We start from the raw sequence: 54,715 nt of genomic DNA on the forward strand, positions 1-54,715 counted from the left end.
AGCTGTACCTGTCGCGGTTCGGGCGCGGGCGCGACCGGCTCTACCGGGCCGTGTGCTGGCTGGAGCGGCGCACCTACCGGGCGGCGCACGTGGTGATCGCCACCAACGAGAGCTACCGGCAGGTCGCGATGACGCGCGGCGGCAAGAAGCCCGGCGAGGTGTTCGTGGTGCGCAGCGCCCCGGTCGTCGAGCGCTTCCACCAGGTGCCGCCCGACCCGTCGGCGCGGCGCGGCAAGCCGTACCTGCTGTGCTACCTGGGCGTCATGGGGCCGCAGGACGGCGTCGACTACGCGCTGCGCAGCCTGGCCAGACTGCGCGACGAGCACGGGCGCGACGACTGGCACGCGGTGTTCGTGGGCGGCGGCGACACCTTCGACGCGATGGTGGCGCTCTCCCGCGAGCTGGGGCTGGGCGAGCAGGTGGAGTTCACCGGCCGCATCCCGGACGAGGACCTGATGCGCTACCTGTCCACGGCCGACGTGTGCCTGTCGCCGGACCCGCTCAACCCGCTCAACGACGTCTCCACGATGAACAAGGTCATGGAGTACATGGCGATGGCCCGGCCGATCGTCTCCTTCGAGCTGCGCGAGGCGCGGGTGTCGGCAGGTGAGGCGGCCGTGTACGCGCCGGCCAACGACGAGTCGGAGTTCGCCAAGCTGATCGCCCGGCTGCTGGACGACCCGGCCGAGCGGGAGCGGATGGGCGAGATCGGCAGGCAGCGGGTGGCGGGGCCGCTGTCGTGGGAGCACTCGAAGGCGGCGCTGCTCCGGGCCTACGACGCGGCCGTCGGTTCGTTGTGACGGCTGCTCGCGTCCGTGCCCCAGTCCTGCCGGTCGCCGCGCAGCCGGGTGAGGAGGCGGTCGACGGCCAGGACGGCGAGGTAGCAGGCGACGTTCAGCGGGCCGGCGGCCCCGGAGCGGATCACGCGGCGCAGGCTGCCCGCCTCCAGCGGGCGCAGCGGGCGGCCCAGCGCGGCGAGCTGCCGGTTGCCCTGCCTGACCCGGACCCGTCTGCCCAGGTGGGCGCGGACCGTGCGGGCCGGGCGGACGACCGAGCGGGCCCCGGCGACCACGACCCGCTCGTCCCCCGTGAAGAAGCTGTCCACGTAGCCGTCGTCGGAAATCACGTCCGGCAGCGGGAAGACCCGGCTGTGCCCCTCGGCGGTGAGCGCGTACACGCCCACCCCGGCCAGCGCGCGGCCCGGCCGGATCAGCTCCTCGTGCACGGCGAGCACCCGGCGGACCAGCGGGCCGACGCCGGTCAGGTCCCACGAGACCTGCGGCGCGCACGCCAGCACGCCCGGCGAGCCGGCCGCCGCGACCAGGGCGCGCAGGGACCCGGCGTCGAGCCGCACGTCGGCGTCCAGGTAGACGCGCGGGAACGTGCGGCAGGCGGCGTCGCCCAGGCGCAGCGCGTGCGCCTTGCCCGGCGTCGCCGTCTCCAGCACCCGCACCCCCGGCCGGGCGGCGGCCCGCGCGGTGCCGTCGGAGCAGCCGTTGGCCACCACGACCACGTCGAACTCGCCGGGTTCGGCGCCGGCCAGCAGAGTGTCGAGGCCGGCGGCGATGACCGCCTCCTCGTTGTGCGCCGGGACGACGACACTGACCGTCGGCTTCATCAGACCGCCTTGAGTATCGGACCGTTTTGAGTAAGGACGACACATGCGAGTGGATCGGGGCGAGATCGAGGGCGTGCTGCTGTTCAGGCCCGCGCCGCACCGGGACGGGCGCGGCCTGTTCACCCGGACGTTCGACGCGGCGGTGGCCGCCGGGGCGGGGCTGAGGCCGGAGGCGTTCATCCAGGACAGCCAGTCCAGGTCGCGCCGGGGCGTGATCCGGGGCCTGCACGGCCGGGCCGGGAGCGGCGAGGCCAAGCTGGTGCGCTGCGCCCGGGGCGCGATCCACGACGTGCTGGTGGACGCCAGGCCGGGCTCGCCGACGTTCGGGCGGCAGATGGCGGTACGGCTGGACGACGAGGAGTTCGTCACCCTGTACGTGCCTCCGGGGCTGCTGCACGGCTTCCAGGCGCTGACCGAGCAGGCCGACACCTGCTACCGCATCGACCGCGAGCACGATCCGGCCGAGGATCTCGCGGTCCGCTACGACGACCCGGATCTGAAGGTAGCGTGGCCCCTGCCGCCCACCGAGGTCAGCGGGCGCGACCTGAGCGCGGGCTCGTGGGCCGAGCTGCTGCGCCGGCTCGGCGGCTGAGAGGTGACGGCGATGCGCGTGCTGCTGGCGGCTGTTGCGGTGCTCGTGCTGGCGGCATGCCAGGCCACCCCGGCCGTGCGGCCGTCGGACCCGCCGGTGGCGGCCCCCACCCCGTCGCCGGGCATCGTCCGGCCCGACGGCAGCTCCTGCCCCGACCACCCCACCCCGGCCTGCACCGGCGCGCCCAAGGCGGTCAAGCTGACGCCGGTCGCGCCCAACCTCGACGGCGTCGCCTACCGTGTCAAGACGCCCGGAGCCGTGCTCGACGGCGTGCACGTCCCCGGCCCGCTGGTGATCCACGCCGACGACGTGACGGTCCGCAACAGCGTGATCGACGGCCACGTCACCAACGCCGACGGGGCCAAGACCTTCCGCTTCTCCATCTCCGACACCACGGTCGGCACCACGAAGACGTGCGGCCCGCTGCCCGCGATCGGCCAGGACAAGTACACGGCCAGCCGGGTGCTCGTCCAGGGCCACAGCGACGGCTTCCGCGTCTCCGGCGACGACGTGCGCATCAGCGACTCGTTCGTGAAGCTCTGCTCCAACCCCGGCGACCACTCCGACGGCATCCAGGCGTACGTGGGCGGCACCGGGCTGCTCTTCCACCACAACACCGTCGACCAGCGCGCGGCCAAGGACATCACCGCGCCGATCTTCCTGGTGGACGAGAAGTCGCGCGACGTCGTCGTCACCGACAACCTGGTGATGGGCGGCACGTTCAGCATCCAGGTGCGCAACGCGGGCGGCAAGCAGGTGGTGCGCGGCAACAAGCTCGTCGACAAGTCGTGGGTGTACGGGCCCGTCGACTCCGAGTGCGGCCGGACCGAGTGGGCGGGCAACGAGCTGGTCACCATCGACGCCGATTATCGGGTCACCTCGATCGTCGGCCCGCTGCGCTGCGAGGGCGCGAGCTGATCCTCCTTGACCGCGCGCAGCAACGCCCCGGCGGCCCCGACCAGCACGAACGACAGCCCGGTGACGGTGGCGAACGACAGCAGGTCGAAGGTGAACGACCCGACGAGCGGCACCACCAGGCAGGCGGCGACGGTCAGCCCGAGATCCCGGGTGCCGGGGTCGGCGCTCAGGTGGCGGGCCCGCAGCGCGGTGCAGAACGCCACCACGAACAGCGCGGCGAACGCGAGCGTGCCGACCAGCCCGGTCTCCACCATCGACAGGATGTACTGGTTGTCGAAGATCTGGTGCTTGGGCGCGTACCAGGTGCCGAGGCCGCGGCCCAGCCAGAAGTGCCGGCCGATCTCCTGGGCGGCCACCGCGTAGTCGTGCGTCCGGTACTGGATGCTCTCGTCGTTGGACAGGTTGGAGAACAGCCCGAAGATGGCGCCGAGCAGCTCCGGCACGGTGACCCAGATGACGACGAGGAACCCGCCGGCCACCGCCGCGGCCTCCAGCCGCCGCCGCGCCTGCCAGCCGAGGAACAGCACCAGCCCGACGGCCCCCAGGCTGAGCATGGCCGAGCGCGACACCGAGAACATCAGCCCGAGCCCGATCAGCAGCGCGCACGCCCACCAGCGCAGCGACGGCTCGGCCCGCATCCGCGCCTTGGTCGCCAGGTGCACGGCCAGCGGCAGCAGCATCGCCGTCGTCACGCCGAACTCGATCGGGTGGCCGGTGGTCGCGGCCACCCGGCGCAGGTCGGCCCGTTCCAGCACGAACGAGTCGCCCTCCGAGGTGTAGCGCAGGATCGGCAGCTCCAGGAACCGGGTCAGGTCCCAGTGCAGGACGAACTGGAAGGCCCCGATCACCGAGATGATCGCGCCGCCGACGACCAGCGTCTTGATGACGAAGTCCAGCCGCCGGAACCCGCGTACGCCGTCGCACATGGTCAGCCCGATGCCGACGGACGCGATCGCCAGCACGAACGCGTGGTCGGTCAGGTTGAGCTCGTCGGAGTCCATGTAGCCCCAGGTCGAGAACCCGTAGGTGGCCAGCATGGCGGTGAAGTAGGCGAACAGCGCGGTGCGCACCGGGTTGCGGCCCTTGGCGACGCCGAGCGTGAGCGTGAACTGCGCGCACAGCCAGAGCAGCGCCGCCGCCAGGCTGACGACGTTGGCCGGGGTCAGCGACAGCGGCAGGTACTTGAGCACGAGCCGCGCGGGCACGACGAGCAGCGCCAGGGCGAAGACCGCCGCCACGGTCGCCCCGTCGGCCCTCCCGGCGAGCGGCGACCGCGCGCCCAGCGGGCCGATGCCCGCGACGGAGCCGGTGGCCACGCCTCAGGCTCCCTTGCCGGCCGTGGCCGGCTCCCGTGCCTCGCCGGCGGCCTCCGGCGCGGGCCGTCGCCGTCGCAGGCGGCCGGAGACGCTCTCCGCCGCGAACGACGCGCACAGGGCGGCGATCAGGCCCAGCCCGAGCGCCGCCGCGGCCGAGCGGAGCTTCCTGCCCTGCTGCGGCACCGGCGTGGTCGGCGGCACCGCCTCGCTCGTCGTGATGTACGTCTCCTCGGGCGCCTGGACCTGGCGCTGACGCTTGTCCAGCTCGCGTCTGGTCCGGTCCAGCACCTTCAGCGTGATCGCGGTCGCCGCCTCCGGCGTGAGACTCTCCCCCTCGACGAACACCAGCGGCCCGGTGGCCAGCGACTCCAGGTTGTTGGTGCCGTTCGTGACCGCGTACTTGGTGTCGCCCTCCGCCGTGCCCATCTCGGCGACCATGTCGGGCGTGCTCATCGCGCTGATCAGCATCGAGGCGGCGACGCTGAGCCCGTGGTCGAAGTTGAGCAGCGGGTTCACCCGGGGAATCGGCTGGTCGGGGTGCGGCGGGAGCACGCCGCCGCTGGTCGGCGCGGTCAGCACCAGCACCGCCGTCGTCGTGTAGGTGGTCGGGACCGTCGAGTACGCGTAGAACGCCCCGCCCACCGCCAGCGCGAACGCCGGTAAGGCGACGAACCACCGCCGCAACAGGACGAGGATGGTCCCCCAGAAATCCACGCGCCCTCCCCTGCGAGTCTCGCCTCATGCATGTCGCGCGAACCGGGGTGGAGCGTTACACGGCGGGCTGTAACACCGCCATCCGCAGCCCGATATGGCTTACAGGGCGTTTTCACCCGCGCCGGGGGACTGGAGATCAACCTTCATGAGCGAACTGGCCGTCGTCACGCCCACCTATGGCCCCGACGCCGAGCTCTTCGCCCACCTGCACCGCTCGGTCCTGGAGCACACCTCGGACGACACGATGCACCACGTGATCGTGCCACCGGCCGACCGGCCGCTGTTCGCCCGCTACGCGGGTCCGCGCTGCCGGCTGTGGACGTACCCGGAGCTCCTTCCCCGGCACGTCGTGCACGTGCCGGGCACGAACCTGTGGGTGAACGCGCGGCGGCCGTGGCCGCCGCTGCGCGGCTGGGTGGTGCAGCAGGCCGTCAAGATCGCCGTCACGGCGCTGCTGGACGCGCGCGTCGTGCTGGTCGCCGACTCCGACGTGGTCCTCGTCCGGCGGGCGCTGCCCGAGCACTTCGTCCGCGACGGCCGGGTGACGTTCTTCCGCGCCGACGACGGCGTGCACGACGGCATGGCCGACCACGTCGTCTGGCACCGGGCCGCCCGCGCGCTGCTCGGGCTGCCCTCCGGCTTCACGCTGCCGCAGCCCGACTACATCAGCTCGCTGGCGATCTGGGAGCCGGCCGTCGCGCGGGCCGTGCAGGAGCGCGTCGCCGAGGCCACCGGGCGCGACTGGCTGGCCGCCTTCACCTCCCACCTCCAGGTGTCGGAGTTCATCGTGTACGGCGTGTTCGTCGACGAGGTGCTGAAGGCGTCGCCACCGGTCGACACCATGATCTGCCACAACCGATGGGAACGCACCCCGCTGGACCCGGCCGGGGCCGTCGCCTTCGCCGACCTGCTGGACCCCCGCGCGATCGGCATGATGATCTCCGCCAAGTCCCGCACGCCGATGGCGGCCCGGCTCGCGGCCATCCAGCGGTGCGCCCAGGTCACCGGACCCGATGGGAGCCATCCTTGAGCAAGCTGGCGGTCATCACCCCGTCCTACGCCCCCGACGCCGAGCTGTTCGCCCTGTTGCACCGATCCGTCCTGGAGCACACCTCCGACGACACCATCCACCACGTCTTCGTGCCGCCCGGCGACCGGGAGGCGTTCGCGCGCTTCCAGGGGCCGCGCTGCCACGTGTGGGTGCGCTCGGAGCTGCTGCCCCGCCGCTACGTGCGGGTCCCGGCGACCGACCTGTACGTCAACTGCCGGCGGCCGTGGCCGCCGCTGCGCGGCTGGGTCATGCAGCAGACCGTCAAGATCGCCGCCGCCGGGCTGATCGACGCCGACGCGCTGCTCATCGTCGACTCCGACGCCGTGCTGGTACGGCCGGCGGGCGTCGAGTCGTTCAGCGTGGACGGGCGGCTGTGCCTGTACCGGCTGGAGAACGGCGTCACCGCCGGGATGGAGCGGCACGTGCTGTGGCACCAGGTGGCGCGCAAGCTGCTCGGCCTGCCGCCGGCCCCGCCGCCTCCGCTGCCCGACTACGTGACCGCGCTGACGTACTGGGACCCGGTGATCGTGCGGGCCATGCAGCGGCGCATCTCCGAGGTCACCGGGCGCGACTGGATCGACGCGTTCAACTCGCAGCTGCACATCTCGGAGTTCATCCTGTACGGGGTGTTCGTGGACGAGGTGCTGAAGGCGTCGCCGCCGGTCAACACCTCGATCTGTCACCTGAGCTACAACCACGAGCCGTGGGACGAGGCCACCGCCGTGGCGTTCGCCGACCGGCTCGGGCCGCAGGCGGTCGGCATGATGATCTCCGCCAAGTCGCACACGCCGATGGAGTCGCGGCTGGCGGCGATCCGGCGGTGCGCTCAGGTGGTGGAGTCGAGCTGATCGTCGCGGGGCACGACGACCTCGATCGGGCCCGTGTCGTCGTCCGACCCCAGCTCCGCCACGGTCATCGGGAACACCGGCGCGGCGGGGGCGTGCGTCCCGTTGCGCACCCGGAACTCGACGGTCCCCTTGACGTCCTCGGCCGGAGCCGGGGCGGGCCGGGGCTGAGGAGCGGGCTCCGGCGCGGGTTCGGGGGCCGGCTCGGGCGCGGGTGCCGGGGCGGCCTCGGGCTCGGGGGCGGGCAGGGGCTCGCGGCGGGCGGCCGGGCGCAGGCGCGGGATCGCGTACGCGACGGCGAACCCCGCCAGGACGCCCAGCAGGCCGCCGCCCGCCGCCGCCATGAGCCGGTCGGAGACCACGGCCCTGGGGCTGGAGGCGGGCATCACGTCGAGGATGCCGATGTGCGTGCTGACCGGCGCTTCGAGGTCCACCTGGCGTTTGGCCAGCTCCAGCCGGACCCGCTGCTGGGCCTTGCGCATCACGTCGCGGACGACCTGCGGCGAGGTGGACTCCACCTCGACGTACACGAACGGGCCGTTGGTGCTGATGCCGAGCAGGTCGGGGTTGGTGCGCCCGTCGTTGACGGTGACCGAGGTCGGCCCGTCCTCGGTGACGCCGATCTCGGCGGCCACCTCGGGCGTGTTGGTGGCCAGGATGAGGATGCCGGCCGTGGTCCGCAGCGCGTCGTTGAAGTGCAGCAGCGGGTTGGTCAGGCTCGGCTTCTCGCGCCGTTCGGTCTCCAGCGTGCCGCCGGTGGCGGGCACGGTGAGCACCATGGACGCGGTCGAGACGTACCTGCTCGGCATGAGGAAGTACCCGGCCAGTGCCAGGATGATCGCCGCCACCGCGATGGGCGGTCCAACGAACTTCTTCCGGGCCAGACCAAAGATGGTCGTCCAGAAGCCCACTATTTCCGCCCCCGTCAGATTTTTCGGTACAAACAGGAAATCGCGCTGTTCATCTGCCGCGTTACACCAACCGGGCCATGGCCAGCAGCTTCCGGCTCCGGTGCGCCACAGTGCGCCGCTGCCGCCTCACGTACATCCTGAGCACCGCCGCGCGGGCCCGCCGGCGCTGGTCGGCGGTGAGGTCGCAGTCCCGCACCCACGCCAGCAGCTCGCGGCACTGGAGCGTGTTGGCCAGCCGCGACTGCCACGACGGCACGTCCAGCCGCCGCGCCACGCCGGAGATGCGCTCCTGCCGCCAGTTGCGGTGCGCCAGCACCTCGTTGACGTGCGCCCACGGCCCGGCCAGCGCCAGCTTGGCGGCGAACACCTCGTCCTCGCGCAGCATGTTGCGCCGCGGGATGCCGGTCGCCGGCCCGCGCCTGAGCATGCCGTAGAGCGGGTCGATGAGCAGGTGGCTCTCGTTGAGCAGCCGCAGCATCTCGGTGAATCGTTCCACCGGGTCGCCGGAGGCCAGCGCGGTCCCGTCGTACGCGGCGGTCCTGACGACGCCGTCGGGCCCGGTGTAGGCGACCTGCGTGGTGACCAGGATCGTCCGCTCGTCCTTGGCGAACTCGGCCAGCCCGCGCGAGACGCAGCCCGGGTCGAGCCGGTCGTCGTCGCCGATCCAGCGCACGAACGCGCCCCGGGAGATCCGGGCGGCGTGGACGAAGTTGTTGAGCAGCCCGACGTTCTCCGGGTGCCGGTGGTAGACGACACGCGGGTCGCCCGCCGCCAGGTCGCGGCAGAGCTCCTCGGTGCCGTCGGTGGAGGCGTTGTCGGAGATGACCAGCTCCACGTCGGGGTGGTCCTGCGCCAGCACCGACCGGACGACGCCTTCCAGACGGTCCGCCCCGTTGCGCACCGGCAACGCGATCGAGACCAGCTCAGAGCCGGGCATGTGCCCTCCTTTGACGCACCAGTTGCATGAGTACGGCCCGCGGCACGGCGACCAGCGCGAACGCCAGCACGCCCGCGCCACCGGCCACGCAGAGCTGCGCGAACGGCCCCTCGACGACCAGCGACAGCCCGGCCATGACGGCCGCCGCGACGCCCGCGCCCAGCATCGGCCTGGCCAGCCCGTACACGACCAGGCGCAGCGGCACCCGCGAGCGCCGCAGCGTGATGCCGAGCAGCGGCAGCGCCACCGTGACGGCGATGACGGCGTGCGCGACGGCGGCGCCCTGGATGCCGCCCGCGCGGGCGCCGACGAGCAGCGCGGGCACCAGCGCGAGCGCCCAGCCCAGGTTGACCCACATCATCGACCGGGTGGCGCCGAGCCCGGCCAGGATGTCGGTGATCAGCAGCGTCAGCATCCGCACGGCCATGACCACGGCCAGGAACTGCAGCACGCCGGCCGCGGGCAGCCAGCGCGGCTCGTACAGCAGCCCGACCAGGGCGGGCGCTAGCGTGCCCATGAGCACCGCGATGGGCAGCACGATCGCGCCCAGCAGCGGCACGGCCTGCCGCACCCCGGCCTCCATCGACTCGCGCCCCTCCTCGGCCAGCCGCGAGAAGCTGGGCAGGGCCACGTAGCGGACGGCGGTGCCGATCAGCCCGGGCACCCAGCTCGCGATGTTGAAGGCGAGCAGGTAGAGGCCGAGCTGGTGCGGCCCCAGCACGTCGCCGACGATGACGATGTCGACGTTGAGCAGCAGCCCCTCGACGCCGAGCCCGACGCAGAGCGGCAGCCCGAACTTCAGCAGCCGCCTGGCGATCTCCCGGTCGAACCCGGCGGTGAAGCGGACCCGGGCCAGCACGAGCACCAGCACGCCGGTGACCGTGGCCCCGGTGAGCTGCCCCCAGGCGAAGCTGTAGGCGCCGGCCCCGTTGGCGGCCAGCGTGATCGACACCGACGCGTTGGCGGCGAACCCGGCCAGGTTGGCCCAGGCCAGCTTGTCCTGCTCGAACCGGCGCATCAGCGCGGCGCTGCGCACGGCGGTGAGCCCGTAGACGAGGTTGGTCGCCATGAGGATGCGGATCACCCACGTGGCGTCCTCGCTCCCGGCGAGCTGGGCGTAGAACGGCGCGATCACGAAGAAGAGCGCGTACAGGGAGACGCTGGAGGCGAGCGCGACCACCGTGGCGGTGGGCGCGACCTCCTCCAGCTCGCCGCGCCACTGCACGACGGCGGAGATGACCCCGGCGTCGTTGATGAAGATGACGAACTGGCTGACCGCGAGCGCGATCGCGAACACCCCGAAATCGGTCGGCAGGAGCAACCACGCCAGCACCAGGCTCATGCCGAACGAGCCGGCCTTCATCACCACGTTGCCCAGCAGGCTCCAGCGCAGCCCGCGTCCTGCCTTGCGGCCGATCTCGCCGATGTCGCTCACGTACCGTCCTCGACCCTTTCCAGCCAGATCTCCCGCCAGAACGGCACGAACTCGCGGGGACAGTTGGCGTTGTAGACGCCCTCGCACACCAGGTCGTCGAGGATGATGCTGGGCGTCTTCATGATCAGCATCTCCCCGGTCCGCTCGTCGAGGCAGCGCTCGACCCTGGCCCGCACCCGCGCGGTCCTGCCGCAGTAGCGGGCCATCTCCTCCTCGAAGCCCAGGCCCCGGTTGAGCAGGTCGCCGTTGAGCGTGTCGAGGATCTGGTCCTTCGTCTTGATCCTGACCAGCTCGCCCGGCTTCAGGTCGAGCTTGGCCGTCGGCGTGACGTCACCGGCCCGGCCCTCGACGAACCCCCACCGCAGCCCGCGCCGGAACCACAGCCGCCTCGGCAGCACCTTCTTGCTGGCCTCCTGGAGGCGGTTGAACAGCCCGACCAGGAACGTGCGCGCCACCCGCGAGGGCGAGGCGTTGCCGCTGCGCACGTCGGCGACGTACTGGCCGGCGTCGCGGAACGGCAGGCAGGCGGGCGCCGCCCGCAGCAGCTCCGTGGCCTGGCAGGAGTAGGCGCCGCCGCCCTTGCGCGTGTTGAGGCGCAGCAGCGGCAGCAGCTCGGGCGACGGCTCGGCGATCGGCTGCGGCTCGTCCGGATCGACCTTCCGCAGCCACGCCTCCTTCCAGTAGAGGGAGCAGGCGGTCTGGCAGCCGCCGTGCTCGCCGCCGTCACAGCGGGCCGCCTTGAGGTGCACGGCGCGCTCCATCCGCCGCATGCCGCTGCGGCTGATCGTGTCGCACAGCTTGTGCGCGACCTTGTGCACCGTCATCCGCTGCCCGCAGAAGCGCAGCATCTCCGGCATGAACGGCAGGCTTTCCAGCTCGCCCCGCTCGTCGAGCGTGGCCAGGATCTCCGCCTGACCGCGCACCTCGACGAGGTCCCCCACTCGGAGGTTCATCCGCTTTCCCCCACCCGCTTCAGCAAACCGGCACCTTCCAGCGCGTCGGCCGCCTCGGCGACCGCCTGGAAGGGCAAACCCGACCTTTCCGCGACGTCCAGCAGGCTGTGGCCGCCGTCTGACTGGTTCAACACCCATAACATCGCCAGCTGGGCTTGTTTCGTGTCACTCCGGCCGCCGAGAGAGCCGTAGAGCCCGCGCCTGCCGAGTTGCGGCTCGCCGTAGGGGCTCAGGTTCTCGTAGCGGCCGTCGCGCTCCAGCACCTGTACGGCCTGCCAGAGGGTTTCCAGGGTGTCGGCCAGGGCTTCGGGGGTGACGAAGCCCGGGTCGTCGGCCGAGGTGTGATATTCCGGATAACCGGCGTACGGGGTCCTGGTCAGGCTGCCGACCGGCAGGTCGAAGCCTGGCGAGCAGAACTGCCGCTCGTCGTACCCGTACGGGGAGAAGTCCACGACCGTGTGCGGTCTGCCGCGCAGGACGTGCGTCATCACCCGGTCGATGCGGGTGTCGCCGCGTCTGCTCCGCTTGTACGTGAGCGCGCCGCGGTCGCCGGCGCAGGCGAGCGTGAGCCCGGCCGCGATCCGGCCGACGCGGTCGCGGTTGCGGGCCAGCCAGGTGATGGCCCCGATCGTGCCCGGCGCGAACAGGAACCGGTACGTCAGCCGGGGCCGGTCCAGCCGGGCGGCGAGCGCGGCGGCGACCGCGATCCCGGCCAGGTTGTCGTTGGCCAGCGACGGATGGCACACGTGGCAGGAGATGAGCACCTCGTCAGCGCTGCGCCCCGGCACGACGTGCTCGGCATAGGTGAGCGAGCCGTCGGCCAGCGTCGAGTCGATCACGACCTCGTACGGCCCCTCCCCCAGGCCGTCGAGCACCCGCTGCGCCAGGCAGAACCCCCACGTCTCGGCGTAGTAACTGGTCCGGTACGGCACCAGGTCCGGCTGGCCGGGCAGCGTGTGCAGGTGCGGGCGCAGCTCGTCGAGCGTCATCGTGGCCGACACCGGCACGCTGTAGCCCACCACGTGCAGGTTGGAGCGCCGGAAGTCGACGACCCGGTTCCCCTCGGGGTCCTTGATCCAGGCGTCGCGGATGTTCCACTCCCTGGGCACCGTCCAGTCGAGCACCTGGGTCCCGGTCGGCACCTCGTGGACGGTCAGCGGCAGCCGCTCGCCGACGATCTCCAGCGTGCGCCGCACTCCGTCGCCCGTGATGGAGCGGCACACCGGGAAGAGCCGCTCCACCAGGGCATGCATGTCCTCCCCGGTCACGTCCTGAGCTCCGGCGAGACCGTACCGGCCTCGCGGCGGTCGGCCAGCCGGGCCAGCCGGATGAACCGGCGCCGGAAGTCGTGCTCGGTCAGCCCGTGGTCGCGGTAGGCGTCGGCCAGCTCGACCGCGCCCGCCTTGACCGTCCAGCGGGCGTGGTAGCCGGGCAGCGCGGCCTCGATGCGGGAGAAGTCCACCCGGTACGAGCGCGGGTCGGCCCCCGTCTCGCCGGTGATGACCAGCTCGGAGCCGGGCACCGCCTCGACCACGTGCTCGGCGATCTCGGCGACGGTCAGGTTGTTCTGCTCGCCGCCCACGTTGAACGCCCGGCCGTGCACCGCCTCGCGCGGCGCGGTCAGCACGGCGGCGAACGCGTCGGCGATGTCGGCGGCGTGCACCAGCGGCCGCCACGGCGTGCCGTCCGACAGCACCAGCACCTTCCCGGTCAGGTGGGCGTGGCCGACCAGGTTGTTGAGCACGATGTCGGCCCGCAGCCGCGGCGAGAACCCGAACGCGGTGGCGTTGCGCAGGTAGACGGGCGAGAAGTCGGCGTCGGCCAGCTCGTCCAGCTCGTCCTCCACGCGCACCTTCGACTCGGCGTACGGGGTGACCGGGCGCAGCGGCGCGTCCTCGTCCAGCAGCTCGTCGCCGCCGGACGCGCCGTACACCGAGCACGTGGAGGCGTACAGGAAGCGGCGCACGCCCGCCTCGCGCGCCAGCCTGGCCAGGCGGACGGAGGCGTGGTGGTTGATGGCGTAGGTGAGCTCCGGCGCGAGCGCGCCGAGCGGGTCGTTCGACAGGGCGCCCAGGTGGATCACCGCGTCGATCCCGTCGAGGTGCGCCTCGGTGACGTCGCGCAGGTCCACCCGGTGGCCGGGCGGGTCGTCGGGGGCCGGGCCGAGCACGCAGTCGGCGAACAGCCCGGAATCCAGTCCGGTCACCTCGTGCCCGGCTCCGGTGAGCACCGGCGCCATCACGGTGCCCAGGTAGCCCTGGTGCCCGGTGAGCAGAACGCGCATGTCGATCAGCCTCCTGCGAGGTCGAGAGTGAGTTTGCGCACGTAGAAGGCCTCGGCATAACGTGCGTGGCATTCGATGCCGCGGACCCGGGCGAGTCCGAGGAAGGCCTCCCTGTCGAACCAGTGGCGGCGGCGCTGGGAGGGGTAGTGCTCCCACAGCAGCGCGACCTTGCGCTCGGCGAGCGCCAGGTCGAGCGGCTGGTAGGCGTTGGGCCGGCCGAGGTCGCCGTCCCATTTGACGATCTCGTAGCCGAGCGTGAGATGGTCGCGGAAGGCCGTCGGCACCAGCTCGGCCAGCCCCCGGTGGTCCTGGTGGGCGTCGCCGGGCTGGGGGGCCAGGATCAGGTCCGGCACCGTGCGCAGGCGCAGCTCCTCCACCGCGCGCTTGGCCTCCTCCCAGTGCGCGGGCAGCCGGCCGTCGGGCAGCTTGCCCACGGTCACCCGCAGGTCGGCGCCGGGGCAGAAGGCGGCCAGCGCGGCCCGCTCCTCCCCCTCCCGCTCGGTGCCGCCGCCCGACAGGATCAGCGCGTCCACCCTGATCCCCGGGTGGGCCGTGCACATGGCCAGCAGCGTGCCCCCGGCGCCGATCGCGAGGTCGTCGCAGTGCGCGGCGACGGCGGCGACCCTGCGCAGGCTGCCGGGCAGGAGGTCGATCATGCGGCGGGCTCCCACACGGCCCACGGCCGCTCGCCCCTGGCGTAGGCGCGGTCCAGCTCCAGCCGCTGGTTGACGGTGTCGGTCGGCCGCCAGTAGCCGCGGTACGGGTAGGCCAGCAGCCGGCCGCGCTTGGCCAGCTCCCGGCAGCCGTCGACGAGCAGGTCGCCGCCCGCCGGGATGTGCTCGAAGATCTCCTGGCGCAGCACGAAGTAGCCGCCGTTCACCCAGAGCGGCATCTCCGTGACGGCCGTGATCTGGCCGACGAGCCCGCCCTCGGCGACCTCGACGCAGTGGAAGGTGCCCGGCGGCGGCACCACCATGAGCGAGGCGCCCGCGTCGGAGGCCGCGAACCGGTCGATCATCTCGGGCAGCGGCGCGTCGCTGAGCACGTCGGCGTAGTTGGCCAGGAACACCTCCTCGCCGTCCAGGTGCTCGCGCACCCGGCGCAGCCGCTCGCCGATCGACGACTCGATGCCGGTGTGCACGAACGAGATCGTCCAGTCGGAGATGTCGCTGGCCAGCAGCTCCACCCTGCCGCCGCGCAGCACGAAGTCGTTGGAGGCGGTCTCCTCGTACCGCAGGAAGAAGTCCTTGATCTGGTCGGCGCCGTAGCCGAGGCAGAGCACGAACTCCTTGTGCCCGAAGTGCGCGTAATAGCGCATCACATGCCAGATCAGCGGTCTGGGGCCGACGAGCTGCATCGGCTTGGGCGCGTCCCCGGGAGCGCCGCTGCGCATCCGCGTGCCGTACCCGCCGCAGAAGAGGACGACCTTCACACGACCTCCAGGGAAGGGATGGGGAAGACCAGCCGGCCGCCCCACTCGTGGACGTAGGAGAGCTGCTCGGCCAGCTCCTCGCGCAGGTTCCAGGGCAGCACGAGCACGTAGTCGGGCCGGTCCGCGGCGATCCGCTCCGGCTCGAACACCGGGATGCGCGCCCCCGGCGTGAACCTGCCGTGCTTGTACGGGTTGCGGTCCACGGTGTAGGCGAGCAGGTCCGGCCGCACCCCGCAGTGGTTGAGCAGCGTGTTGCCCTTGCCCGGGGCGCCGTAGCCGACGACGGTCCGGCCCTCCTCGGCCGCGCCCACCAGGAAGCCCAGCAGGTCACGCCGGACCTTGGCGACCCGCGCGGCGAAGTCGATGTAGCCGGAGATCTCGTGCAGCCCGGCCGCCTTCTCCAGCGCCAGCACGTCGGCCACCCGCGCCGACGGCTCGCCCGACGGCCTGGCCCACAGCCGGATCGAGCCGCCGTGCGTCGGCAGCAGCTCCACGTCCACCAGCGTGAGCCCGCCGGAGGCCAGCGCCCGCTGCGCCGAGGCGACCGTGTAGTACTGGAAGTGCTCGTGGTAGATCGTGTCGTACTGGTTGCCCTCGATGAGCGTGAGCAGGTGCTGCACCTCGATCGACACCCAGCCGTCGTCCGCCACCAGCGTGCGCAGCCCCCGGGTGAACCCGATCACGTCGGGGATGTGCGCGTAGACGTTGTTGGCCACCACGTAGTCGGCCGGGCCGTGCTCGGCGACGACCTGCCGGGCCGTCTCCGGCGTCAGGAACGCGGTGACCGTCGGCACCCCGCGCTTCCTGGCCGCCTCGCCCACGTTCACCGACGGCTCGACGCCCAGGCAGCGCACGCCCCGGTCCACGACGTGCCGCAGCAGGTAGCCGTCGTTGCTGGCCACCTCCACCACGAACGTGTCCGGCTTCAGCTCCAGCCCGGCCACGAACGCGCGGGCGTGCTCCACCCACGACGTCGAATAGGACGAGAAGTACGCATAATCGGTGAAAGTATCCTCAGGCGTAATCAGCGGCGGGATCTGCGCCAGCCAGCACGCCGTGCACACCCGCAGGTGCAACGGGTAGGTCGTCTCAGGCTCGTCGAGCTGGGCGGCGGTCAGAAACCGCTCGCAGGGCGGGGTGGCGCCCAGGTCGACCACCGAGGCGAGGTCGCCCGAACCGCATAACCGGCAAACAATCATTCGCACGCTCCAAGGCCGTGGGATATTTCGCTCGGACTGCCGCACTCGTTACTGTGCGCGTCATGGATCCCCTCGGCATCGACGGCGCCTGGTGCCACACGCCTCGCGTCCACACCGACCCGCGTGGCGCATTCCTGGAGGCGTACCGGGCCGCCGACCTGCCACGCCCGTTCGACGTGGCCCAGGTGAACTGCTCGGTCTCCGCCCGGGGGGTGCTGCGCGGCGTGCACTTCGCCGACGTGCCGCCCGGCCAGGCCAAGTACGTCATGTGCGTGCAGGGCAGCGTCATGGACGTGGTCGTCGACCTGCGTACGGGCTCGCCGTCGTTCGGCCGGTGGGAGGCCGTGACGCTGGACGACCAGGAGCGCCGGGCGGTGCTCGTCGCCGAAGGGCTGGGCCACGCGTTCCAGGCGACGAGCGAGCAGGCCACGGTCGTCTACCTGTGCTCCCAGCCCTACAACCCGGGCCGCGAGCACGGCGTGCACCCGCTCGACGCGGACCTGGCGATCCCGTGGGGGCCGGAGCCGCTGCTGTCGGACAAGGACGCGGCGGCGCCCACGCTCAAGGAGGCGATGACCGCCGGCCTCCTGCCCGACTTCGAGGCGTGCCGGCGGTTCTACGCGACGACGCACTGACGGCCCGCCTTCCCCGCCAGCACCGGCCAGGCGGCGTGCAACGCCTCGCGCCAGGGGCGCATCAGCTCGCACCGGGTGCCGGCCAGCACGCTGTAGGCGGGCCGGGGCGCCGGGCGCGGGAAGGCCGCCGCCGGCACCGGGCGCACCCGGGCCGGGTCGGCGCCGAGCAGCGTGAAGACCTCCGTGGCCAGGCCGTGCCAGGTCGTCTCGCCCGAGCTGGTGCCGTGGTAGACGCCCGGCGGCAGGTCCGACTGGGCCAGCCGGACCAGGAAGTCGGCCAGGTCGGCCGACCAGGTGGGCTGGCCGCGCTGGTCGGCGACCACGTCCACGAACGGGCGGCTCCCGGCCAGCTCGATCATCGTGCGGACGAAGTTGCGCCCCGTGGCGCCGTACAGCCACGCCGTCCGCACCACGTAGTGACCGTGCTCCAGCGCCGCCCGCTCGCCCGCGAGCTTGGTGCGCCCGTAGGCGTTGAGCGGCGCCGTCGGCGCGTCCTCCGCGTACGGGAGCACTCCGGCGCCGTCGAAGACGTAGTCGGTCGACAGGTGCACCAGCCGCGCCGCCACGCGCTCGCACGCCTCGGCCAGCGTGCGCACCGCGTGACCGTTGACCGCCAGCGCCTCGGCCTCGCGCGTCTCCGCCTCGTCCACGGCGGTCCAGGCGGCGCAGTTGACCACCACCCTGGGCCGGTAGGCGGAGACGAAGTCGCGCACCGCCCTGGCGTCCCGCAGGTCCAGCTCCGACCGGCCGAGCGCGAGCACCGGCTCACCGGTCAGCCCGATCCTGTCGAGCACGTCGGCGGCCAGCATCCCGCCGCCGCCCGTGATCAGCCACCTCATAACCCGTCCCACCAGTCACGGTTGTCGGCGTACCACCGCACGGTCTCGCGCAGCCCCTGGTCGAACGGGATGCGCGGCGCGTAGCCGAGCGCCCGCAGCTTGCGGTCGTCCAGCGAGTAGCGGCGGTCGTGGCCCTTGCGGTCCTCGACGGGCGTGACCATGGCCCAGCTGTGCCCGGTCGCGTCCAGCAGGCGGCCGGTCAGCTCCTTGTTGGTCAGCTCGGCGGTGCCCGCGATGTGGTAGACCTCGCCCGGCTTGCCCACCTCGGCGACCAGGCGGATGCCCGCGCAGTGGTCCTCGACGTGGATCCAGTCGCGCACGTTGCCGCCGTCGCCGTACAGCGGGACCTTCCGGCCGCGCAGCAGGTTCGTGACGAACAGCGGGATCACCTTCTCCGGGTACTGCCGCGGCCCGTAGTTGTTGCCGCACCGGGTGATCGACACGTCCAGCCCGTACGTGACCGCGTACGAGCGGGCGATGAGGTCGCCGCCCGCCTTCGCCGCCGCGTACGGCGACCTCGGCTGGAGCGGGGCGGACTCGTCCCAGGAGCCGATGTCGATGGACCCGTACACCTCGTCCGTCGACACCTGCACCACCTTGGGCACGCCCGCGTCCAGGCACGCCTGCAGCAGCGTCTGGGTGCCCAGCACGTTGGTGCGGACGAACTCGCCGGCGCCCGCGATCGAGCGGTCGACGTGCGACTCGGCGGCGAAGTTCACCACCAGGTCGTGACCCGGCACCACCTCGGCCAGCAGCGCGCCGTCGCAGATGTCGCCGTGCACGAACGTGTGCGGCGCGCCTTCGAGGTTGGCCCGGTTGCCCGCGTAGGTGAGCTTGTCCAGCACGGTCACGTCCGCGCCGGACAGCCCGTGGACGAAGTGCGAGCCGATGAAGCCCGCGCCGCCCGTCACCAGGATTCTCTTCATGAACTGATCTGTACCTTGCTGTGATCGCCCAGCACGAGACGGTGGGCTCTGGGCGTGTTGGGAGCTGGGGTGACCTCGACGTCGTGGCCGATGAGCGACGACTCGATCCGGCCCACCCCCTCGATCGACGCCCTGGGCAGCACGATCGAGTACTCGATCTCGCTGCGGGTGACCGCGCACCCGGCCCCGATCGAGGTGAACGGGCCGACGTAGCTGTCACGGACGACCGCGCCGGACCCGACGATCACCGGGCCGACCAGGCGCGAGCGTTCGACGACCGCGCCCGGCTCGACCAGGACCCGGCCGACCAGCTCGCTGGCGTCGTCGACCGAGCCGAGCACCCCGGCCTCGAGCGATTCGAGCACCAGCCGGTTGACCTCCAGCATGTCGGTGACGTTGCCGGTGTCCTTCCAGTAGCCGGTGATCACCGACGACTCGACGGGCAGACCGGCTTCGAGCAGCCACTGGATGGCGTCGGTGATCTCCAGCTCGCCCCGGCCCGACGGCTTCAGCTCGGCCACCGCCTCGTGCACCGCCGGGCTGAACAGGTAGACGCCGACCAGCGCCAGATCGCTCTTCGGGCGGGCCGGCTTCTCCTCCAGGCCGACGACCCGGCCCCGGTCGTCGAGCTCGGCCACCCCGAACTGGCGGGGATCGCCCACCCGGGTGAGCATGATCTGCGCGGCGGGCCGCTCCCGGGCAAAGCGGTCCACCAGGCCGGTGATGCCGCCCACGATGAAGTTGTCGCCCAGGTACATGACGAAGTCGTCGTCGCCGAGGAAGTCCCGGGCGATCAGCACGCCGTGGGCCAGCCCGAGCGGCGCCTCCTGGCGCAGGTACGTGACCTCCAGCCCGAACGCGGAGCCGTCGCCGACCGCCGCCTCGATCTCCGCCTGGGTGTCGCCCACGACCAGGCCGAGCTCGCGGATGCCGGCCGCCGCGATGGCCTCCAGCCCGTAGAACAGCACGGGTTTGTTGGCGACGGGCACGAGCTGCTTGGCCGAGGTGTGGGTGATGGGCCGGAGCCGTGTGCCCGACCCTCCGGCGAGCACGAGTGCTTTCACGGTCAGTAGGCCCCTTCTCCACGGGTGACGACGGACCAGGTCTTCCAGAGAATCTGCAGGTCCAGGATGAGCGACCAGTTCTCCACGTACCGCAGGTCGAGCCGGACCGACTCCTCCCAGGACAGGTCGGAGCGCCCGCTGACCTGCCAGAGGCCGGTCATGCCCGGCTTGACGACCAGGCGGCGGCGCACGTCGGTGCCGTACTGGGCGACCTCCTCCGGCAGCGGCGGGCGCGGGCCGACGAGCGACATCTCGCCGCGGACCACGTTGAGGAGCTGCGGGAGCTCGTCGAGCGAGTAGCGGCGCAGGAACGCTCCCACGCGGGTGATCCTTGGATCGTTCCGAATCTTGAACAGCACCCCGTCGAACTCGTTCGAGTTGATCAAGGAGCCTTTCAGGCGCTCCGCGTCCACCACCATCGTGCGAAATTTCACGACCTGGAATTCCTTGCCCCGCCTGCCCACTCTTGTCTGGTGGAACAGCGCCGGGCCCTGGCTGGTCATCCGGATGAGCAGCGCGATCGCCAGCAGCGGCAGCGCGAGCAGCAGCACCGCGGCCCCCGCCACCACCCGGTCGAACACGCTCTTGACGAACTGCCGACCGCCGTCGAACTCGGGATGTTCCACGTGAAGCAGCGGCATCCCGGCGACCGGCCTGATGCTGATGCGCGGCCCCGCCACGTCCATGAGCGCGGGCGCCACGAACAGGTCGGTGCGCGTGGCCTCCAGGCTCCAGGCGAGCCGGCGCAGCGCCGACCCGTCGAGCTCCGGGCAGGCCAGCACGGCGACCGCGTCCGCCCGGGTGTGCGCCACCACGTCCGCCACCTCGGCGAAGTCGCCGAGGACCGGGATCCCGTCCAGGTCGGCGTCCATCCGGTCCTGCGGCAGGCAGGCCCCCACGACCCGCATCCCGTGATACGGCTGACGGCGGAACTGCATCACCAGGTCGAGAATCGACTCCCGATGCCCGACGGCGATGACCTGGCGCATGTAGTCGCCGACCGCCCGGCGGCGATGCAGGCGCTTGCGCATCCGATATCTGAAGTAAAGCGTGGAAAGCAGCGCCAGCGGCAGCATCGCCATCACGAAGCTCCGCGCGATCGCGGTCTGCGTGGCATATGCGCCGATGGCGACGGCGGCCATCAGTCCCACCCCGCCGTTGAACACCGCCTTGAACTCGTCCGTTCCCTCGCCGTTCGCGCGCTGGCGATACGCGCCGCCGACCCTGAGCGCCACCGGCCAGGCCGCCACCAGGGCGAATCCCAGCAGGAACTCCTCCGGCGGAATATAGGCCCCGTAGAGCAGCCGGACGCTCAGCACGCAGACGCATGCCAGTAATGCGCAGATCGTGTCCCCGGATAACAGAAGCCGTAGGTACGCCCGTGTCCAGATGCTGGACGCATGGCGTGGCACGGCCTCGAGGAGCACGACAGCGGACCCCTCAGTCCCCACCCTCATAGCACCACCCAGAACTCATGTGCACCGCGTTAACGTGACGTTCCTTGAACCTCATGGGTTGACATCACCCCATGCACAATCAAGGGCGGCGGCCCCCACTAAAGAGTAAAGATCCAACTTGTAATGGGGAATATCGACTTTTGGCCACAATCGGACGGCCGGCGATCCCGCTCAGGACTTGACGGAACGGTCCACCAGTGATGCGGCGAAGTTCGGGAAAATGCGAGGTTTATGCCGGTATTTCGGCAGGTGACAGGCTAGTCATACTCAAGATCGGGCAATGCGGACGGCGGATCGGGGCTCCGCCACACGACCACAACGCCGTCATGCGCCGAATCCGACGCCGTGGTCAACCTGTCGAGGTCGAAATCAGGAAGATAGCGGAGGCGCGCCAGAAAAGTGGCGTCGGTTGCCGAACGCGGCACCACGCACCCTTCGCCCTCCCGATCGAGCAGGATGTAGAGGACGTCGGCCTCCGGCTCGGTGGCCACACGGACCTCCACGACGTCCTCCCATGCGAGGGCCTCGACGCTCCCGTCCGCGTAGTGACGGGTGACGCCCTCCTCCGTGACATACACATAGGAGTCCGGCACTGGTTCGCCGTGCATGGCCGCGATTCTTGCGAGTTACGGGGCAGTCCCGCAAGGGTTCGCGCTGCTTTGGGAGTGACCCCACGAATGGCTGAGATGCGCCGCCACCGCCGCCCTGGCCGCTTCAGCGGGCCCTTCGGCAATGGCGTCGAGCAGTTCGCGATGCTCGCGCACGAGCACGTCACGCTCCTCGTAGACCTGCCGCAGCCGCACCAGCCCGAGCCGCGTCTCGGCCGCCAGCGCCCCGTAGAGCCGCTCCAGCCGGGGGCTGCCGACCGCCTCGATCAGGGCCTCGTGCAGCGCCATGTGCTCGGCGACCGAATCCGACCAGGGCGCGTCGGCGGGCAGCGCCGCCATCCGCGCCAGCGCCGCGTCCGCCTCCGGCACCCGCCGCCCGGCCACGGCCGTGGCCATCAGGTCCTCCAGCGGCCTGCGCACGAACATCAGGTCGTCCAGGTCCGAAAGCGTCACCTCGGCGACATGCGCGCTGCGGTTGCGCTCGCGCCTGAGCAGCCCCTCGTGCACCAGCACGGCCAGCGCTTCGCGCACCGTCGGCCTGGCCACGCCGTAGGCCGCGGCGATCTCCTGCTCGGGCAGCGGCGTGCCCGGCTCGATCTCGCCGGAGAGCACCCGGCGGCGCAGCGCGTCAGCCAACGCGCCGACAGTGGACACCGGCCGGATCGGCGACTGGGTCGGCCGGACCGGCTGAGCCGACTGAACCGGTTGGGCCGGCTGGGCCGGCTGAGCCGGCTGATCCGGATGGTCAGGCGGGGTCGGCGGCTGGGTGGGCGGCGTCACGCGTGCGACTCTAACGCGCCCCGGCGGGCGTTTTCTCCCGTACGTCCACCCGGGCCGGCCTCTCGGGCAGCGCCACGGCCACCAGGCTGACCCCCAGCAGCACCAGCCCGCCGATCGAGACCGGGGCCAGCCGCTCACCGAGCACCACCAGGCCCAGCAGCGCCGCGACAGCCGGCTCGGCCAGCGCCAGCGTGGCGGCCGTGGCCACCGGAGTGGTCCGCAGCCCGCGCCCGTACAGGAAGTAGGACAGCGCGGTGGTGCCCAGGCCCAGGTAGAGGACGGCGAGCAGGACGATCGGCTCGACCGGCCAGGAGGAGCCCGGCCCGAGCAGGCCGGAGCCCCGCCAGATCAGGACCGGCAGCATGATGACCGCCGCGCCGCCGAACAGCACGCCCATCACCGCGTTCGACGAGCTGCCGCCGCTGATGGCACGGGCCGCGCTGACCGCGTAGAAGGCGTAGAGCAGGCCGCCCAGCAGCGCGAACAGCACACCGGACACCACCTGGCCACCGGCCTGCGCGCCGCCGCCCGCGATCAGCGCGGCACACCCGGCCACCGCCGCCGCCGTCGCCGCCACCCACCGGGCGCTCGGCCGCTGCCGGTGCATCAGCCAGGACAGCAGCCCGGTGAACACCGGCCCGCTGCCGATCGCCACCACCGTGCCGATGGCCACGCCGGTGCGGGCGACGGCGGCGTAGAAGCAGAGCTGGTACGCGGCGACGGCCACGGCGGCCAGCAGCAGACCGGGTCGCACCGCCTGCCGCAGCCCGGCCCGGGCGAGCAGGGCCAGCGCCGCGCCGCCGATGACGAGCCGGGCGGCGGCCAGCGCGACGGAGTCGTCCGAGACGAGCATGCCCGCGGTGCCGGCCGTGCCCCACAGCACGGCGGCGGCCACGACGGCGAGCGGTCCGTTCCTCATACGGACATTGTCTGACAACTAGACAATTTCGTCCAGTAGCTGGTCCAGCAGCCGGCCTGTGGGCTGCGCCACGTCCGCCGCGTACTCGTCCAGAACCGCCAGGGCGTCGCCCAGCTCCACGGCGGTCCGGCGGGGCAGATCGAGCAGCGGCTCACCGTCGAGAGTGACCGCGCCGTCGACCTGCAGCACGCCGCCGCCCGATGCGACGATGGAGACCGCGACGGTGACCTCGCGGCCGTCGGGCAGGGTGAACATGACGCCGGTACGGGCCCCGGCGGGCGGGAGGAAGGCGGCGAACGGCGCGCTGCGCACGAACGGGTGATGTAACTCGGCGAGGATTCCCGAGGCCCGGCTCAGGCCCGCCAGGAGCGCGGCCGCGGCCAGACTGTCGCTGTCCACCACAAAAGCGTAGATCACCCCGCCCCCAAATAACCAGGCGATCCCATTTACCCCGCCGAATCCCAGGGATCCCACAGATCCCGCCAACTACCCCCGGCCCCCGGCGGCCCCCTCAGCGCCCCGGATCCCCAAGCCCCGGAGCACCTCAGCTCCGATCCCCTGGGACGCCCAGAACCCCCGAATCCCCCAGCCTCCCCAGATCCCCCAGCCTCCCCGCATCCCCTGGCCCCGTGTCCCTCCGTCCCGCCGCCCCGGCACGGGGCGGGCGCATCCGAAGGCGCCCGCCGGTCGGTGGAGGCCGCCGCATCCGGAAGGCGCCAGCCGGTCGGCGGAGGGAGGCACCCCCAGTCGTAAGCGAGGCGCCCGCACCGGAAGGCGGCGCGGCCGGGAAGGGGCGCGGCGGGGAAGGGGCGCGGCCGGGAGCGGGCGTGCCCGGTAGGCGGGGTCAGTCGGTGGCGAGGCGGGCGTGGCGTTCGACGTCATAGCGGATCCCGTCGTAGTGGAGCTTGCCACGCTCGACGCCCTCCGGGCGGAAGCCCGCCTTGGTGGCCACCCGGCACGACGCCGGGTTGTCGGTGCGGTGCCCCAGCTCCAGCCGGAACAGCCCGCGCTCCCCGAACGCCCATCGGGCCAGCTCGGCGGTGGCCGCCGAGGCGACGCCGCGCCCCCGCACCTCGGGCACCGTCCAGTAGGACACCCAGCCGTTGTCGTGCCTGTCGATCCCCGTCACCGCCACGTTGCCGACGACCCGCCCGCCGAGCGTGACGGCGAACGCGTGGCCCACGCCGGTCCAGGAGGCGATCCAGCCGACCGCGTCCTGGAGCGTGACGACCGGCCAGGACGCCTGAGTGGCCATGTCCGGCGACCGGAAGGCACGCAGCACCGCCGGAGCGTCGTCCTCACGCCACTCTCTCAGCCCTATCTGTCCCATTACTGACCGATTTTATGGGCCTCCTCGAAAGCGGTGACGAGGTGCTTGGGCGCGGTCAGGCACCACGCCTCGGCGGTCAGCTCGAACAGCTCGTCCATCTCGATCCTGTCGAGGTGGACGACGACCCACCCGAAGCGCCCGGCGGTGAACTGGATCTCGAACACCTCGGGCCGCTCGGCCACGAGCGCGAGCTGCTCCTCGATGGTGGACTTGAGCCCGACGGTCTCGGTCTCCTCCCACAGGTAGCTGAAGCCCTTGCCACGCACCTTGAGCGCGACCCAGCTCCCGCCGTCGCTCGTGCGCACCTCCGGCAGGCTGTCCAGCATGGTGAGGAATTCGTCGACGGTCACACCCATGTGCTCCTGTGTAGCAAACGCCGCCGACACTTCCTGCACCGCCGTCGCCTACGTGGCCACCGTCCCATGCGAAGGGCTCGGCCGGGCGGGCCGTACGGCGGCGACGACCTCGCTCGTGTTGAGACTGACGATGCCCATGCCAGCCAGCTCGCGGTCGGCGTCGGCGGTCCATCCGGAGATCGCGTCGCGCACGCCGACGGCCCGCAGGTCGCGTTCGGTCGCGTCGACGAGCGTGGATCGCGGGCAGTTCGGGTAGTTGCAGCCGGCGACGACCACCGTGGTCACCGCGCGTTCGGCGAGGTGTTCCAGCAGTCTGGTGCGGAAGAAGGCGCTCCAGCGGGGCTTGTACAGGATGTGCTCGTCCGGGCCGACCTCCTGCGCATGTCCGGCGAGGAGCCGGTCCGGATCGAGTTCGCCCGCGGTCACGAGGCCGTCGGCGAGCTGGGAGCCCGGCGAGTGCGGGTTGGCCCTGCCACGCAGGGTACGCCGGGACAGGTCGGCGTTGCTGCCGTCAGGCAGGTACAGGCGGACGATGTGCACGATCGGCCGCCCCGCCTCGCGAAAGACGTCCGTCAGCCGCCGCACCGCGGGCAGCACCTCGGCGGTGCCGTCGACGTCGGCCACGAAGTCGCGTTGCAGGTCGATGGTGATCAGGGCGCTGCGGGAGAATTCGGGGTCGGTGTATGCGTCCACGCCGGACACGCTAGGCCGGCGGGCCATGCCGGTCTTGTACGCCGTTGCGCGCGAACCGGCCCGGCGTGGCCGCGAACGTACGGCGGAAGTGCCGGTGCAGGTGAGCCTGGTCGTAGAAGCCGCTGTCGGCGGCGGCGCGGGCGACGGTGTGTCCGGCGGCCAGGAGCTGCTGGGCGCATTGCAGGCGAAGCTGCAGCAGATAGCCGTGCGGGGTCACGCCGGTTTCGCGGCGGAAGGCGCGCAGCAGTTGGAAGCGGGGCAGGCCCGCGACGGCGGCCAACTCGTCGAGGGACGGCGTCCGCCGGAGGTCGGCGGCCAGGTGCCGCCGCACCTCGCGGACGAGCAGCGGCGGCGCGGAGGGGATCGCGCGACGCGTGTAGCGGGCGAGGATCTCGGTGCACACCGCGGCGAACTCCTCCTGCGCGGCGAGGGCGTCCTGGTCGTGACGGCGGTGCAGCCGGATCAGGCGGGCGGCCAGCCGTGGGTCGTGCGGAGTCGGGTCGGGAAAGGTGGGCCGGTGCCCGGCGAGGTCCTCCAGCACGGCCGGCGGGAGGTAGAAGACCCGGTAGTCCCAGCCCTCGGTGATGCCGGGGCGGCCGGCGTGAAGGGTGTCGGCGTCGAGGAGAAGCAGTCCGCCCGTGGCCGCGTACTCCGTGGCGCCCCGGTAGCGGACGGCCTCCACCCCGCGCTCGATGGCGGCGACAGCGTACTCGCTGTGCGCGTGGGGACGGAAGTGGTGGGTACGAAAGGACGCCCTCACCAGCCGTACGCCGCCCGGGCCATAGCGGTGCTCGACGACATCACCCGGGCGCTCGTACCGGGCCGGAGCCTCAGCAGGCGTCGGTCGCTGGAGGAAGGCGTCCACGTATGGTCCAACGATCAACGCTCAGATGAGTCACGGGTCAGGGGACCAGCAGCCCCCAGTAGAAGGCCCACGGGACGAAGACCAGGCCGCCGGCCAGCAGCACGCCGAGCCGGGCCTTCTCCCCTCCGGCCGGCGTCCGCCGCCAGGCGAGCGCGGCGAGCACGGTGGCCACGACGACCGCCACCGCCAGCACCTGGAGCGCCAGCCAGATCACCGGCCGCCCCGCCAGCAGGGGACCGGGTGAGGCGAGCTTCCCGCCGCTCATGACCACGCTGAACAGGTAGCCGAACCCGCCCAGCACCGCCACCAGCCCGCCCGCGCTGACCAGGCGCGCGGCCCGGCTGGCGGGGGCCCGCGACGCCCCGCGCAGCCGCCTGACCAGCGCGACCACCGGGTAGGCGAGGAACGCCACGACGAACAGCACCAGCGCGGCCGTCTGCACCGGGGCCGACTCCCACCAGGCAGGCGGCTCGACGGGCCGGGTGCGCGACGCCTGCTGCGGCTCAGGGCCGGACACGTCGGCCGTAGGCGCCTTGCCGGCGACGGCCTGCTCGACCCAGGCGCCGACCGCGTCGGCGTAGCCGGGGGCGAGCTCGGGCAGCCGTGTCACACCGCCGTCGGGGGTCCGGTGCGCGGCGTGGTCGGCGTCGGCGACGAAGCGGAACGCGTACTGCCGGTTGCCGCCCTTCTCCAGGGCGGCGGCCATCACGGGCGGGCTCTCCTGCGGCGGCGTCAGCAGGTCGTTCGTCCCCCAGATCGACAGCACCGGCTGGCGCACTGCCGCGAGGACCGCCTCCGCGTCGTGGTACGGCTCGGGGAACAGGCCGCCGTCGGCGATGGCCCGATACAGGTTGTGCTCGGCCCGGTCCACCAGCGACCCGGACACCCCGGCCTTGCGCAGCCCGGCGGCCACGGCCCAGGTCTGCTGGCGCAGCGGCTGCAGGGAGTTCGCGCCGACGAGGACCACGAACGCGATCTCCGGCGACCGCGACGCCGCGATCGGGGCGACCCAGCCGCCCTCGCTCAGGCCCCAGATGCCGACCTTGCCGACCCCGTCCTGCTCGCCGAGGGCGGCGACGGCGCCGAGCGCGTCCTCGGCCAGTTGCTCGTAGGAGCGCTCGAAGAGCGAGTAGCCCTCGGAGCGCTTGTCGTAGATCAGCACGGACATGCCGCGGCGGGCGAACTCGACGGCCTCGCCCATCAGCTTGGTCCTGGGCGTGCCCGTACCGGCTCCGTGCACGAGGACCATCCCGGGGCGCTCGCCGGGGGTGCGGGGGGACAGGACGGTGCCGTGCAGGGTGAGCCCGCCGCTGCCGCGGAAGCTCACCTCCGTGGCGGCCAGGTCGGACGGGACGGCCGGCTCCGGCTCGTCGGCGAGGGCCGCCGCGGGTGTGGCGACCAGCGCCAGCACGACCGCCAATGCGGCGAAAAGTCGTCTCATATCGCCGAATATAATCTGCAGAGACTTCTCGGCAGAGAGTTATCGGCAAATCTCACTCGCAAGGACTAGACTGATCGTCATGAAGGATGAGGAGCCCGAAGAGCCTTCCCTGCTCGACCCGGAGAGACTCAAGGCCCTCGCGCATCCCATGCGCCGGCTGATGCTGCGCCACCTCGGCATCCACGGCCCCGCCACCTCCACCACCCTCGGCGAGCTGCTCGGCGCCAAGACCGGCACCACCAGCTACCACCTGCGCCAACTGGAGAAGCACGGCCTCATCGAGGAGATCCCCGAGCGCTCCGCCGGCAGGGAGCGCTGGTGGCGCAAGTCCGACAGCCCCCGCGACCTGCGCCTGCCGACGGCCGACCAGCTCGCGCCCGAGGACCGGCCGGTGCTGGCGGAGTTCCAGCGCATGGGCCTGGAGGAGGACCGCGAGCTGCTGGAGCGCTTCCCTGCCGCCTACTACCGCGACCCCGACTGGGCCAAGGCGTCGCGCGGCATGGGACGCATGACCAAGGAGGAGTTCGCCGAGTTCTTCGACGCCTACATCGCGCTGCTGCTGAAGTACAACCACCGGCCCGAGGACGCCCCGCCCGGCGCCCGGCCCATCCACGTCCGCCTGTTCGCCCTCCCCGCCGACGAGGACTGACACGACCACGACGGAGCGGATCACCGGCCCCATATGAGGCGCGATGCCGGCCCTCGTCGTCGCGCTGATGTTCGGCCGCTGATCAGGGGCGCGGCTGCGGGATCGTCACGACGCCGAGCGTGATCTGCCGCCGCCCCTCGGCCGGCTCCTTCTCCAGCAGCGGGCCGATCAGCTCGCGCAGCCCCGCGTGGATGCGCGCCACGTCGCCGGGGTCGGCCCACAGGTGCACCAGCGTGTACGTGAGCCCGTCGGCGACCGGATCGTCGGGCGGATTGCCCAGGTAGGCGTGCGCCTGCGCCATCAGCCCAGTCACGAACGCGGTCACCGCCCGGTCATGGTCGGCCGGGGTCAGCTCCCCCGGATCGGGCAGCGCGCCCTGGACCGCGCTCTCGTCCAGCTCGTAGGTGTGCTCGACCGCGCCGCGCACCTTGCGTTCGCCGGTGACGTGGACGACGCCCGCGTCGGTGAGCCACCGGATGTGCCGGTAGAGGCTGCTGTAGGGCACCTCGGGCAGCGCCTGGCGGAGCTGCGTGCCGGTGCGGGGGCCGAGCGCCAGGATCTGCACCACCCGGACCCGTACGGGGTGCAGCACACCTACATCGCTCACTGACGTCCTCCCGATCTCCCGACCCCGGAATCGTAGCGCGGCCGTGGTCATTGATTTCATTTCTGGCTATAGTCTCAAAAATGAAGTCAATCGCTCCCGGAAGGACCCCCGCCATGCCCGATCTGCAAGAACGCCTCACCACGCTCGCCGAACGCCACCGCGTCCCCGGAGCCGTGATCGCCGTCCTGCACGACGACGCCGTCACCGAAGCCGCCACCGGCACCCTCAACCTGCGCACCGGCGTCCCGGCCACCACCGACTCCCTGTTCCAGGTCGGCTCGATCACCAAGACGTGGACGGCCACGCTGGTCATGCAACTCGTGGACGACGGCCTGCTCGGCCTCGACCGGCCGATCCGCGACCGGCTGCCCGGCTTCACGCTGCCCGACGAGGACGCCGCCGCCGCCATCACCGCGCGCCACCTGCTGGCCCACACCGCCGGCTTCTCCGGCGAGGACCTCGACGACTACGGCCGCGGCGACGACGCCATCACCCGCCTCGTCGCCAACCTCTCCCGCGCCGCCCAGATCGTCCGCCCCGGCACCCTGTTCTCGTACAACAACGCCGGGTTCGTCGTCCTCGGCCGCCTGATCGAGGTGCTGACCGGCCAGAGCTGGAGCCAGGCCGTGCACCGGCGGCTCATCGCGCCCCTCGGCCTGCCGGCCACGGTCACCCTGCCCGAACAGGCGCTCCTCCACCGGGCCGCCGTCGGGCACGTCGAGGCAGGCGGCACGGTCCAGCCCGCGCCCGTGTGGTCGCTCCCCCGGGCGCTCGACCCGGCAGGCGGGCTCTGCATGTCCGCCGCCGACCTGCTGGAGTTCGCGCGCCTGCACCTCACGCTCGGCCTCGCCCGCGACGGCTCCCGCCTGCTCTCCACGGCCTCCGCCGAGGCGATCCGCACCCACCAGTCGTCCCCGCCGCCGCTGTCGGGGTTCCCGGCCTCGTACGGGCTCGGCATGGAGCTGTACGCGTGGGACGGCCGCGCGGTGATCGGCCACCACGGCGCCACCATCGGCCAGACGGCGTTCCTGCGCATGGTCCCCGACACCGGCACCGCCGTGGTGCTGCTGACCAACGGCGGCGCGCCCGCCGCCCTCCACGACGAGCTGCTGCTCCCGCTGCTGGCCGAGCTCACCGGCGTCCGCCCGCCCGCCGCCGTGACGCCGCCCGCCGTCCCGGTCTCCTTCGACCCCGGCCGGTACGTGGGCGCGTACGACATGGGCCTGGCCACGATCCGCATCAGCCACGAGGGCGGCCCGTCGCTCACCATGACGATCGTCCCGCACGGCGCCATCGCCGAGGCCGTGGTCACCAACCCGGTCACCACGCTGGTGGCGCTCGACGACACGCACTTCGTCGAGACCGAGCCGGACGGCGGCCTGCATCGCGGCGTCGCCTTCCTGGACCCCGGCGCCGACGGGCGCTTCCGCATCCTGCACAACAGCCGGGCGCTCCCCCGCACGGCCTGACAGCCTCGGACAGCGCGAGCGGCCGGTACCCTTTCCCGACATCTCATGAAAGGACAGGTTCACCGGCATGCCGCTCACCGCCCGGCAGCTCAACCGGGCCACCCTCGACCGGCAACTGCTCCTGCGCCGCGCCCCGCTCGGCGTCAGCGACGGCATCCGCCGCATCGCCGCCCTGCAGGCCCAGGAAGCGGCCTCGCCCTACCTGGCCCTGTGGAACCGGCTGGCCGGCTTCGACCCGGCCGACCTCGACGCCGCCTTCGCCACCGGGACCGTCGTCAAGGCGACGCTGATGCGCATCACCCTGCACGCCGTGCACGCCGCCGACTACCCGGCCTTCCACGGCGCGATGCGGGCCAGCCTGCGTGCCGTCCGGCTGTACGACCGCCGCTTCACCTCGACCGGCCTGACCGCCGACGACGCCGACGCCCTGCTTCCCCACCTGGCCGCCTTCACCGCCGCCCCGCGCACCGCCGCCGAGATCGAAGCCCTCCTGGAGTCCCGTCTCGGCGATTACGGCCGCCGCATGTGGTGGGCGCTGCGCACGTTCGCGCCCCTGCGCCACGCCCCCACCGGCGGCCCCTGGTCGTTCGCCGGCCGCGCCTTCGTCGCCTCGACCACGCCCCCGGCTGCGGAGGGCGACTCCCTCCGCCACCTGGCCCTGCGCTACCTGGAGGCGTTCGGCCCCGCCACGGCGCCCGACCTCGCCCAGTTCACCCTGCTCGGCCGCCCGGCCGTCCGCCGCGTCCTCCAGTCACTCACCGGCCAGGTCGTCGAGCTCGACGGCCCCGGCGGTGTCACGCTGTACGACCTGGCCGGCGCCTCCCTGCCCGCCGCCGACACCCCCGCCCCGCCGCGCCTGCTCCCCATGTGGGACAGCATCCTGCTCGCCTACGCCGACCGCAGCCGCGTCATCCCGCCCACCTACCGCCCCCTGGTCACCCGCCGCAACGGCGACGTCCTGCCCACCCTCCTGGTGGACGGCCACGTCGCCGGCGTCTGGCGCCCGGTCGACGGCGGCATCGAGGCAACGGCCTTCCACCCGCTGGACGAGGAGACCTGGCAGGCCCTCGCCACCGAGGCCGCCGCCCTGACGACCTTGCTGGCGGCCCGCGACCCGGCCACCTACCGCCGCTACGCCCACTGGTGGACCAAACCCCTCCCCACCGCCCAGGTCCGCATCCTCCCGGGCTGACGGCGAACAAGTGCGGCATTCGGGGCATCCAACCTGGCATGTTGATCACGTTGCTCGCCGCCACGCTGGCCCTGTCGCCTGTCCAGGTGCCCGAGAACTTCCTGTTGACCGAGAAGGAAGCCCGTACCCCGCTGTCCGAGATGGAGAAGTCGGAGGTGTGGTGGAAGATCAGCGACAGGAGGACCGCGCCCCTCACCCTGAACCCGTGCGGCCGCAAGCGCGTCCCGGCGGCGGGCCGGGCGGCGGTGCGTACGATCACGCACGACACCAGCGCGCCCTCGCACTCCGCCGAGCAGCTCGTGATCCACCGGAGCGAGGCCGCCGCCAGGAGCGCCATGCGCGGCCTGCTCGCCGACACCCGCCGCTGCCGCACGAAGCCGGACGGCAAGCCGTACTCGTGGTCCGGCGACGGGAAGACGCGCTGGGAGGTGGCGCGCACGCGGGTGGGCGACGAGGCGGCGCTGGTCCGGCTGATGATGTACGACAAGCTGAACAAGGAGTGGGCGCCCCTGCTGTCGGGCATCGCGGCGCGCAAGGGCCGGGCGCTGATCCTCTACACCGGCGACCTGGACACCCTCGGCCACTCGCGGAAGGGCGCGGTCAAGAAGCTGCGCGCGTCGGCCTCCCGCATGGCGGCCAAGGTGTGCTCGCTGCCTAAGGTGTGCTGACCGGCAGGTCGTTGGACAGGTTGATGCGGATCTCCGTATTGCGGTATCCGGCGCGCCGGAACGCGGCGGCCATCGGGGCGTTGCCCACGTCGGTGGTGGCCGTGACGCGCGGCTCCCCGTTCGCCGCGTGGAAGCGGGTGATCTCGGCCAGCACCTCGTCCACGTAGCCGCGCCCCCGCAGCTCGGGGACCACGCCGAGGTAGCCGACGTTCCGGTTGTACGGCGTCGCCGACGGGATGGCCAGGCCCGCGACCTCGCCTTCCGGTGTGTACGCGACCCGCCACCACGCACGCTCGCCCGGCGCGTCCAGGTAGAAGCCCATCTCCTCGCGGGCCGTCGCCTCGACGCCGTTGGCCGCCACGCTCGCCCGGGTGTGCGCGTCCAGGCTGCCCTCGGCGATCCGCGCGAACACGGCCAGGAACTCCTCGTCGGACGCCTCGGCGAACCGCAGCGTGCCTGCCGTCGCGGGCACGCCGTCGGCGGGCGTCCACTCGAACTGCAGCCGTTCGACCTCCCTGGTGAGGCCCGCGGCGTGCGCCGCCGCCCGCCGCCACGCCACGGCGGGGTCGTCGCGCCGGCCGCCGGCCACCTTGATCGCGTACTGCACCGGCTCCCCGAACCCGGCCAGCGCGGCCCGGACCAGCGCGGCGGCCACGGCGGCGCGATCACCGGCGGCGGGGTCGACGTCGAGGCAGTCGAGCGCGATCGGATGCGTGCTGTCACCGCGCCCCCACCACAGCGCCCGGCCCACGACCCGGTCGCCGTCCTCGGCGATCCACGTCCATTCCGGCCGGTACATGCCCTCGGCCAGCTCCGCGAGATAGCGGTCGGCGTCGATCCACCCGACGGGCTCGGTCACCGTCCAGGCGGTCACCCGGTCGAGGTCGTCGGCGTTGACGCTGCGGTAGGAAATCACTTCCGCACCCTAACGGCAGGACGCAACCGGGGAGCGGCCATCGGGATAGAGGGATATGTCAGCGTCTCGGACACGAGAGGAATCCATCATGGGGCTACGGCCGGCGTGGTGAGCCGACCCGCGGAGCAGCTCGACGACTCGGCGATCGTCGCCATCTCCTCGCACGACCCCGAAGCGTTCGGCGAGCTGTTCCGCCGCCACGCGCCGCGCCTGCACGCCTACGTCAAGCGCCGCCTCGGGCCCACGCTCGCCGACGACGTCGTGGCGGAGACGTTCGCCACGGCGTTCCGGCAGCGGGAGCGGTTCGACGGGCGGGCGGAGTTCGCCGCCTGGCTGTGGGGCATCGCCGCCAACGCGATCGCCAGGCACCACCGGCAGGAGACCCGCATGTACAAGGCGTTCGCCCGCACGGGCGTGGACCCGGCCGAGGACGGCATCGCCGACCTGGTCGGCGACCGCGTGGCCGCCGCCGCGCACGCCCCCCGCCTGGCCAGGGCCCTCGCCACGCTGAACGCCCAGGACCGCAACGCCATCCTGCTGCTGGCCTGGGGCGAGCTGTCGTACGCCGAGATCGCGGCGGTCCTCGGCCTGCCCCTCGGCACCGTCAAGGCCAAGATCCACCGCGCCAGGGCCAAGCTCCGCAAGGCCATCCCGAGGGAGGACCACGATGGATGAACTGAACGCGCTCCGCCGGATGCGCGTCTCCCTGGCCGAGCAGGAGAGCCCGGAGACGCTCGCCCTGCGCACCGACTGGCGCGCCACCCCGCCGCGCCGCCGCCGCCGGGCGCCCGTGATGAGCATGCTGGCGGCTGCCGCCCTGGTCGCGGCCACGCTGGTCGCCGTCGCCCTGCCATCGTCGCGGGACGAATCGCCGCGGGACGACCGGCCCGCGCCCCTCCCGGAGAACGCCCTGCTGGTGGCCGCGGCCAACGTCCGCGCCGACCCGCCCGGCACGTACTGGCACACCACCCGCGTCAGCGGGAAGATCTACGCGGTCGGCACGAGCGCGGCGAACCACTACAAGGTCGATTCCAGGATGCGCTACGACCAGTGGACCGACCGTTCCGGCGCGTCCTGCACCGCGCTCCGGGACCTGCCCGCCCGCCCCTGGACCGCCCGCGACCGGCGCAGATGGCAGCAGGCGGGCTCGCCCGCGAAGGTACGGGAGCCCGGCGGCGGCACCCTGTTCTTCGAGGCGTCCGGCCACGAGCCGGCCTGCCGCCGGATGAGCGACCCGCGCGTCCACGGCATGACGCCCCGCGACCTGGCCGCCCTGCCCACCGACCCGGAGTCGCTGAAGGAAGCCCTGCTCGACCTCGAAGGCAACTGGGAGCCCTACGCCCCGAAGGTGAAGAGGCAACCGATTCGCGCCCTCGACGGCGAGGCCCGCGTCCGGGCGCTCAGCGACGTGGCCGGCACCCTGCTGGCCCAGGCCCCCGCCCCACCGGCCGTCCGCGCCGCCGCGTACCGCATGCTCGCCACCCTGCCCGGCGTCACGATCGAGGGCCGCGCCCCCGACCCCCTGGGCCGCACCGGCGTGGTGATCTCCCTGCCGCTGGAGACGACCATCCCCCTCGGCACCTCGACCGCGCCGCAGCAGCTCGGCACCTACCGGCGCCAGTGGATCATCGACCCCGCCGGCGGCACCCTGCTGGCCATGCGCGACCTCGTGGCGACACCCCCACGCGGCTCCCGCGCCCTCCCGCCCGGCGACGACGGCAGACCGCGCCGCCTGACCGCCGCCACCCAGCCCGAACGCTTCCACCAGCCGGGCGAGGTGTCCGCGTACGAGACGTACGAGGTGGAATGGACCGACACGCCACCGGAGAGCGGCCGGCCTGGCTAGCGGGCGCCGCGCCGGACCACCCATTCAGCCACCACCACATTGATCACCCACCCGGCACCGAGAAGCAGCGCCTTGGCCGACTCCCCCGGAACCCCCACCGCGGAAACCCACAGCGCCTGCGTGAATGCCTGGGTCCCCGCCCCCAGGCCGATGGCGTACCCCCGGATCATCCACGCCCGATGCCGGGCGACCTCCCGCCGCCGGATCGCGGCGAACCCGAGCACGACGCAGACGGCCATCGCCGTCCCGAACCCGACCCTGATGCCCGCCAGCAGCCACCCGTCCTCAGGACGGACGGCCATCCACACCCCCGTGAACGCCGCGACCAGCCCGAACCCGACCAGCCCCCGCCCCACCCGCCGATGCCAGCCGTTCCCCCGGCGCCCCCGTAACTTCGGGACGAACTGGAACGCCCCCAGCACGGTGTACGCGGTCACGCAGAGAATGTGCGACACCAGCGGCACCGGCATCCCGGAAGCCGCGCTCTCCGGCATGCCCACCGGCCCCCCGGCCAGCTCGACCATCCGCATGCCCCCCGCGACCAGCGGGACGACACCGAGCCCGATCAGCCCGGCCGGAACCCGCCACCCGCCACGCGTTGCCGCCTTCGCATCCCTCATGTCTCCGATGGTGACGACCGGCGCCCCGAACCACCTCAGCCATAAGATCCCGCCCCGAACCGTACTTTCGGCTGATGAGACAGTGACCAAGCATGGACACCACCGGGATGCTGCACCACGTCGAAATCTGGGTCCCCGACCTCCGCCGGGCCCGGACCAGCTGGCAATGGCTGCTGGAATCGCTCGGCTACGTCGCGTTCCAGAGCTGGGCCGACGGCCGGAGCTGGCGCCTGGGAGCCACGTACATCGTCCTGGAGCAGTCCCCCGCACTCACCGCCGGCCACCACGACCGCTCCCGCCCCGGCCTGAACCACCTCGCCTTCCACGCCGGCCCCCGCCCCCGCCTGGACGCGCTGGTCGAACGAGCCCCCTCCCACGGCTGGACCCTGATGTACGCCGACCGCCACCCGTACGCGGGCGGCAGGCAGCACTACGCCGCCTACCTGGAGAACGAGGACGGCTTCGAGGTCGAACTGGTCGCCACCACCGAGCCCTCTGAGCCCAGGTGACTCCTGCTGCCCGGCGAAATTGTCCTTCCCCTCCGCCATGATTGCTCCGCTCGCATCCGCTCACGTGATCCCGAGGGAGCCGTCATGACCGCCAACGCATCCGCCGGATGGTCCGATCTGGGGTGGCACTCCTGGGACGACCTCGCCCTCGTCCGCGCCAGGCTCGACGCCGGCGCCGACCCGAACGACGGGGCGTACCCGTACACGCGTCCCCTGCACGCCGCGGCGGAACGCGGCTCCCCGGAGGTGATCGCCGAGCTGGCCGCCCGGGTCGACGACGTCGACGCGGAGTGCGAGGGCCGCACCGCGCTCTGGGATGCGGTCTTCAACAAGCGGCCCGGGAACGCGCGCGCCCTGGTCGCCGCCGGAGCCGACCCGTGGCGCCCCATGATGAACGGCTGGTCGCCCGGCCGCCTCAGCCTGGCCGGCTCCACCCCCGGCCTGTTCTTCCCCTTCCCCCCGGGTCACCCGAGCCTGACCGAGGCGGAGGCCGCCGCCGTCGCCGAGGCCGACCGCCTGATCGCCGTGCTGGAGGAGCTGGAGGACGAGGACGGCTTCAGCCTGGCCTGCGTCCGCGGCATCACCGCCGCCGAGGCGGCACGCCGCCTGGCCGCCGAACCCGCCGACGAGGCGGAGGTGGACGAGATCCTCGAAGACCCCTTCCACGACGAGGCACTGCGGCTCATCGGCGTAACCGACGTCCCCGGCGGCTGCGTCGTCAGCCAGGCGTCCGGGTACATGGCCGACGCCCCCGGCGTCATGAAGGCCCTTTCCGCCGGTACGGTCGCGTACGGCATGTTCGCCAACCCCAAGAGCGGCAACCAGGGCTGCGTCTTCCGCGACGGCGAGGTCGTCGACTGGGACACCCACCCGGGCGGCGGCAACGTCTCCCCGGACGCCTCGGCCGAGGAGATCCTGCTCGAGTTCCTGTACGAGGGCCACGCCGAGGCCTACTGCTTCGCCGCCGCCGCCCTCCGCCCCACCGACACCCGCTCCCTCACCAGCCCCGACACCCACCTACGCCTGCCAGAAGCCGACTACTGGCCCTGATCCAACCGCTTCGGCGGGTGCCTCCGTGATTCGGCCTACGCGTTCGGGGCTCATGGCGCAACCTGTACCGGCCCGAAGTCCCCACTCGTAGGCCGGCGCGCCTCGGCGTATCGCGCAGGGTCAGCCTTGATTCTGGCTGTGGCCCGCCAGCCTGCGATGACCTCATGGGCGACGGCGTCGACATGCGGCTCGGCCTCGTCGGAAAGTGCTCCGCCGAGCTCCAGCTCGAAAGTACGAAGTTCGTCGGGAGCCAGGTGGCGAACCCACGGTTCATCTCGCGTCACGGATCACCCTCAGGCCGCAGGAGCACGTGGAAGGATCCGTACTTCCAGATCGGCGTCCAGAGCTCGGGCCAGGCGCTCGAGGACCGGCAACGTCGGAACGGTGCCTCCAGCCTCGAAACGAGCCACGGCCGACTGCGTCATGTCGGCAGCCCGGGCCAGCTCGCTCTGACTCCAGCCACGGGATTCCCTCATGCGCCGCACTGCCCGACCGAGTTCGAAGGCAAGACGAGTCGCATCGTAAGCCTCGGCCGCACCCGGCTCGGACAGCCGCCGATCCCGGAGATCGGCCCAATCGGTCCGCTCGGTCATCACCACTCCTCGTCTACCGAGTGCGCCTCGTCCCTACAGCGGTACAGCGCCCGCCGCGCCCGGTCAACTTCTCGATCTTCCCTCATTCGCGTTTTGCGGAAGACGGTCAGAAGGATGACCCGCCGCTGCGGTGCGATCCAATAGCTGATCCGCATGGTCAGATCATCAAGGTAGAACCGCAGCTCGCGCAGCTTGCCATCAAGCTGTCGCGTGTATGGGTCCCCGAGGAGCGGACCCTCCGCCGCCAACAAGTCGATGTAAAAAGCCGCACGCGCGAACGACTCCGCCGATAGCTTCTCCAGCCACTCCCGAACCTCCGGCTCGAGCTCCACGGTACCCCAGGCCATAGCAACGATGCTATGGCCGCGCGAGCACAGCGTCCTGCGATTACCAGGATTCGGCTACTAAGAGTCACGTACCCGAGTCGCTCTGCAAACCGCTACGCCTCACCGGGCCTCAAGCCGACCGGCCAGGCCACGCCCTTGCCAGTGCCGCAGAAGGATGTCCCCCAGGCCCGCACCTCACCCACCAGAGTTCCGGCGCCGCGCGGTCGAGCTCGCACGCCAAGGCGACAAACCACTCGTCCAGCTCGCCAAGACCTGCGCGTCAGCCGGTCGCGCCTGCAGAACTGGCTACGACAGGCCGACGCCGACGACAACCGCGGTGCCGCCGACATCCGTGCGGCCCTCACGCAGCCTAGACAGCGACCACCTGCACTGCTTTCCCGCACAGCTTGCTCATATCGTCCTCATCAGACGTCAGGACGACGGCAGGGCGCACCGAACGCAGCGCGGTGGCCGCGACCACGGCGTCAATGGCGTACTTGTGCCCATGCAGCCGGGCATCTCGAAGAAGCTCGATCACTCGCGAGGAGATGTCCTCGGTCACCGGTTCGATCTTCAACCGGGACAGATACCACCTGAGACGATCCCCTTTGACCCGAACGTCTTGCGCCTCGATCGGCGTCATGGCGCTGACCACAACCCGAAAATCGTTGTCCTGCGCCTCCCTGACGAACGCCGTCACCCGCTGGTCGGCCTCGCACCACTTCACCAGCCCCTCGCAATCGAGGACGACGGTGCCCGCGCTCAACCGGCTTCGTGCGCGCGCCATGAGTCCTCCTCTTGGAGTTCGGGCGCGGACTTCACGTGGCGGAACAACTCCGCCGCCTCGTCACGCAAGTCCTGCGGGATGGGCCCGGAGGCGGCCTCGTTCACCTGCAGGGCTTCCTCCAGAAGGTCCCGCTCGATCTGACGCTCCACAGCGGCATCAACGTAGGCGGAAAACCCGCGGGCCCCGACCCGCTCTCGGACAGCGCGGATGTTGCCCGTTCTCAGAGACACACTGACCTTGGCAGCCGGACCGTCCCCCGGCCCGAAGTCTCGCTCTGGCATGCTCATGGCCTGAGTTTACTACTCGAAGTAGCAAAACACTGGATCCGCTCTGGTGGCTGGTGAGCCCACCTGGCGTCACGCCTAGCGGAACTTGCCGCCGTATCGGATATCCCCTGCGGTGATCAACGGCTCATGCCGTAAGCCGCAGCCACATCACAGGCCAGTTCCACCTGTCCCCGAAGCACGTCGCCCACAGCGCCGTACACCTCGACCGAGATCACCGAGCCGCCCACCGCCTGTGCCAGCCTGAAATCAAGCCTCGCTGTCTCCCCGACGAGCGGATAGCCGTACCAGCGTTCTTCCTGCTCATCGTCAGTGCTGAGTAACCCCGTCTCAACCGCCTGCCAGTCGAGATCGTCGAATTCGTACCCGATGAGCGACGCGAGGATCTCGCAGAAGACCCTCGCGTTCTCCTCCTTGATCCACCCAGAGAAGGGACGCCGACGCCGACGCCAGGCGGCTACCAGCCCGGAGGCAGATGGTTCGGCCTTCGAGTCCACCACCATCGGGTCTCGCGCCCCTCGGCAAGAGACCGCCAATACTGGGCGAGCTCAGCCCCGCCGTCGTCGTACGTCACAGCGCGATAGCGGTCGTCGAGACGGCTCAGCCTGCTGACGACCCTGGCGCGAGCCGCCCCGCGCAGGGTCTCGCAGCAGTCCTCCAGAGCATCCCGACAGGACAGATCATCGAGGTACTCATAGACCATGCAAGAGCCCTGACCAGGCCACCCCTCCATGTCCTCGATCAGACCCTCCCACCGCCTGAGTGCCCGGAGAACGCCATCGCCCAGCTCACCGGCCTGTGATTCACGTCCGGGCAACCTGCCCTCCTCAGGATCGAGGCTCAGAGCCCGAAGCCTCACACGACAACAGCCGCCTACTCGGTGTCCTTCGGGTGTCGAGGTGATGCGTAGATCACCCAGACGGTACGAACGTCGTCATCGATGACGTAGCGGACGCGCCCGCCGCTGGTGACCTCGAACTCCCACTGCTCCAGATCCTTGCTGTTGTGACGATGAATCGCGAGGTCGCCACGTAGCCGATGTTGTCGATCATGACCCGCGCCCGTTCGAGGATCAAGCCGCAGGGTCTCGAAGCACCGACGCGTATCGGCCAGAGCATGGCTTTTCCCAGCCCCGGACTGCCTCGCTGGTACCGAACCGGACATCCCATTCGCCATCAGGAGGCGGCACCGTCACCCGGTCTCCGCGCTTCGGGCTCACGCAGAAACCTGCACCGGCCCGAAATCACCGCTCGTTCCCTTACGCGCCTCGGCATAGTGAGCAGGATCCGCCTTGATCCTGGCAGTGGCCCGCCAGCCCGCAATGACCTCCTGGCTGGTGGCGTCGACGTCCAGCTCAGCCGCATCGGAAAGGGCCTCGACCAACTCCAGCGTGAAGGCTCGCAGCTCGGTCGAAGTCAGGTGGCGAACCCAGGGAAAAACCTCGGGCATGGCGATGACCAGGGCCTGTGCGGTGGGATCATGCTTGATCAACGCGAGGAACAAACGAGACGCGGTGGCCAGAGTCCGTTCGCGATCTTCTTCGCGATCCGCTGCGGTCAAGTAGAAGTCCGGCGCGTCTCGGTGCGTGACACGCACCCGCCCAAGGCGTGCCGCACGTTCGGCTACCGCTCGCGGATTTCTCGACAGATCAGAGAAGGTCACTGCGTCGGCATGACTAGCGCTCACCTCAGCAGTGTATGTCAGAACACAATCTGATGTGCGCTGCACCGAAGGGCAGCGACGGCCTCGACCGCAGAAAGCCTGGACAAAGTGGGTGACTTCACGCCACCTGCACCATCCGAGGCCTGTGAAACCATGCGACTGTGCCAAACGATGCCATTCACGGGGGTTCCGACCAGTTCGCCGCTCGTCTCGTGGCCACCGCCGCCGCTCCGCTCGACCCCGCGTCGGCGGACGGCCCACACGTGCTGCACTGGCCCGGGCGCAGGCTGCTGGTGCAGCGTGGGGACACCGAGCTGGCCGTCCGCGACCTGGACGGGGAGGGGACGGAGGTCCGCTTCCCCGCACCCTGGCCCCGCCGGTACGGCTCGGTGGCGGTCTCTCCCACCGGTGATCTCGCCGTGTTCGCCGGCGTGCACGCGCTGCGAGCAGTGGATTCGACCGGCACCGTGCAGTGGGAGATCCGGCACGGTTGCTGGTCCGCCGCCGTGTGCACCAAGGCCCATGCCTCGTTCTCCGAGTACGCCGACGACTACCACCACGGCCACGCTGACAGCGGCTCGGCGGCCTTCTCCTCAGACGGCAAGCTCCTCTGGGCCCACATCCGCAACCACGCGAGGCGCGACGTCAACGAGGAATGGCTGATCCTCGACCCCGCCGACGGCACGGTGCTGACCCGGGCCGAGACGATGACCGTGGGATCGGGCTCCATCCACTTCCCCCATCCGAACCCGGCGGACATGGGGCTGACCATCGGCGAGGGCGAGGAGAACTCGCCCGTGCTGTGGGGACACTGGGACGGCGCGAACCTCACCGTCCACCGGCTCGTCGAGGAGGTCCTCCTCGCCGTGAGCCCGTCCGGGGAGCACTTCCTGACCACGGACCTGGGGCAGTGGACCCTCTACCTGCACCGGGCGAAGGATGGCACCGAACTACGGCATCTGGACGCCGACGAAGCCGTACCCCTTTCCTCAAGCTCGGACGACGACCGCGTCCGCTGGGACTATGAGGCAGCGGCGTTCCCCTACGACGACACCGCCGTGGTCGGCACCGAGGACCACGCGCAGGACCCCCGCCACTGGCTCGTCGACCCACGCACGATGGCCCTGCGCGGCCAGGTCACCTACCCCTTCCCTGTCTCGGGCCCTCCCCGATCAGCGGGGCAGGCCGCCTGGTACACGGCCTCCAAGGACCAGACCATCCTCCACCTGTGGGACCTGCCGCACCGGGAATGAGTCAATGGGCTCCACGCCAAGGCCCTGGTACTCGGCGACCGCACCGTCGCCACCCTCGCCGCGCGCCCGCGATCGTGCAGACCCTCCTCGTCTTGTACTCGCCCGAGACCGCCCATCAGCCACGATGAGAACGGCTCCTTGCAACTACCACGATGACCCGTGCCCACAAAAGGGCAATGAGCGCCACGACCGCGATAACGTTCGCCGCACTGATGAGCTCCTGCGGCCGTCAAGCGCATTGGCTCGGCAGTCCGCACCGAGGCCACCGACACAGCCGTCTCGGAAATCCCTACTCAGGTAAAGAGAATCACGCCAGCCATAGAATATCCAAGGCAACAGAGGTTTCTCCTGAAGGCGCCTCTGGCCAAGGCCACGGCCCAAGAGGCCCTGACCTGGGGAATGCATATTTGATCACCCCCAAGCCACTCGGAACGGGAGACCTTCCTCGCGATGAACACCCAGTACCCATGGTCCGACCGTTTCCCCGCACGGCATCCCGCGACCGCGGCTACTGACCACCCGGCGGCCAGTCCGCTCGGCACTCTCTATCCCCCGGCCACCGAAGCGGAGATCCGCGAGCTTGAAGAGCGGCTGGGTGTGGAGCTACCGCCGAGTTACCGGCAGTTTCTCCTGTTCGCCAACGGGTGGGGCAGCCAGGACGACTGCCGACTGCTGCGCATCGAGGAAGTCGGCCGGCTCAGTGATGTCGATCCCTCAATTGCCGAGAGCTGGTCAGAACCCAAACCCGAGAACTCCTGGAGCGTGCCCGACGAGCTCTACTTCGTCTACGGACCGGAGCAGGACTCCATTCATTACAGAGCGGAGTACGTGCCCGACACCTTTCTGGCCGGGTATTGGGATGACGGAGTGGTCCTCCTCAATCCCCACATCCGCACCGCTGAAGGCGAATGGGAAGCCTGGTACCTCGCGCCCTGGAAACCCGGCGCAAAGCGTTACAGGTCCTTCTGGGACCTCGCCATGGACGAGCTGAGACTGCGATACCCGAGTTGATGTCCAGGGCAATGGTCAGCCCTGGACCCGGGTCTACACGTCGAACCGGGAGACTGGTTCGAGGCCTGGCTGAAGACATCCCCGCAAGACAACCCGGACACGGCGTAACCGACCGCTCAGCTACAGGGAGCGAGTCTGAGCCAGATGCGTGGGCGGTGAGCCCCCAGGCTCGGATCTCCCTGCGGTGATCAACGGCTCATGCCATAAGCGGCGGCCACATCACAGGCCAGTTCCACCTGTCCCCGAAGCACGTCGCCCACAGCGCCGTACACCTCGACCGAGATCACCGAGCCGCCCACCGCCTGTGCCAGCCTGAGATCAAGCGACGCCGTCTCCCCAACGAGCGGATAGCCGTACCAGCGTTCTTCCTGCTCATCGTCGGTGCTGGCCAACCCCGTCTCAACCGCCTGCCAGTCGAGATCGTCGAATTCGTACCCGATGAGCGACGCGAGGATCTCGCAGAAGACCCTCGCGTTCTCCTCCTTGATCCACCCAGCGTGGATCAAGTCGAGCCGATCAGGCCTCACCGGAGGTCAGTCCGACCGGGCAGGCGACGCCCGTTCCGCCGATCCCGCAGTACCCGTCGGGCACCTTGAAGAGGTACTGCTGGTGGTAGTCCTCCGCGAAGTAGAACGGCCCCGCCGGTGCCACCTCCGTCGTGATGGCGCCGTAGCCCGCCTCCGTCAGCACCTTCTGGTACGCGTCGCGCGAGGTCTCGGCGGCCTTCTGCTGTTCCGGCGAGTGGTGGTAGACGGCCGACCGGTACTGGGTGCCGACGTCGTTGCCCTGGCGCATGCCCTGGGTGGGGTCGTGCGCCTCCCAGAAGACCTTCAGCAGCTCCTCGTACGAGATCACGGCCGGGTCGAAGACGACGCGCACCACCTCGGTGTGTCCGGTGCGCCCGCTGCAGACCTCTTCGTACGTCGGGTTGGGGGTGTAGCCGCCCTGGTAGCCGGCGGCCGTGGTGACGACGCCGGGCGTCTGCCAGAACTTGCGCTCCGCGCCCCAGAAGCAGCCCAGGCCGAAGTCCGCGACTTCCACGCCCGGCGGGTAGGGCGGGGCCAGCGGGGCGTCGAGGACGGCGTGGCGGGCGGGGACGGGGATCGGGTCGGGGCGGCCCGGCAGGGCGTCCTCGCGACTGACCATCGATGTCTTGGTTCCGAACAGCCAACCCATAGCGCACCTCCACGGTTCACTCTACAGACGGCACAACGCTTTACACCTTCTACATAGTCCCGTATAGATGTGCACATTTGTGTTTAAGCATGGTAATGCCCGAAGATGGGGGACATGCCTGACTTGCGACGCGGTGTGCTGTTCGGGGTGGCCGCTTATGCCATGTGGGGACTGTTCCCCCTCTACTGGCCGCTGCTGAAGCCGTCCGGGGCGGTGGAGATCCTCGCGCACCGCATCGTCTGGTCGCTGGTCGCCGTCGTGGCGGTGCTGCTCGTGCGCCGGCACTGGTCGTGGGTCAAGGAGCTGGTACGGCAGCCGCGCAAGATCGGGCTGCTGACCGTGGCCGCGGTGGTGATCACGGTCAACTGGGGCACGTACATCTACGCGGTCAACACCGGCCACGTGGTCGAGAGCGCGCTGGGCTACTTCATCAACCCGCTGGTCAGCGTGCTGTTCGGGGTGTTGCTGCTGAAGGAGCGGCTGCGGCCGTTGCAGTGGACGGCCGTGGGGTTCGGGGCGCTGGCGGTGCTGGTGCTGACCGTCAACTACGGGCGGCCGCCGTACATGGCGCTGGTGCTGGCGGTGAGCTTCGCGGTGTACGGGCTGGTCAAGAAGCAGGCGAACGTGGGGGCGGCCGAGAGCCTGACCGTGGAGACGCTCGTGCTGCTGGTGCCGGCGCTGGTGTATCTGACGTTCCTGCAGCAGCAGGGGCAGTCGACGTTCGGCACCCTGGGGGCGGGGCACGCCGCGCTGCTCGTGGGGGCGGGGGTGATCACGGCGCTGCCGCTGCTGGCGTTCACCGCCTCGGCGATCCGGGTGCCGCTCAGCACGATCGGGCTGCTTCAGTACATCGCGCCCGTGCTGCAGTTCCTGGTCGGGGTGCTGATCGCCAAGGAGACGATGCCGCCGAGCCGGTGGGCCGGCTTCGCCATCGTGTGGATCGCGCTGGCGATCTTCACGTACGACAGCTTCCGCGCGGCACGGGCGCGGCGGCCGAAGAAGAAGGCGTCAGCCCGACCGCTCGACCACGTAGTCACATAGCGCCAAAAAGGCGGACTTGGCCGGGATGTCAGGCAGGCCGGAGATGTCGTGCCGAGCCCGGTCCACCCACGCGTCCAGCTCGGCCCGCGCCTGAGCCATCGCCGGGTGCGCCCGCAGCAGCGTCAGCGCCTCGTCCAAGTCCGACTCGGCCACCGGCCCCGACAGCAGCTCGGCCAGCCGCGACGACGGATCTGAGGCCAGCACGTAGAGCACCGGCAGCGTCTTGATGCCCTCGCGCAGGTCGGTGCCGGGCGTCTTGCCCGACTCGGTGGAGGTGGAGGCCACGTCCAGCAGGTCGTCGCCGAGCTGCCAGGCCACGCCGATCGCCTCGCAGGCCCGGCTCAGCCGCTCCTCCACGTCGGCGGGAGCGCCGGACAGCAGCGCCCCGAAGCGGCCCGAGGCCGCGATGAGCGAGCCGGTCTTGTCGGCCAGCACGCTGATGTAGTGGGCCACCGGGTCGTCACCGGCCTGAGGGCCGATGGTCTCGCGGATCTGCCCCTGCACGAGGCGGGAGAACGTCTGCGCCTGCACCCGGATCAGCTCGGGGCCGAGGTCGGCGAGCAGGTCGGAAGCCTGGGCGAACAGGTAGTCGCCGGTCAGGATGGCCACGGTGTTGTCCCACCGGGCGTTGGCCGACGGGGAGCCCCGGCGCACCGGGGCCTCGTCCATCACGTCGTCGTGGTAGAGCGACCCGAGATGGGTCAGCTCGATCACCACGGCGCCGGGCACCACGCCCGGCGCCGACGGGTCGCCGAACTGGGCCGCCAGCAGCACCATCAGCGTGCGGAAACGCTTGCCGCCGGCCTCGATGAGGTGCTTGGACGCCTCCGTGACGAAGGCGTCCTCGCTCTCCACCGACGAGCGCAGCAGCTTCTCCACGGCGGCCAGCCCGTTGGACACGTCCTGCGCCAACCGCTCGTCCTCGATGGGAAGGTCAACAACGGGAGGCGCGGACATATGGGATCCCCTATCTAACGAAAAGGCCAGATGCAGCCTGCTGGGCAAGGTCGAGCACGGGCTCCGGGTACAGCCCGACTCCTACCGTAACCAGCAGCGAGACCGCGATGACCGCCACGGTCCCCGCACTGGGGATCGCGATGGCCGGGCCGTCGGCCGCGGGCTCGCTGAAGAACATCAGCACGATGACGCGGACGTAGAAGAACGCGGCGATCGCCGAGGCGATGACGCCGACCACGACCAGTCCGGTCATCCAGCCGCCCAGCGAGTCGCCGGCCTCGGAGGCGCTGCCCAGCGCCGCCGTGAAGACCGCGTACTTGCCGAAGAAGCCGCTCGTGAGCGGGATTCCGGCGAACGCCAGCAGGAAGAAGGCGAACACCCCGGCCAGGATCGGCGACCGCTTGCCCAGCCCGGCCCAGCGGGAGAGGTGGTTGGCCTCGCCGCCGGGGTCGCGCACCAGCGTGACCACGGCGAACGCGCCGACCGTGGTGATGCCGTACACGAGCAGGTAGAACAGGATCGCCTGCAGCGACACCGCGTTGCCCTCGGCGGCCGAGTAGGTGGCCATGACGCCCACCAGCAGGAAGCCGGCGTGCGCGATCGAGGAGTAGGCGAGCATCCGCTTGATGTCGGTCTGCGTGATCGCCAGCACCGCGCCGACGATCATCGTCAGGGCCGCGATGACCCAGATGACCGGACGCCAGTTCCAGTCGAGGTTGCCCAGCGCCACCCAGAAGACGCGCAGCAGCGCGCCCACGGCGGCCACCAGCGTGCCGGAGGCCATGAGGGCGGTGATGGGCGTCGGGGCGCCCTGGTAGACGTCCGGCTTCCACGCCTGGAACGGCGCCGCGCCGATCTTGAACAGCAGGCCCACGCCGGCCAGCGCGAAGCCGATCAGCAGCAGCGGGTCCAGCGCGGCCCCGGTCGTCATGGCCTGGCCGATCCCCGCCAGCGACACGGTCCCGGCGTAGCCGTACAGCATCGCGATGCCGTACAGGAAGAACGCCGAGGAGAACGCGCCCAGCAGGAAGTACTTCAGCGAGGCTTCCTGCGAGAGCAGGCGGCGACGCCGGGCCAGGCCGCACAGCAGGTACAGCGGCAGCGACATGACCTCGAGGCCGACGAACATGGTCAGCAGGTCGTTCGCGGCGGGGAACATGAGCATGCCGCCCACCGCGAACAGCGCCAGCGGGTAGACCTCGGTGTGCGCGCTGCCGGCCCGCTCGGCCTCTTCCTCGTCGGCGCTGCCGGGCACCGACGCCGCCGAGGCGACGAAGTGGCCCTCGTCGTTGATCAGCAGCACGCAGACGATGGACAGGACGAGGATGACGCCCCAGATGAACAGCGCCGGCCCGTCGACCGCGAGCGCCCCCATCGCGACCGGCTCGGTCGGCACGCCGCCGCCGACGACGGTCACGAGCACCAGCGCGAACGCGCCGACCAGGCTGAGCAGCGTCAGCGGCACCTGGATGGACCTGCGCAGGTAGCGGGGCGCGAACGCCTCCACCAGCACGCCGACGACGGCGGCCGCGAACACGAGCAGCAGCGGCGCCAGCGTGCCGTACTCGATCGTCGGCGCCTCGATGACGTTGTTCACTGACCGGCTCCCTTCTCAGCGATAGCCGGGTTGTCGACCTGCACGTTGGACAGCGTGCTGGTCACCGCGGGTGTGATCACGTCGAGCAGCGGCTTGGGGAAGAACCCGAAGCCGATGATCAGGGCGACCAGCGGCGCGAGCACCCACACCTCGCGCGCGTTCAGGTCCTTGAACGCCTTGACCGGCTCGGCGGTCGGCCCGTTGAGCGTCCGCTGCACCATCCACAGGATGTAGACGGCGGCCAGGATGACGGCCAGCGCGGAGACGATCGCCGCGACGGTCAGCGCCCCCGACCCGAACGCCGGGCTGGAGTAGGTGCCGATCATCACCATGAACTCGCTGACGAACGAGGACAGCCCCGGCAGCGAGAGCCCGGCCAGACCGGCGACCAGGAAGAAGCCGGCCAGCAGCGGCGTGACCTTCTGCGCGCCACCGTAGTCGGCGATGTGCGGAGAGCCGCGCCTGGCGATGAGGAACCCGGCCGCCAGGAACAGCGCGCCGGTCGCGAAGCCGTGGTTGACCATGTAGAGGGCGGCGCCCTCCTGGGCCACCTGCGACATCGCGAACACGCCCATGACGATGAAGCCGAAGTGCGAGATCGACGTGTAGGCGATCAGGCGCTTCATGTCGGTCTGGCCGATGGCCACGATCGCGCCGTAGATGATGCTGATGACCGCCAGGACGATGATCGGCATGGTGAACGCCTTGGCGGCGTCGGGGAACAGCTCCAGACAGAACCGGAGCATTCCGTACGTGCCGACCTTGTCCAGCACGCCGACCAGCAGCACCGCGGCGCCGGCCGGAGCCTGCGCGGCCGCGTCGGGCAGCCAGGTGTGCACCGGCCAGAGCGGCGCCTTGATGGCGAAGGCGATGAAGAAGCCCGCGAACAGCCACTTCTGCGTCACCGGGTCCTGGATGGCGCCGACGAGCTCGGGGAACATGAACGTCCCCTTGCCCGCGACGACGTACAGGCCGATGACCGCGACCAGCATGAGCAGGCCGCCGAAGAGCGAGTACAGCAGGAACTTGACCGCCGCGTAGGACCGCTGCGCCCCGCCATAGGACCCGATCATGAAGTACATCGGGATCAGCATGGCTTCGAAGAAGACGTAGAACAGGAAGATGTCGGTCGCCGCGAAGACGCCGATCATCATCGCTTCCAGCACGAGCAGCAGCGAGAAGTACGTCTTGACCGACCGCTTGGGCGCGACCACGGTGCCGTCGGCGGCCTTGACGCCGGAGGCGTCGTGCCACGAGGCGAGCACCACGATCGGCACCAGCACGGCCGACAGGGCGATCAGCACCAGCGCGATGCCGTCGACGCCCACCCCGAAGTGCACCCCGAAGCTCGGGATCCAGTCGTACGTGGCCGCGAACTTGAACCGGTCACCTGGGGCGCCGGTGAACTGGAACGCCATGACGAGCGTCAGCGCCAGCACGACCAGCGAGACCAGCAGCGTGACCTGCTTGGCCAGCTTGTCGCTGCCCTTGGGAAGCAGCGCTACCACGATGGCGCCCAGCACGGGCACCGCCATGAGTATCGGGAGCCAGAGTGACGACATCAGATGTTCCCAACGAGGAGCAGGGCGCCGGTCAGCAGGGCGGCGCCGATCAGGATGGACAACGCGTACGTTCTGGCGAAGCCCGTCTGGAGCCGCCGCAGGCGCCCTGAGCTCCCGCCGATGCCCGCGGCCAGGCCGTTGACCAGCCCGTCGATGCCGCGGTTGTCGAAGTACACCGCGATGCGGGTCAGCCACTGGCCGGGGCGCATGAACAGCGATTCGTTGAGCGCGTCGCCGTACAGGTCACGCCGGGCGAAGGTGGTGAGGAACGAGCCGCGCGGCTGCACGGCCGGCACCTGGGCGCGGCCGTACTTCATCCACGCGATCGCCGCGCCGACGGCCACCAGCGCCAGCGTGGACAGACCCACCGTGGTGGTGCTGAACACGTGCGGGACGGGCGCGTGCTCCGGCATGCCCACCGCGGGCGCCAGGAAGTGCATGAGCCTGTTGTCCATGATGAGGAAGTAGCCGAGCACGATCGAGCCGATCGACAGCAGGATCAGCGGCACGGTCATCACCGAGGGCGACTCGTGCGGGTGCGCGTCCTTCTCCCAGCGCTTCTCGCCGAAGAACGTCATGAAGATCATGCGGGACATGTAGAAGCCGGTGATGCCCGCGCCGAGGACGGCCAGCCAGCCCATCCAGGCGCCGTGCTCCATGGCCGTCTCGATGATCCCGTCCTTGGTGTAGAAGCCGGACAGGAACGGGAAGCCGATGATGGCCAGGTAGCCGACCATGAACGTGGCGAAGGTGATCGGCATGTACTTGCGGAGACCGCCGTACTTGCGCATGTCGACCTCGTCGTTCATGCCGTGCATGACCGAGCCGGCGCCGAGGAACATGTCGGCCTTGAAGAAGCCGTGCGCGATCAGGTGCGCGATGGCGAAGGCGTAGCCCGCCGGGCCGAGGCCCGCGCCGAGCATCATGTAGCCGATCTGCGACATCGTCGAGCCGGCCAGGCCCTTCTTGATGTCGTCCTTGGCACAACCGATGATCGCACCGGCGAGCAGCGTGGCCACACCGACGATCGTGACGACCAGCGAGGCCACGTCGGACGCCTCGAAGAACGCGCCCGAGCGGACCACCAGGTAGACGCCGGCGGTGACCATGGTCGCGGCGTGGATGAGGGCCGACACCGGGGTCGGGCCCTCCATCGCGTCCAGGAGCCACGACTGCAGCGGGAGCTGCGCCGACTTGCCGCACGCGCCGAGGAGCAGCAGCAGGCCGATCGCGGTCAGCGTGCCGTCGGAGGCGGTGCCGATCTGCTGCGCGCCCAGGTCCTTGAAGGCCAGCGAGCCGAACGACGTCCAGATGATGAACATGCCGACCAGCAGCCCGAAGTCACCGACGCGGTTGACGACGAACGCCTTCTTCGCCGCGACCGCCGCCGACGGCTTGAACTGCCAGAACCCGATGAGCAGGTACGAGGCCAGGCCGACGCCCTCCCAGCCGATGAACAGGCCGACGTAGTTGTCGGACAGCACCAGCAGGAGCATCGCGGCCACGAACAGGTTCAGGTAGGAGAAGAACCTGCGCCGGTCGGGGTCGTGCGACATGTAGCCGATCGAGTAGATGTGGATCAGCGATCCGACACCGGTGATCAGCAGCGCGAAGCTGACCGACAGGGGGTCGACGAGCAGCCCCATGTCCAGCTTCAGGCTGGGGATGAACTCGTACAGCCGCACGGCCCTGCGGCGCTGATCCTCGCCGAGTCCGAGCAACTCGACGAACGCCAGCACCGCCACGGCGAACGAGGCGAGGGACATGGCCACGCCCAGCAGATGGCCCCACCGGTTGGTGAACCGGTTGAACACCAGCAGGATGAACGCCCCCAGCAACGGGAGGGCGATCATCAGCCAGGACACGCCGATCGCGCCACCAGCGGTGTGCTGGATGATCTCAGCAGGAGATTCCACCAGTCACCTCTTAGTACTTCAGCAGGTTGGCGTCGTCGACCGACGCGGACCTGCGGGTTCGGAAGATCGTCACGATGATTGCCAGGCCGACCACGACCTCGGCCGCGGCCACCACCATCACGAAGAACGCGATGATCTGGCCTTCGAGGTTGCCGACCTGCCTGGCGAACGTGACGAACGCCAGGTTGCAGGCGTTGAGCATGAGCTCCACGCACATGAACACGACGATCGCGTTGCGCCGGATCAGCACGCCCATGGCGCCGATCGCGAACAGCAGGCCCGACAGGATGAGGTAATGCGTCGTCACTTGGACTCCTCCTCGGCCCGGTGCTTGATGGCCTCGGCGAGCTTGGGGTCCTCGGGCAGGTGCCCATGCTCCACGTCGTAGCGGGCGATGTAGCGGTTGACCGAGGACTCGGCCACGGACCCGTCGGGCAGCAGCGCCGGCATGTCGATGGCGTTGCCGGTCGCGTACGTGCCCGGGCCGGGCAGCGGCGACGGGCGGTCACCGAGGAAGCGGGCCTTGGACAGGTCCTTCTGCGTGGCCTTCTTGGCCAGCCGCTCGCGGTGCGCCAGCACCATCGCGGCGAGCGCGGCGGTGATGAGCAGCGCCGAGGTGACCTCGAACGCGAAGACGTACTTGGTGAACAGCAGCAGCGCGATCGAGCGGATGTAGCCGCCCTGACCGGTGGCCATCGCCAGGCCCGTCTGCGGCGCGAAGATCGCGTTGCCCACGGCCAGGATGATCAGCGCGGCGAATCCGACGCCCGCGATGATCGCCCAGAACCGCTGGCCGCGGAGCGTCTCCACGAGCGAGTCGGAGGAGTCGACGCCGACCAGCATGAGCACGAACAGGAACAGCATCATGACGGCGCCGGTGTAGACGATGATCTGCACCGCGGCCAGGAAAGGCGCGTCCTGCACGGCGTAGAGGACCGCGAGGCAGAGCATCACGGTGCCGAGCATCAGCGCCGAGTAGACGGCCTTCCGGTTGAAGACCACGCCGAGCGCGGCGCCGACGGACACGACGGCGAGCACCCAGAAAGTGATGGTCTCACCCATTGGTCCGTCCCAGCCGGTAGTAGTCCTCTTCGGTCTCGCCGAGCCGCATGGGGTGCGGCGGCTGCTCCATGCCCTGGGTGAGCGGCGCGAGGAGCATCTCCTTGGTGTAGATGAGGCTCTCGCGGTTGCTGTCGGCGAGCTCGTACTCGTTGGTCATGGTGAGCGCCCGGGTCGGGCACGCCTCGATGCACAGGCCGCACAGGATGCACCGCAGATAGTTGATCTGGTAGGTGCGCCCGTAGCGCTCGCCCGGCGAGAAGCGCTCCTCGTCGGTGTTGTCCGCGCCCTCCACGTAGATGGCGTCGGCCGGACACGCCCACGCGCACAGCTCGCAGCCGACGCACTTCTCCAGCCCGTCAGGCCAGCGGTTGAGCTGGTGCCGCCCGTGGAAGCGCGGAGCCGTCGGCTTCTTCTCCTCCGGGTAGTTGGTCGTGACGGGCTTCTTGAACATCGTGTGGAAGGTGACCCCGAAGCCCTTGACGGGGTTCAGCCAATCAGTTAGTCCCACTGGGAATCTCCTTGTGCTGCACCCCGTGGTAGTGCGGCAGATCGAGCGGCGGCACAGGGAAGCCGCCTGCCGTCGGCTCGTTGGACAGCTCCTCGAACTCGGCTTCGACCTCCGCCTTCCTGGCTTCCTTGCGCCGCTGGTTCACGGTGTCGAACCGCATCCAGATGGCCAGCGCCCCGATGACGACGATCGCGCCGAGCCCGGCGGAGACGTAGATGCTCCCCTCGAACGTGCCGTTGTTCACGTAGATGATGTTGCGAACGGCGGCGACGAGAAGGATCCACGCCAGGTTGACCGGGATCAGGACCTTCCAGCCCAGCGACATCAGCTGGTCGTACCGGACACGCGGCAGCGAGGCGCGCACCCAGACGATGAAGCAGAACGTCAGCACGAACTTGATGAAGAACCAGAGCACCGGAACCCAGCCCGTGTGCGCCCACTCCCAGCTCATCGGGAGCGGTGCCCGCCAGCCGCCCATGAACAGCGTCACGGCGATGGCCGAGGCGGTGAAGGTGTGCAGGTACTCGCCCATCATGATCAGGGCGAACTTCAGCGACGAGGAGTATTCCGTCTGGAACCCGCCGACCAGCTCGCCTTCACCCTCGGGCAGGTCGAACGGGATGCGCGCGGCCTCGCCGAACATGCAGACCACGTAGACCAGGAACGACGGCAGCAACAGCACGGCGTACCAGGTCTGCTGCTGCGCGCCGACGATCTCCGAGGTGGACAGCGTCCCGGCGAACAGGAAGATCGCCACGAACGACAGGCCCATCGCGATCTCGTACGAGACCACCTGCGCCGCCGACCGGAGGCCGCCGAGCAGGGCGTACGGCGAGCGCGACGACCAGCCGGCCAGCACCACGCCGTAGACCGAGACGGCGCCCATGGCCAGCATGAACAGCACGGCCACCGGCAGGTCGACGAGCTGGAGCGGCGTCTGCACGCCGAACAGGTTCACCATCGGCCCGAACGGCACGATGGAGAAGGCCAGGAAGGCCGGGATCACCATGATGACCGGGGCCAGCAGGTAGAGCACCTTGTCCACGGTCCGCGGGAAGATGTCCTCCTTCAGGCCCATCTTCAGACCGTCGGCCACCGACTGGAGCAGGCCGAACTTGCCCGCCCGGTTGGGGCCGTAGCGGTTCTGCATCCGGGAGATGAGCTTGCGCTCGAACCAGACGCCGAACAGGATGCCCAGCATCAGGAAGGCGAAGAGCATGACCGCCTTGATGATGGTGATCCAGAGCGGGTCCTTGCCGAAGTCTTCGACGGTCGGACTGGCCGCGAGAACGAAGGTCATGAGGCGCTCCCGATGGTGACGATGTCGCCGGCCACC

At 70.8% G+C, this 54,715-nt stretch carries 62 protein-coding genes (2 of these 62 cut by a window edge); 17 read left to right on the forward strand and 45 right to left on the reverse strand.

Going from position 1 to position 54,715, the window contains the following annotated elements; all coding sequences use genetic code 11:
* Positions 1-800: the 3' portion of a glycosyltransferase family 4 protein gene (locus AB0J53_RS01450; RefSeq protein WP_357584631.1), read on the forward strand. It extends 385 nt beyond the left edge of the window; the window shows 800 of its 1,185 coding nt (coding positions 386-1,185); its start codon lies beyond the left edge, outside the window; it ends in the stop codon at positions 798-800.
* Here the strand turns inward: AB0J53_RS01450 and AB0J53_RS01455 are convergent.
* Positions 773-1,618, reverse strand: a complete 846-nt coding sequence (locus AB0J53_RS01455; protein ID WP_364167804.1) for a glycosyltransferase — start codon at positions 1,616-1,618, stop codon at positions 773-775. The two genes, AB0J53_RS01450 and AB0J53_RS01455, sit on opposite strands and share 28 nt — an antisense overlap.
* A gap of 43 nt (positions 1,619-1,661) precedes the next feature.
* Here AB0J53_RS01455 and AB0J53_RS01460 point away from each other — a divergent pair, with 43 nt between their 5' ends.
* Positions 1,662-2,210 (forward strand): dTDP-4-dehydrorhamnose 3,5-epimerase family protein, encoded by a 549-nt coding sequence (locus AB0J53_RS01460; protein ID WP_364167806.1) that lies wholly within the window; start codon positions 1,662-1,664, stop codon positions 2,208-2,210.
* 12 nt (positions 2,211-2,222) lie between these two features.
* A complete protein-coding gene (locus AB0J53_RS01465) occupies positions 2,223-3,128 on the forward strand; it encodes a hypothetical protein (protein ID WP_364167807.1) in 906 nt (301 codons plus the stop codon).
* On the opposite strand, the gene AB0J53_RS01470 is transcribed toward AB0J53_RS01465, so the two are convergent.
* Together AB0J53_RS01470 and AB0J53_RS01475 are read right to left on the reverse strand one after the other, a co-directional pair.
* Positions 3,077-4,444 (reverse strand): O-antigen ligase family protein, encoded by a 1,368-nt coding sequence (locus AB0J53_RS01470; RefSeq protein WP_364167809.1) that lies wholly within the window; start codon positions 4,442-4,444, stop codon positions 3,077-3,079. The two genes, AB0J53_RS01465 and AB0J53_RS01470, sit on opposite strands and share 52 nt — an antisense overlap.
* Positions 4,445-4,447: 3 nt before the next feature.
* The gene (locus tag AB0J53_RS01475; RefSeq protein ID WP_219504588.1) at positions 4,448-5,158 is read right to left on the reverse strand and encodes a hypothetical protein; all 711 of its coding nucleotides are present in this window, start codon (positions 5,156-5,158) and stop codon (positions 4,448-4,450) included.
* Between the two features lie 145 nt (positions 5,159-5,303).
* On the opposite strand from AB0J53_RS01475, the gene AB0J53_RS01480 reads away from it, so the two are divergent.
* Together AB0J53_RS01480 and AB0J53_RS01485 are read left to right on the forward strand one after the other, a co-directional pair.
* Complete coding sequence (locus AB0J53_RS01480; protein ID WP_364167811.1) at positions 5,304-6,188, forward strand: DUF6492 family protein; 885 nt, start codon at positions 5,304-5,306, stop codon at positions 6,186-6,188.
* The gene (locus AB0J53_RS01485) at positions 6,185-7,057 is read left to right on the forward strand and encodes a DUF6492 family protein (RefSeq protein WP_219504584.1); all 873 of its coding nucleotides are present in this window, start codon (positions 6,185-6,187) and stop codon (positions 7,055-7,057) included. Before AB0J53_RS01480 ends, AB0J53_RS01485 begins: the two co-directional genes overlap by 4 nt.
* Here AB0J53_RS01485 and AB0J53_RS01490 read toward each other — a convergent pair.
* From AB0J53_RS01490 to AB0J53_RS01530, 9 genes are all read right to left on the reverse strand, one after another.
* On the reverse strand, positions 7,036-7,902 hold the full coding sequence (locus AB0J53_RS01490) for a hypothetical protein (RefSeq protein WP_364167813.1): 867 nt from the start codon (positions 7,900-7,902) through the stop codon (positions 7,036-7,038). The two genes, AB0J53_RS01485 and AB0J53_RS01490, sit on opposite strands and share 22 nt — an antisense overlap.
* A gap of 124 nt (positions 7,903-8,026) precedes the next feature.
* Complete coding sequence (locus tag AB0J53_RS01495; protein WP_219504580.1) at positions 8,027-8,902, reverse strand: glycosyltransferase family 2 protein; 876 nt, start codon at positions 8,900-8,902, stop codon at positions 8,027-8,029.
* The gene (locus AB0J53_RS01500) at positions 8,889-10,337 is read right to left on the reverse strand and encodes an oligosaccharide flippase family protein (protein ID WP_308125726.1); all 1,449 of its coding nucleotides are present in this window, start codon (positions 10,335-10,337) and stop codon (positions 8,889-8,891) included. The genes AB0J53_RS01495 and AB0J53_RS01500 overlap by 14 nt, the downstream gene beginning before the upstream one ends.
* Positions 10,334-11,290 (reverse strand): hypothetical protein, encoded by a 957-nt coding sequence (locus AB0J53_RS01505; RefSeq protein WP_364167815.1) that lies wholly within the window; start codon positions 11,288-11,290, stop codon positions 10,334-10,336. Before AB0J53_RS01505 ends, AB0J53_RS01500 begins: the two co-directional genes overlap by 4 nt.
* Positions 11,287-12,558 carry a DUF4910 domain-containing protein gene (locus tag AB0J53_RS01510; protein WP_219504576.1) on the reverse strand — a complete coding sequence of 424 codons (1,272 nt, stop codon included), beginning with the start codon at positions 12,556-12,558 and terminating at the stop codon, positions 11,287-11,289. The genes AB0J53_RS01505 and AB0J53_RS01510 overlap by 4 nt, the downstream gene beginning before the upstream one ends.
* Complete coding sequence (locus tag AB0J53_RS01515; protein WP_364167817.1) at positions 12,555-13,574, reverse strand: NAD-dependent epimerase/dehydratase family protein; 1,020 nt, start codon at positions 13,572-13,574, stop codon at positions 12,555-12,557. The genes AB0J53_RS01510 and AB0J53_RS01515 overlap by 4 nt, the downstream gene beginning before the upstream one ends.
* Positions 13,575-13,579: 5 nt before the next feature.
* Positions 13,580-14,230 carry a PIG-L family deacetylase gene (locus AB0J53_RS01520; RefSeq protein WP_364167819.1) on the reverse strand — a complete coding sequence of 217 codons (651 nt, stop codon included), beginning with the start codon at positions 14,228-14,230 and terminating at the stop codon, positions 13,580-13,582.
* Entirely contained in the window at positions 14,227-15,006 is a 780-nt protein-coding gene (locus AB0J53_RS01525) for a glucose-1-phosphate cytidylyltransferase (RefSeq protein ID WP_219504570.1), read from the reverse strand. Before AB0J53_RS01525 ends, AB0J53_RS01520 begins: the two co-directional genes overlap by 4 nt.
* Positions 15,003-16,205 carry a class I SAM-dependent methyltransferase gene (locus AB0J53_RS01530; protein ID WP_364168537.1) on the reverse strand — a complete coding sequence of 401 codons (1,203 nt, stop codon included), beginning with the start codon at positions 16,203-16,205 and terminating at the stop codon, positions 15,003-15,005. Before AB0J53_RS01530 ends, AB0J53_RS01525 begins: the two co-directional genes overlap by 4 nt.
* 62 nt (positions 16,206-16,267) lie before the next feature.
* Between AB0J53_RS01530 and rfbC the strand changes: the two genes are divergently transcribed.
* Complete coding sequence (gene rfbC, locus AB0J53_RS01535) at positions 16,268-16,840, forward strand: dTDP-4-dehydrorhamnose 3,5-epimerase (protein WP_364167821.1); 573 nt, start codon at positions 16,268-16,270, stop codon at positions 16,838-16,840.
* Here the strand turns inward: rfbC and rfbD are convergent.
* The 13 genes from rfbD to AB0J53_RS01600 all read right to left on the reverse strand — a co-directional run bounded on the left by rfbD (position 16,822) and on the right by AB0J53_RS01600 (position 28,118).
* Complete coding sequence (gene rfbD, locus AB0J53_RS01540) at positions 16,822-17,679, reverse strand: dTDP-4-dehydrorhamnose reductase (protein ID WP_364167823.1); 858 nt, start codon at positions 17,677-17,679, stop codon at positions 16,822-16,824. The genes rfbC and rfbD overlap by 19 nt on opposite strands.
* Complete coding sequence (gene rfbB / locus AB0J53_RS01545) at positions 17,676-18,605, reverse strand: dTDP-glucose 4,6-dehydratase (protein ID WP_219504564.1); 930 nt, start codon at positions 18,603-18,605, stop codon at positions 17,676-17,678. Before rfbB ends, rfbD begins: the two co-directional genes overlap by 4 nt.
* On the reverse strand, positions 18,602-19,669 hold the full coding sequence (locus AB0J53_RS01550; RefSeq protein WP_219504560.1) for a glucose-1-phosphate thymidylyltransferase: 1,068 nt from the start codon (positions 19,667-19,669) through the stop codon (positions 18,602-18,604). The genes rfbB and AB0J53_RS01550 overlap by 4 nt, the downstream gene beginning before the upstream one ends.
* Before the next feature lie 2 nt (positions 19,670-19,671).
* Positions 19,672-21,126, reverse strand: a complete 1,455-nt coding sequence (locus AB0J53_RS01555) for a sugar transferase (RefSeq protein WP_219504559.1) — start codon at positions 21,124-21,126, stop codon at positions 19,672-19,674.
* 257 nt (positions 21,127-21,383) lie between these two features.
* A complete protein-coding gene (locus AB0J53_RS01560) occupies positions 21,384-21,734 on the reverse strand; it encodes a hypothetical protein (RefSeq protein ID WP_219504557.1) in 351 nt (116 codons plus the stop codon).
* An 18-nt stretch (positions 21,735-21,752) separates the two neighbouring features.
* Complete coding sequence (locus AB0J53_RS01565) at positions 21,753-22,370, reverse strand: GntR family transcriptional regulator (RefSeq protein ID WP_364167826.1); 618 nt, start codon at positions 22,368-22,370, stop codon at positions 21,753-21,755.
* 154 nt (positions 22,371-22,524) lie between these two features.
* Positions 22,525-23,433, reverse strand: coding sequence for an EamA family transporter (locus AB0J53_RS01570; RefSeq protein WP_364167828.1), 909 nt, complete (start codon positions 23,431-23,433; stop codon positions 22,525-22,527).
* A gap of 18 nt (positions 23,434-23,451) precedes the next feature.
* A complete protein-coding gene (locus tag AB0J53_RS01575; protein ID WP_364167830.1) occupies positions 23,452-23,832 on the reverse strand; it encodes a hypothetical protein in 381 nt (126 codons plus the stop codon).
* 445 nt (positions 23,833-24,277) lie between these two features.
* Positions 24,278-24,763, reverse strand: a complete 486-nt coding sequence (locus tag AB0J53_RS01580; RefSeq protein ID WP_219504551.1) for a GNAT family protein — start codon at positions 24,761-24,763, stop codon at positions 24,278-24,280.
* On the reverse strand, positions 24,763-25,119 hold the full coding sequence (locus tag AB0J53_RS01585) for an MmcQ/YjbR family DNA-binding protein (RefSeq protein WP_364167832.1): 357 nt from the start codon (positions 25,117-25,119) through the stop codon (positions 24,763-24,765). The genes AB0J53_RS01580 and AB0J53_RS01585 overlap by 1 nt, the downstream gene beginning before the upstream one ends.
* 48 nt (positions 25,120-25,167) lie before the next feature.
* Complete coding sequence (locus AB0J53_RS01590) at positions 25,168-25,812, reverse strand: isochorismatase family cysteine hydrolase (protein WP_364167834.1); 645 nt, start codon at positions 25,810-25,812, stop codon at positions 25,168-25,170.
* Positions 25,813-25,822: 10 nt separating this feature from the next.
* Positions 25,823-26,695, reverse strand: coding sequence for an AraC family transcriptional regulator (locus AB0J53_RS01595; RefSeq protein WP_364167836.1), 873 nt, complete (start codon positions 26,693-26,695; stop codon positions 25,823-25,825).
* Positions 26,696-26,714: 19 nt separating this feature from the next.
* Positions 26,715-28,118 carry a prolyl oligopeptidase family serine peptidase gene (locus AB0J53_RS01600; protein WP_364167837.1) on the reverse strand — a complete coding sequence of 468 codons (1,404 nt, stop codon included), beginning with the start codon at positions 28,116-28,118 and terminating at the stop codon, positions 26,715-26,717.
* 79 nt (positions 28,119-28,197) lie between these two features.
* On the opposite strand from AB0J53_RS01600, the gene AB0J53_RS01605 reads away from it, so the two are divergent.
* Positions 28,198-28,767, forward strand: coding sequence for a helix-turn-helix domain-containing protein (locus AB0J53_RS01605; RefSeq protein ID WP_219504544.1), 570 nt, complete (start codon positions 28,198-28,200; stop codon positions 28,765-28,767).
* 82 nt (positions 28,768-28,849) lie between these two features.
* Here AB0J53_RS01605 and AB0J53_RS01610 read toward each other — a convergent pair whose 3' ends face one another.
* The gene (locus AB0J53_RS01610; protein ID WP_364167839.1) at positions 28,850-29,374 is read right to left on the reverse strand and encodes a helix-turn-helix domain-containing protein; all 525 of its coding nucleotides are present in this window, start codon (positions 29,372-29,374) and stop codon (positions 28,850-28,852) included.
* Positions 29,375-29,487: 113 nt separating this feature from the next.
* On the opposite strand from AB0J53_RS01610, the gene AB0J53_RS01615 reads away from it, so the two are divergent.
* From AB0J53_RS01615 to AB0J53_RS01625, 3 genes are all read left to right on the forward strand, one after another.
* Entirely contained in the window at positions 29,488-30,843 is a 1,356-nt protein-coding gene (locus AB0J53_RS01615) for a serine hydrolase domain-containing protein (RefSeq protein WP_364167841.1), read from the forward strand.
* Between the two features lie 67 nt (positions 30,844-30,910).
* Entirely contained in the window at positions 30,911-32,035 is a 1,125-nt protein-coding gene (locus tag AB0J53_RS01620; protein ID WP_364167843.1) for a winged helix DNA-binding domain-containing protein, read from the forward strand.
* Between the two features lie 38 nt (positions 32,036-32,073).
* On the forward strand, positions 32,074-32,703 hold the full coding sequence (locus AB0J53_RS01625) for a hypothetical protein (RefSeq protein WP_364167845.1): 630 nt from the start codon (positions 32,074-32,076) through the stop codon (positions 32,701-32,703).
* On the opposite strand, the gene AB0J53_RS01630 is transcribed toward AB0J53_RS01625, so the two are convergent.
* Positions 32,690-33,619, reverse strand: a complete 930-nt coding sequence (locus tag AB0J53_RS01630) for a GNAT family N-acetyltransferase (protein WP_364167847.1) — start codon at positions 33,617-33,619, stop codon at positions 32,690-32,692. The two genes, AB0J53_RS01625 and AB0J53_RS01630, sit on opposite strands and share 14 nt — an antisense overlap.
* A 108-nt stretch (positions 33,620-33,727) precedes the next feature.
* Between AB0J53_RS01630 and AB0J53_RS01635 the strand changes: the two genes are divergently transcribed.
* Positions 33,728-34,294, forward strand: a complete 567-nt coding sequence (locus AB0J53_RS01635) for an RNA polymerase sigma factor (RefSeq protein ID WP_219504523.1) — start codon at positions 33,728-33,730, stop codon at positions 34,292-34,294.
* Entirely contained in the window at positions 34,287-35,465 is a 1,179-nt protein-coding gene (locus AB0J53_RS01640) for a CU044_5270 family protein (protein ID WP_364167849.1), read from the forward strand. Before AB0J53_RS01635 ends, AB0J53_RS01640 begins: the two co-directional genes overlap by 8 nt.
* Here AB0J53_RS01640 and AB0J53_RS01645 read toward each other — a convergent pair.
* Positions 35,462-36,085, reverse strand: coding sequence for a DUF2306 domain-containing protein (locus AB0J53_RS01645; RefSeq protein WP_364167851.1), 624 nt, complete (start codon positions 36,083-36,085; stop codon positions 35,462-35,464). The two genes, AB0J53_RS01640 and AB0J53_RS01645, sit on opposite strands and share 4 nt — an antisense overlap.
* Positions 36,086-36,177: 92 nt before the next feature.
* On the opposite strand from AB0J53_RS01645, the gene AB0J53_RS01650 reads away from it, so the two are divergent.
* Together AB0J53_RS01650 and AB0J53_RS01655 are read left to right on the forward strand one after the other, a co-directional pair.
* Positions 36,178-36,594: a VOC family protein gene (locus tag AB0J53_RS01650; protein ID WP_364167853.1), complete on the forward strand. Its 417-nt coding sequence runs from the start codon at positions 36,178-36,180 to the stop codon at positions 36,592-36,594.
* An 84-nt stretch (positions 36,595-36,678) separates the two neighbouring features.
* Positions 36,679-37,644 carry a DUF6461 domain-containing protein gene (locus AB0J53_RS01655; protein WP_364167855.1) on the forward strand — a complete coding sequence of 322 codons (966 nt, stop codon included), beginning with the start codon at positions 36,679-36,681 and terminating at the stop codon, positions 37,642-37,644.
* Between the two features lie 293 nt (positions 37,645-37,937).
* On the opposite strand, the gene AB0J53_RS01660 is transcribed toward AB0J53_RS01655, so the two are convergent.
* The 6 genes from AB0J53_RS01660 to AB0J53_RS01685 form a co-directional block, all read right to left on the reverse strand.
* Positions 37,938-38,237: a helix-turn-helix transcriptional regulator gene (locus tag AB0J53_RS01660; RefSeq protein WP_219504518.1), complete on the reverse strand. Its 300-nt coding sequence runs from the start codon at positions 38,235-38,237 to the stop codon at positions 37,938-37,940.
* Positions 38,237-38,584: a type II toxin-antitoxin system RelE/ParE family toxin gene (locus AB0J53_RS01665; RefSeq protein ID WP_219504517.1), complete on the reverse strand. Its 348-nt coding sequence runs from the start codon at positions 38,582-38,584 to the stop codon at positions 38,237-38,239. Before AB0J53_RS01665 ends, AB0J53_RS01660 begins: the two co-directional genes overlap by 1 nt.
* A 349-nt stretch (positions 38,585-38,933) precedes the next feature.
* Positions 38,934-39,350, reverse strand: coding sequence for a PIN domain-containing protein (locus AB0J53_RS01670; protein WP_364167857.1), 417 nt, complete (start codon positions 39,348-39,350; stop codon positions 38,934-38,936).
* A complete protein-coding gene (locus tag AB0J53_RS01675) occupies positions 39,326-39,637 on the reverse strand; it encodes a hypothetical protein (RefSeq protein ID WP_219504514.1) in 312 nt (103 codons plus the stop codon). Before AB0J53_RS01675 ends, AB0J53_RS01670 begins: the two co-directional genes overlap by 25 nt.
* Positions 39,638-39,753: 116 nt before the next feature.
* Positions 39,754-40,137, reverse strand: coding sequence for a hypothetical protein (locus AB0J53_RS01680; RefSeq protein ID WP_364167859.1), 384 nt, complete (start codon positions 40,135-40,137; stop codon positions 39,754-39,756).
* 712 nt (positions 40,138-40,849) lie between these two features.
* Complete coding sequence (locus tag AB0J53_RS01685; RefSeq protein WP_364167860.1) at positions 40,850-41,320, reverse strand: hypothetical protein; 471 nt, start codon at positions 41,318-41,320, stop codon at positions 40,850-40,852.
* A gap of 137 nt (positions 41,321-41,457) precedes the next feature.
* Here AB0J53_RS01685 and AB0J53_RS01690 point away from each other — a divergent pair, with 137 nt between their 5' ends.
* Positions 41,458-42,549 (forward strand): hypothetical protein, encoded by a 1,092-nt coding sequence (locus AB0J53_RS01690; protein WP_364167862.1) that lies wholly within the window; start codon positions 41,458-41,460, stop codon positions 42,547-42,549.
* A gap of 450 nt (positions 42,550-42,999) precedes the next feature.
* Entirely contained in the window at positions 43,000-43,560 is a 561-nt protein-coding gene (locus AB0J53_RS01695) for an SMI1/KNR4 family protein (protein ID WP_364167863.1), read from the forward strand.
* A 188-nt stretch (positions 43,561-43,748) separates the two neighbouring features.
* Here AB0J53_RS01695 and AB0J53_RS01700 read toward each other — a convergent pair whose 3' ends face one another.
* Positions 43,749-44,066 (reverse strand): hypothetical protein, encoded by a 318-nt coding sequence (locus AB0J53_RS01700; RefSeq protein ID WP_364167865.1) that lies wholly within the window; start codon positions 44,064-44,066, stop codon positions 43,749-43,751.
* 10 nt (positions 44,067-44,076) lie between these two features.
* Positions 44,077-44,736: a peptide-methionine (S)-S-oxide reductase MsrA gene (msrA, locus tag AB0J53_RS01705; protein ID WP_364167867.1), complete on the reverse strand. Its 660-nt coding sequence runs from the start codon at positions 44,734-44,736 to the stop codon at positions 44,077-44,079.
* A gap of 114 nt (positions 44,737-44,850) precedes the next feature.
* On the opposite strand from msrA, the gene rarD reads away from it, so the two are divergent.
* Positions 44,851-45,777 carry an EamA family transporter RarD gene (rarD, locus tag AB0J53_RS01710; protein ID WP_364167869.1) on the forward strand — a complete coding sequence of 309 codons (927 nt, stop codon included), beginning with the start codon at positions 44,851-44,853 and terminating at the stop codon, positions 45,775-45,777.
* On the opposite strand, the gene AB0J53_RS01715 is transcribed toward rarD, so the two are convergent.
* The 9 genes from AB0J53_RS01715 to AB0J53_RS01755 all read right to left on the reverse strand — a co-directional run.
* Positions 45,745-46,734, reverse strand: a complete 990-nt coding sequence (locus tag AB0J53_RS01715; RefSeq protein WP_219504508.1) for a polyprenyl synthetase family protein — start codon at positions 46,732-46,734, stop codon at positions 45,745-45,747. The two genes, rarD and AB0J53_RS01715, sit on opposite strands and share 33 nt — an antisense overlap.
* 10 nt (positions 46,735-46,744) lie before the next feature.
* Positions 46,745-48,331 carry an NADH-quinone oxidoreductase subunit NuoN gene (nuoN, locus tag AB0J53_RS01720; RefSeq protein ID WP_219504506.1) on the reverse strand — a complete coding sequence of 529 codons (1,587 nt, stop codon included), beginning with the start codon at positions 48,329-48,331 and terminating at the stop codon, positions 46,745-46,747.
* Positions 48,328-49,893, reverse strand: coding sequence for an NADH-quinone oxidoreductase subunit M (locus AB0J53_RS01725; protein WP_219504504.1), 1,566 nt, complete (start codon positions 49,891-49,893; stop codon positions 48,328-48,330). Before AB0J53_RS01725 ends, nuoN begins: the two co-directional genes overlap by 4 nt.
* On the reverse strand, positions 49,893-51,746 hold the full coding sequence (gene nuoL / locus AB0J53_RS01730) for an NADH-quinone oxidoreductase subunit L (protein ID WP_219504694.1): 1,854 nt from the start codon (positions 51,744-51,746) through the stop codon (positions 49,893-49,895). Before nuoL ends, AB0J53_RS01725 begins: the two co-directional genes overlap by 1 nt.
* A 73-nt stretch (positions 51,747-51,819) precedes the next feature.
* Positions 51,820-52,065 carry an NADH-quinone oxidoreductase subunit NuoK gene (gene nuoK / locus AB0J53_RS01735; protein WP_049559522.1) on the reverse strand — a complete coding sequence of 82 codons (246 nt, stop codon included), beginning with the start codon at positions 52,063-52,065 and terminating at the stop codon, positions 51,820-51,822.
* A 47-nt stretch (positions 52,066-52,112) separates the two neighbouring features.
* Positions 52,113-52,871, reverse strand: coding sequence for an NADH-quinone oxidoreductase subunit J (locus AB0J53_RS01740; RefSeq protein ID WP_219504501.1), 759 nt, complete (start codon positions 52,869-52,871; stop codon positions 52,113-52,115).
* A complete protein-coding gene (nuoI, locus tag AB0J53_RS01745) occupies positions 52,864-53,379 on the reverse strand; it encodes an NADH-quinone oxidoreductase subunit NuoI (RefSeq protein ID WP_219504500.1) in 516 nt (171 codons plus the stop codon). Before nuoI ends, AB0J53_RS01740 begins: the two co-directional genes overlap by 8 nt.
* The gene (gene nuoH, locus AB0J53_RS01750) at positions 53,366-54,679 is read right to left on the reverse strand and encodes an NADH-quinone oxidoreductase subunit NuoH (protein ID WP_219504498.1); all 1,314 of its coding nucleotides are present in this window, start codon (positions 54,677-54,679) and stop codon (positions 53,366-53,368) included. The genes nuoI and nuoH overlap by 14 nt, the downstream gene beginning before the upstream one ends.
* Positions 54,676-54,715, reverse strand: partial view of an NADH-quinone oxidoreductase subunit G gene (locus AB0J53_RS01755; RefSeq protein WP_357584696.1) — the 3' portion only. The gene runs 2,342 nt beyond the window's last position; the window shows 40 of its 2,382 coding nt (coding positions 2,343-2,382); its start codon lies beyond the right edge, outside the window — the gene reads right to left on this strand; the stop codon is at positions 54,676-54,678. The genes nuoH and AB0J53_RS01755 overlap by 4 nt, the downstream gene beginning before the upstream one ends.

It is taken from the genome of Nonomuraea sp. NPDC049725, from assembly GCF_040674795.1.
GTDB classification, from domain to species: Bacteria; Actinomycetota; Actinomycetes; order Streptosporangiales; family Streptosporangiaceae; genus Nonomuraea; species Nonomuraea ceibae.

Bases quoted from the DNA above. Each gene is read 5' to 3' on its own strand.
- AB0J53_RS01465 (WP_364167807.1), top strand. From the start codon at position 2,223: ATGCGCGTGCTGCTGGCGGCTGTTGCGGTGCTCGTGCTGGCGGCATGC.
- AB0J53_RS01725 (WP_219504504.1), bottom strand. From the start codon at position 49,893: ATGTCGTCACTCTGGCTCCCGATACTCATGGCGGTGCCCGTGCTGGGC.
- AB0J53_RS01605 (WP_219504544.1), top strand. From the start codon at position 28,198: ATGAAGGATGAGGAGCCCGAAGAGCCTTCCCTGCTCGACCCGGAGAGA.
- rarD (WP_364167869.1), top strand. From the start codon at position 44,851: ATGCCTGACTTGCGACGCGGTGTGCTGTTCGGGGTGGCCGCTTATGCC.
- AB0J53_RS01480 (WP_364167811.1), top strand. From the start codon at position 5,304: ATGAGCGAACTGGCCGTCGTCACGCCCACCTATGGCCCCGACGCCGAG.
- nuoL (WP_219504694.1), bottom strand. From the start codon at position 51,746: ATGATCGCCCTCCCGTTGCTGGGGGCGTTCATCCTGCTGGTGTTCAAC.
- msrA (WP_364167867.1), bottom strand. From the start codon at position 44,736: ATGGGTTGGCTGTTCGGAACCAAGACATCGATGGTCAGTCGCGAGGAC.
- AB0J53_RS01660 (WP_219504518.1), bottom strand. From the start codon at position 38,237: ATGACCGAGCGGACCGATTGGGCCGATCTCCGGGATCGGCGGCTGTCC.
- AB0J53_RS01455 (WP_364167804.1), bottom strand. From the start codon at position 1,618: ATGAAGCCGACGGTCAGTGTCGTCGTCCCGGCGCACAACGAGGAGGCG.
- AB0J53_RS01515 (WP_364167817.1), bottom strand. From the start codon at position 13,574: ATGCGCGTTCTGCTCACCGGGCACCAGGGCTACCTGGGCACCGTGATG.
- AB0J53_RS01495 (WP_219504580.1), bottom strand. From the start codon at position 8,902: ATGCCCGGCTCTGAGCTGGTCTCGATCGCGTTGCCGGTGCGCAACGGG.
- AB0J53_RS01645 (WP_364167851.1), bottom strand. From the start codon at position 36,085: ATGAGGGATGCGAAGGCGGCAACGCGTGGCGGGTGGCGGGTTCCGGCC.
- AB0J53_RS01620 (WP_364167843.1), top strand. From the start codon at position 30,911: ATGCCGCTCACCGCCCGGCAGCTCAACCGGGCCACCCTCGACCGGCAA.
- AB0J53_RS01665 (WP_219504517.1), bottom strand. From the start codon at position 38,584: ATGGCCTGGGGTACCGTGGAGCTCGAGCCGGAGGTTCGGGAGTGGCTG.
- AB0J53_RS01680 (WP_364167859.1), bottom strand. From the start codon at position 40,137: ATGGTGGTGGACTCGAAGGCCGAACCATCTGCCTCCGGGCTGGTAGCC.
- rfbD (WP_364167823.1), bottom strand. From the start codon at position 17,679: ATGAGGTGGCTGATCACGGGCGGCGGCGGGATGCTGGCCGCCGACGTG.
- AB0J53_RS01580 (WP_219504551.1), bottom strand. From the start codon at position 24,763: ATGGGACAGATAGGGCTGAGAGAGTGGCGTGAGGACGACGCTCCGGCG.
- AB0J53_RS01560 (WP_219504557.1), bottom strand. From the start codon at position 21,734: ATGCACGGCGAACCAGTGCCGGACTCCTATGTGTATGTCACGGAGGAG.
- AB0J53_RS01585 (WP_364167832.1), bottom strand. From the start codon at position 25,119: ATGGGTGTGACCGTCGACGAATTCCTCACCATGCTGGACAGCCTGCCG.
- AB0J53_RS01505 (WP_364167815.1), bottom strand. From the start codon at position 11,290: ATGAACCTCCGAGTGGGGGACCTCGTCGAGGTGCGCGGTCAGGCGGAG.
- rfbB (WP_219504564.1), bottom strand. From the start codon at position 18,605: ATGAAGAGAATCCTGGTGACGGGCGGCGCGGGCTTCATCGGCTCGCAC.
- AB0J53_RS01625 (WP_364167845.1), top strand. From the start codon at position 32,074: ATGTTGATCACGTTGCTCGCCGCCACGCTGGCCCTGTCGCCTGTCCAG.
- AB0J53_RS01600 (WP_364167837.1), bottom strand. From the start codon at position 28,118: ATGAGACGACTTTTCGCCGCATTGGCGGTCGTGCTGGCGCTGGTCGCC.
- nuoH (WP_219504498.1), bottom strand. From the start codon at position 54,679: ATGACCTTCGTTCTCGCGGCCAGTCCGACCGTCGAAGACTTCGGCAAG.
- AB0J53_RS01640 (WP_364167849.1), top strand. From the start codon at position 34,287: ATGGATGAACTGAACGCGCTCCGCCGGATGCGCGTCTCCCTGGCCGAG.
- AB0J53_RS01555 (WP_219504559.1), bottom strand. From the start codon at position 21,126: ATGAGGGTGGGGACTGAGGGGTCCGCTGTCGTGCTCCTCGAGGCCGTG.
- AB0J53_RS01695 (WP_364167863.1), top strand. From the start codon at position 43,000: ATGAACACCCAGTACCCATGGTCCGACCGTTTCCCCGCACGGCATCCC.
- AB0J53_RS01675 (WP_219504514.1), bottom strand. From the start codon at position 39,637: ATGAGCATGCCAGAGCGAGACTTCGGGCCGGGGGACGGTCCGGCTGCC.
- AB0J53_RS01615 (WP_364167841.1), top strand. From the start codon at position 29,488: ATGCCCGATCTGCAAGAACGCCTCACCACGCTCGCCGAACGCCACCGC.
- AB0J53_RS01715 (WP_219504508.1), bottom strand. From the start codon at position 46,734: ATGTCCGCGCCTCCCGTTGTTGACCTTCCCATCGAGGACGAGCGGTTG.
- AB0J53_RS01570 (WP_364167828.1), bottom strand. From the start codon at position 23,433: ATGAGGAACGGACCGCTCGCCGTCGTGGCCGCCGCCGTGCTGTGGGGC.
- AB0J53_RS01650 (WP_364167853.1), top strand. From the start codon at position 36,178: ATGGACACCACCGGGATGCTGCACCACGTCGAAATCTGGGTCCCCGAC.
- rfbC (WP_364167821.1), top strand. From the start codon at position 16,268: ATGGATCCCCTCGGCATCGACGGCGCCTGGTGCCACACGCCTCGCGTC.
- AB0J53_RS01670 (WP_364167857.1), bottom strand. From the start codon at position 39,350: ATGGCGCGCGCACGAAGCCGGTTGAGCGCGGGCACCGTCGTCCTCGAT.
- AB0J53_RS01530 (WP_364168537.1), bottom strand. From the start codon at position 16,205: ATGATTGTTTGCCGGTTATGCGGTTCGGGCGACCTCGCCTCGGTGGTC.
- nuoK (WP_049559522.1), bottom strand. From the start codon at position 52,065: ATGGGCGTGCTGATCCGGCGCAACGCGATCGTCGTGTTCATGTGCGTG.
- AB0J53_RS01520 (WP_364167819.1), bottom strand. From the start codon at position 14,230: ATGATCGACCTCCTGCCCGGCAGCCTGCGCAGGGTCGCCGCCGTCGCC.
- AB0J53_RS01460 (WP_364167806.1), top strand. From the start codon at position 1,662: ATGCGAGTGGATCGGGGCGAGATCGAGGGCGTGCTGCTGTTCAGGCCC.
- AB0J53_RS01740 (WP_219504501.1), bottom strand. From the start codon at position 52,871: ATGGGTGAGACCATCACTTTCTGGGTGCTCGCCGTCGTGTCCGTCGGC.
- AB0J53_RS01655 (WP_364167855.1), top strand. From the start codon at position 36,679: ATGACCGCCAACGCATCCGCCGGATGGTCCGATCTGGGGTGGCACTCC.